57 protein-coding genes and 1 riboswitch (2 of these 58 running past the window's edge) are annotated in these 55,051 nt (G+C 62.8%); of the genes, 36 read left to right on the top strand and 21 right to left on the bottom strand.

Going from position 1 to position 55,051, the window contains the following annotated elements; translation table 11 throughout:
- On the bottom strand, positions 1-660 hold the 5' portion of the coding sequence (locus KO539_RS01610) for a hypothetical protein (RefSeq protein ID WP_219307023.1). Its footprint begins 45 nt before the window's first position; only the first 660 of its 705 coding nucleotides appear in the window; it begins with the start codon at positions 658-660; its stop codon lies off the left edge, out of view.
- Positions 661-687: 27 nt separating this feature from the next.
- Positions 688-1,245, bottom strand: coding sequence for a hypothetical protein (locus KO539_RS01605; protein WP_219307022.1), 558 nt, complete (start codon positions 1,243-1,245; stop codon positions 688-690).
- A 25-nt stretch (positions 1,246-1,270) separates the two neighbouring features.
- Here KO539_RS01605 and KO539_RS01600 point away from each other — a divergent pair, with 25 nt between their 5' ends.
- From KO539_RS01600 to KO539_RS01565, 8 genes are all read left to right on the top strand, one after another.
- Complete coding sequence (locus tag KO539_RS01600) at positions 1,271-2,329, top strand: DUF4105 domain-containing protein (RefSeq protein WP_219307021.1); 1,059 nt, start codon at positions 1,271-1,273, stop codon at positions 2,327-2,329.
- Positions 2,330-2,408: 79 nt separating this feature from the next.
- Positions 2,409-3,662, top strand: coding sequence for a DEAD/DEAH box helicase (locus KO539_RS01595; RefSeq protein ID WP_219307020.1), 1,254 nt, complete (start codon positions 2,409-2,411; stop codon positions 3,660-3,662).
- 87 nt (positions 3,663-3,749) lie between these two features.
- Positions 3,750-4,208, top strand: coding sequence for a hypothetical protein (locus KO539_RS01590; RefSeq protein WP_035820324.1), 459 nt, complete (start codon positions 3,750-3,752; stop codon positions 4,206-4,208).
- Between the two features lie 158 nt (positions 4,209-4,366).
- On the top strand, positions 4,367-5,233 hold the full coding sequence (locus KO539_RS01585; protein WP_219307019.1) for a response regulator: 867 nt from the start codon (positions 4,367-4,369) through the stop codon (positions 5,231-5,233).
- A complete protein-coding gene (locus tag KO539_RS01580) occupies positions 5,230-5,562 on the top strand; it encodes a hypothetical protein (protein WP_219307018.1) in 333 nt (110 codons plus the stop codon). Before KO539_RS01585 ends, KO539_RS01580 begins: the two co-directional genes overlap by 4 nt.
- On the top strand, positions 5,559-6,398 hold the full coding sequence (locus KO539_RS01575; RefSeq protein WP_219307017.1) for an HDOD domain-containing protein: 840 nt from the start codon (positions 5,559-5,561) through the stop codon (positions 6,396-6,398). The genes KO539_RS01580 and KO539_RS01575 overlap by 4 nt, the downstream gene beginning before the upstream one ends.
- A 14-nt stretch (positions 6,399-6,412) precedes the next feature.
- Positions 6,413-7,876 carry an ATP-binding protein gene (locus KO539_RS01570; protein ID WP_219307016.1) on the top strand — a complete coding sequence of 488 codons (1,464 nt, stop codon included), beginning with the start codon at positions 6,413-6,415 and terminating at the stop codon, positions 7,874-7,876.
- Positions 7,873-9,204, top strand: coding sequence for an HD domain-containing phosphohydrolase (locus KO539_RS01565; protein ID WP_257626079.1), 1,332 nt, complete (start codon positions 7,873-7,875; stop codon positions 9,202-9,204). Before KO539_RS01570 ends, KO539_RS01565 begins: the two co-directional genes overlap by 4 nt.
- On the opposite strand, the gene KO539_RS01560 is transcribed toward KO539_RS01565, so the two are convergent.
- The 5 genes from KO539_RS01560 to KO539_RS01540 form a co-directional block, all read right to left on the bottom strand.
- Entirely contained in the window at positions 9,201-10,526 is a 1,326-nt protein-coding gene (locus KO539_RS01560; protein WP_219308537.1) for an ATP-binding protein, read from the bottom strand. The two genes, KO539_RS01565 and KO539_RS01560, sit on opposite strands and share 4 nt — an antisense overlap.
- 87 nt (positions 10,527-10,613) lie before the next feature.
- Entirely contained in the window at positions 10,614-11,285 is a 672-nt protein-coding gene (locus tag KO539_RS01555) for a hypothetical protein (protein WP_219307015.1), read from the bottom strand.
- Positions 11,282-12,292, bottom strand: a complete 1,011-nt coding sequence (locus tag KO539_RS01550; RefSeq protein WP_257626078.1) for an MlaD family protein — start codon at positions 12,290-12,292, stop codon at positions 11,282-11,284. The genes KO539_RS01555 and KO539_RS01550 overlap by 4 nt, the downstream gene beginning before the upstream one ends.
- A gap of 52 nt (positions 12,293-12,344) precedes the next feature.
- Complete coding sequence (locus KO539_RS01545) at positions 12,345-13,160, bottom strand: ABC transporter permease (protein WP_035827750.1); 816 nt, start codon at positions 13,158-13,160, stop codon at positions 12,345-12,347.
- A 71-nt stretch (positions 13,161-13,231) separates the two neighbouring features.
- Positions 13,232-14,098 (bottom strand): LysR family transcriptional regulator, encoded by an 867-nt coding sequence (locus tag KO539_RS01540; RefSeq protein WP_219307014.1) that lies wholly within the window; start codon positions 14,096-14,098, stop codon positions 13,232-13,234.
- Positions 14,099-14,213: 115 nt separating this feature from the next.
- On the opposite strand from KO539_RS01540, the gene KO539_RS01535 reads away from it, so the two are divergent.
- On the top strand, positions 14,214-15,584 hold the full coding sequence (locus KO539_RS01535) for an MFS transporter (protein WP_219307013.1): 1,371 nt from the start codon (positions 14,214-14,216) through the stop codon (positions 15,582-15,584).
- Positions 15,585-15,588: 4 nt separating this feature from the next.
- Here the strand turns inward: KO539_RS01535 and ribB are convergent, their stop codons facing one another.
- Positions 15,589-16,236: a 3,4-dihydroxy-2-butanone-4-phosphate synthase gene (gene ribB, locus KO539_RS01530; protein ID WP_035820303.1), complete on the bottom strand. Its 648-nt coding sequence runs from the start codon at positions 16,234-16,236 to the stop codon at positions 15,589-15,591.
- A gap of 95 nt (positions 16,237-16,331) precedes the next feature.
- Positions 16,332-16,482, bottom strand: a riboswitch (FMN riboswitch).
- Between the two features lie 185 nt (positions 16,483-16,667).
- Between ribB and KO539_RS01525 the strand changes: the two genes are divergently transcribed.
- The 5 genes from KO539_RS01525 (at position 16,668) to KO539_RS01505 (ending at position 23,599) form a co-directional block, all read left to right on the top strand.
- On the top strand, positions 16,668-19,511 hold the full coding sequence (locus tag KO539_RS01525) for a pitrilysin family protein (protein WP_219307012.1): 2,844 nt from the start codon (positions 16,668-16,670) through the stop codon (positions 19,509-19,511).
- 95 nt (positions 19,512-19,606) lie between these two features.
- Positions 19,607-19,804: a hypothetical protein gene (locus KO539_RS01520; RefSeq protein WP_010399555.1), complete on the top strand. Its 198-nt coding sequence runs from the start codon at positions 19,607-19,609 to the stop codon at positions 19,802-19,804.
- A 144-nt stretch (positions 19,805-19,948) separates the two neighbouring features.
- The gene (locus KO539_RS01515) at positions 19,949-21,532 is read left to right on the top strand and encodes a methyl-accepting chemotaxis protein (protein WP_219307011.1); all 1,584 of its coding nucleotides are present in this window, start codon (positions 19,949-19,951) and stop codon (positions 21,530-21,532) included.
- A gap of 87 nt (positions 21,533-21,619) precedes the next feature.
- Positions 21,620-22,489 (top strand): ThiF family adenylyltransferase, encoded by an 870-nt coding sequence (locus KO539_RS01510; protein ID WP_219307010.1) that lies wholly within the window; start codon positions 21,620-21,622, stop codon positions 22,487-22,489.
- Positions 22,490-23,599: a nitroreductase family protein gene (locus tag KO539_RS01505; RefSeq protein WP_219307009.1), complete on the top strand. Its 1,110-nt coding sequence runs from the start codon at positions 22,490-22,492 to the stop codon at positions 23,597-23,599.
- Between the two features lie 14 nt (positions 23,600-23,613).
- Here KO539_RS01505 and KO539_RS01500 read toward each other — a convergent pair whose 3' ends face one another.
- The 3 genes from KO539_RS01500 to KO539_RS01490 form a co-directional block, all read right to left on the bottom strand.
- A complete protein-coding gene (locus KO539_RS01500; RefSeq protein ID WP_219307008.1) occupies positions 23,614-24,612 on the bottom strand; it encodes an EDSAP-1 family PEP-CTERM protein in 999 nt (332 codons plus the stop codon).
- Between the two features lie 109 nt (positions 24,613-24,721).
- A complete protein-coding gene (locus KO539_RS01495; RefSeq protein ID WP_219307007.1) occupies positions 24,722-25,705 on the bottom strand; it encodes an EDSAP-1 family PEP-CTERM protein in 984 nt (327 codons plus the stop codon).
- A gap of 188 nt (positions 25,706-25,893) precedes the next feature.
- Positions 25,894-27,126 (bottom strand): glycosyltransferase, encoded by a 1,233-nt coding sequence (locus tag KO539_RS01490; protein WP_219307006.1) that lies wholly within the window; start codon positions 27,124-27,126, stop codon positions 25,894-25,896.
- 139 nt (positions 27,127-27,265) lie between these two features.
- Here KO539_RS01490 and KO539_RS01485 point away from each other — a divergent pair, with 139 nt between their 5' ends.
- From KO539_RS01485 to KO539_RS01470, 4 genes are all read left to right on the top strand, one after another.
- Positions 27,266-27,439, top strand: a complete 174-nt coding sequence (locus KO539_RS01485) for a hypothetical protein (protein ID WP_219307005.1) — start codon at positions 27,266-27,268, stop codon at positions 27,437-27,439.
- Between the two features lie 240 nt (positions 27,440-27,679).
- Positions 27,680-27,817 carry a hypothetical protein gene (locus tag KO539_RS01480; RefSeq protein ID WP_219307004.1) on the top strand — a complete coding sequence of 46 codons (138 nt, stop codon included), beginning with the start codon at positions 27,680-27,682 and terminating at the stop codon, positions 27,815-27,817.
- Between the two features lie 129 nt (positions 27,818-27,946).
- Positions 27,947-28,315, top strand: a complete 369-nt coding sequence (locus tag KO539_RS01475; RefSeq protein WP_099378390.1) for a hypothetical protein — start codon at positions 27,947-27,949, stop codon at positions 28,313-28,315.
- An 83-nt stretch (positions 28,316-28,398) separates the two neighbouring features.
- Positions 28,399-28,857 (top strand): acyl-CoA thioesterase, encoded by a 459-nt coding sequence (locus tag KO539_RS01470; protein WP_034750191.1) that lies wholly within the window; start codon positions 28,399-28,401, stop codon positions 28,855-28,857.
- 87 nt (positions 28,858-28,944) lie between these two features.
- Here the strand turns inward: KO539_RS01470 and KO539_RS01465 are convergent, their stop codons facing one another.
- The 5 genes from KO539_RS01465 to KO539_RS01445 all read right to left on the bottom strand — a co-directional run bounded on the left by KO539_RS01465 (position 28,945) and on the right by KO539_RS01445 (position 33,911).
- The gene (locus KO539_RS01465) at positions 28,945-30,351 is read right to left on the bottom strand and encodes a DEAD/DEAH box helicase (RefSeq protein ID WP_219307003.1); all 1,407 of its coding nucleotides are present in this window, start codon (positions 30,349-30,351) and stop codon (positions 28,945-28,947) included.
- Between the two features lie 380 nt (positions 30,352-30,731).
- Positions 30,732-31,253 carry an AlpA family transcriptional regulator gene (locus KO539_RS01460; RefSeq protein ID WP_176389531.1) on the bottom strand — a complete coding sequence of 174 codons (522 nt, stop codon included), beginning with the start codon at positions 31,251-31,253 and terminating at the stop codon, positions 30,732-30,734.
- A gap of 5 nt (positions 31,254-31,258) precedes the next feature.
- Complete coding sequence (locus KO539_RS01455) at positions 31,259-31,537, bottom strand: hypothetical protein (protein WP_219307002.1); 279 nt, start codon at positions 31,535-31,537, stop codon at positions 31,259-31,261.
- Positions 31,538-31,609: 72 nt separating this feature from the next.
- Positions 31,610-32,398 carry an enoyl-ACP reductase FabI gene (gene fabI / locus KO539_RS01450; protein WP_219307001.1) on the bottom strand — a complete coding sequence of 263 codons (789 nt, stop codon included), beginning with the start codon at positions 32,396-32,398 and terminating at the stop codon, positions 31,610-31,612.
- A gap of 100 nt (positions 32,399-32,498) precedes the next feature.
- Positions 32,499-33,911: a transglycosylase SLT domain-containing protein gene (locus KO539_RS01445; protein WP_219307000.1), complete on the bottom strand. Its 1,413-nt coding sequence runs from the start codon at positions 33,909-33,911 to the stop codon at positions 32,499-32,501.
- 338 nt (positions 33,912-34,249) lie between these two features.
- On the opposite strand from KO539_RS01445, the gene KO539_RS01440 reads away from it, so the two are divergent.
- Positions 34,250-34,822 (top strand): DUF1415 domain-containing protein, encoded by a 573-nt coding sequence (locus tag KO539_RS01440; RefSeq protein WP_035820273.1) that lies wholly within the window; start codon positions 34,250-34,252, stop codon positions 34,820-34,822.
- A complete protein-coding gene (locus KO539_RS01435) occupies positions 34,822-35,016 on the top strand; it encodes a DUF1289 domain-containing protein (protein ID WP_035820271.1) in 195 nt (64 codons plus the stop codon). The genes KO539_RS01440 and KO539_RS01435 overlap by 1 nt, the downstream gene beginning before the upstream one ends.
- Positions 35,017-35,120: 104 nt before the next feature.
- On the opposite strand, the gene KO539_RS01430 is transcribed toward KO539_RS01435, so the two are convergent.
- On the bottom strand, positions 35,121-35,627 hold the full coding sequence (locus KO539_RS01430; RefSeq protein ID WP_219306999.1) for a DUF1993 family protein: 507 nt from the start codon (positions 35,625-35,627) through the stop codon (positions 35,121-35,123).
- A gap of 259 nt (positions 35,628-35,886) precedes the next feature.
- Between KO539_RS01430 and KO539_RS01425 the strand changes: the two genes are divergently transcribed.
- Both KO539_RS01425 and KO539_RS01420 read left to right on the top strand, forming a co-directional pair.
- Positions 35,887-39,003: an EAL domain-containing protein gene (locus KO539_RS01425; RefSeq protein ID WP_219306998.1), complete on the top strand. Its 3,117-nt coding sequence runs from the start codon at positions 35,887-35,889 to the stop codon at positions 39,001-39,003.
- Between the two features lie 17 nt (positions 39,004-39,020).
- Entirely contained in the window at positions 39,021-41,294 is a 2,274-nt protein-coding gene (locus KO539_RS01420) for a xanthine dehydrogenase family protein molybdopterin-binding subunit (RefSeq protein WP_219306997.1), read from the top strand.
- A 6-nt stretch (positions 41,295-41,300) separates the two neighbouring features.
- Here KO539_RS01420 and KO539_RS01415 read toward each other — a convergent pair whose 3' ends face one another.
- A complete protein-coding gene (locus tag KO539_RS01415; RefSeq protein ID WP_219306996.1) occupies positions 41,301-41,729 on the bottom strand; it encodes a thioredoxin family protein in 429 nt (142 codons plus the stop codon).
- A 53-nt stretch (positions 41,730-41,782) separates the two neighbouring features.
- A complete protein-coding gene (locus KO539_RS01410) occupies positions 41,783-42,088 on the bottom strand; it encodes a hypothetical protein (RefSeq protein WP_219308710.1) in 306 nt (101 codons plus the stop codon).
- Between KO539_RS01410 and KO539_RS01405 the strand changes: the two genes are divergently transcribed.
- On the top strand, positions 42,008-42,925 hold the full coding sequence (locus KO539_RS01405) for a 23S rRNA (adenine(2030)-N(6))-methyltransferase RlmJ (protein ID WP_034749665.1): 918 nt from the start codon (positions 42,008-42,010) through the stop codon (positions 42,923-42,925). The two genes, KO539_RS01410 and KO539_RS01405, sit on opposite strands and share 81 nt — an antisense overlap.
- Before the next feature lie 77 nt (positions 42,926-43,002).
- Here KO539_RS01405 and KO539_RS01400 read toward each other — a convergent pair whose 3' ends face one another.
- Entirely contained in the window at positions 43,003-43,752 is a 750-nt protein-coding gene (locus KO539_RS01400) for an SAM-dependent methyltransferase (RefSeq protein WP_219306995.1), read from the bottom strand.
- A 17-nt stretch (positions 43,753-43,769) separates the two neighbouring features.
- Positions 43,770-44,378 carry a Maf-like protein gene (locus KO539_RS01395; RefSeq protein WP_219306994.1) on the bottom strand — a complete coding sequence of 203 codons (609 nt, stop codon included), beginning with the start codon at positions 44,376-44,378 and terminating at the stop codon, positions 43,770-43,772.
- A gap of 221 nt (positions 44,379-44,599) precedes the next feature.
- On the opposite strand from KO539_RS01395, the gene KO539_RS01390 reads away from it, so the two are divergent.
- From KO539_RS01390 to KO539_RS01330, 13 genes are all read left to right on the top strand, one after another.
- Entirely contained in the window at positions 44,600-45,097 is a 498-nt protein-coding gene (locus KO539_RS01390) for a DUF177 domain-containing protein (RefSeq protein ID WP_034779242.1), read from the top strand.
- A gap of 202 nt (positions 45,098-45,299) precedes the next feature.
- Positions 45,300-45,482: a 50S ribosomal protein L32 gene (gene rpmF / locus KO539_RS01385; RefSeq protein WP_034749653.1), complete on the top strand. Its 183-nt coding sequence runs from the start codon at positions 45,300-45,302 to the stop codon at positions 45,480-45,482.
- A 210-nt stretch (positions 45,483-45,692) separates the two neighbouring features.
- Positions 45,693-46,760, top strand: coding sequence for a phosphate acyltransferase PlsX (gene plsX, locus KO539_RS01380; RefSeq protein WP_035820253.1), 1,068 nt, complete (start codon positions 45,693-45,695; stop codon positions 46,758-46,760).
- Between the two features lie 15 nt (positions 46,761-46,775).
- Positions 46,776-47,774: a beta-ketoacyl-ACP synthase III gene (locus KO539_RS01375; protein WP_219306993.1), complete on the top strand. Its 999-nt coding sequence runs from the start codon at positions 46,776-46,778 to the stop codon at positions 47,772-47,774.
- A gap of 93 nt (positions 47,775-47,867) precedes the next feature.
- Positions 47,868-48,809: an ACP S-malonyltransferase gene (gene fabD / locus KO539_RS01370; RefSeq protein WP_219306992.1), complete on the top strand. Its 942-nt coding sequence runs from the start codon at positions 47,868-47,870 to the stop codon at positions 48,807-48,809.
- Positions 48,810-48,862: 53 nt separating this feature from the next.
- Entirely contained in the window at positions 48,863-49,606 is a 744-nt protein-coding gene (gene fabG / locus KO539_RS01365) for a 3-oxoacyl-ACP reductase FabG (RefSeq protein WP_035820245.1), read from the top strand.
- A gap of 178 nt (positions 49,607-49,784) precedes the next feature.
- On the top strand, positions 49,785-50,024 hold the full coding sequence (gene acpP, locus KO539_RS01360) for an acyl carrier protein (protein WP_008449912.1): 240 nt from the start codon (positions 49,785-49,787) through the stop codon (positions 50,022-50,024).
- A 29-nt stretch (positions 50,025-50,053) separates the two neighbouring features.
- Positions 50,054-51,304: a beta-ketoacyl-ACP synthase II gene (fabF, locus tag KO539_RS01355; RefSeq protein WP_219306991.1), complete on the top strand. Its 1,251-nt coding sequence runs from the start codon at positions 50,054-50,056 to the stop codon at positions 51,302-51,304.
- Positions 51,305-51,425: 121 nt separating this feature from the next.
- A complete protein-coding gene (locus KO539_RS01350; protein WP_219306990.1) occupies positions 51,426-51,944 on the top strand; it encodes a hypothetical protein in 519 nt (172 codons plus the stop codon).
- A gap of 66 nt (positions 51,945-52,010) precedes the next feature.
- A complete protein-coding gene (gene rpoE, locus KO539_RS01345; protein WP_035820241.1) occupies positions 52,011-52,634 on the top strand; it encodes an RNA polymerase sigma factor RpoE in 624 nt (207 codons plus the stop codon).
- 72 nt (positions 52,635-52,706) lie between these two features.
- The gene (locus KO539_RS01340) at positions 52,707-53,039 is read left to right on the top strand and encodes a sigma-E factor negative regulatory protein (RefSeq protein WP_219306989.1); all 333 of its coding nucleotides are present in this window, start codon (positions 52,707-52,709) and stop codon (positions 53,037-53,039) included.
- A 397-nt stretch (positions 53,040-53,436) separates the two neighbouring features.
- A complete protein-coding gene (locus KO539_RS01335) occupies positions 53,437-54,939 on the top strand; it encodes a DegQ family serine endoprotease (protein ID WP_219306988.1) in 1,503 nt (500 codons plus the stop codon).
- 54 nt (positions 54,940-54,993) lie between these two features.
- On the top strand, positions 54,994-55,051 hold the 5' end (the start) of the coding sequence (locus KO539_RS01330; protein ID WP_070302033.1) for a glutaredoxin family protein. It continues 188 nt past the right edge of the window; only the first 58 of its 246 coding nucleotides appear in the window; its start codon is at positions 54,994-54,996; its stop codon lies beyond the right edge, outside the window.

The raw sequence follows: 55,051 nt of genomic DNA, 5'->3' as shown, positions 1-55,051 counted from the left end.
CTCCCAGCGGAACAGCCACATGATGGCAAGCTTGGTCGCAGCGCTGACGCTGGCCAGCAGCAGCAAGGGCCAGCCCGTCGGCAGGCCCATGACGCAGGCAAAGAAGATGGTGCTGACATCCATTGCCAGGATGAACTGGCTCATTTTCAGGGACACTGCGCCCGTCTTGCCCGAGCGCCAGATCAGGCCAATCTGGTGCGCATAGCCCTGCGCCAGCAGCACGGTGACGGCGACGATCAGGCTTTGCGAGATCACGCGCTTTTCATCCGTGAAGGTAGGGCCGAAGGCCAGGCCCGCCACGCCCGCGCACAGCAGCAGCGCGCACGCCAGCAGGGCATTGCGCGATGCCCGGCTGCGCCGGTCGCGGTAAATCTCGAACAGGATGGCCAGCGCGATCAAGGACGCGATCAGGCGCGGCCAGACGATGTAATGGTTGAACGGCGTGATCGAATAGCCGTACACGAAGAAGGCGCAATAGGCGAGGAAGCTGACGGTGAACTGGTTGATGGATAAAATGTCCGTCGTCTTGCCGGCGCCGACCCTGGCATCGTGCTTGCGCTGCCAGATCTTTTGCAGCTGCGACCACAGGCCGTACAAGCTGACGACGATGAAGAGGGAATTGAGGCTGCCGGCGAGGGTGTAGAGGGCTGGATGCTGCAAGGGGGCACCTGAGTGTTGTGGTTGCTACTATGCTGCTATGGATGCGGCTTGATTGGCCGGCCCGGCATCAACAAGGATGCGTGCCTCGGCGGCAGCAATCTTGATGCTCAGGTCACTCATGAACATCAACGCGAGATCAGTGCAGCCTTCGCTCGCCTCGTGCGACGCGACGCCGTCCATGTCATCGCGCATGGCATTCCACATGAAGCCGATGGAGGACAGGCATTTCTCCCCGTTGACATGCTCGCCGTCGCCGGATTCCCGGATTTTCAGCACATGTACACCTTCGCAGACCAGCGTCAGCGCAGGTGGCATGCCGGGCCGGATCCAGTCGCCGTCACTACGTACCCAATGCAGCTGCAACTGCCGCGCAGCGATGCGGTAGTCGATCTGCGTGAATGCGTAATCGTTGTGCAGGTCAAATTCCTGCCCTTCAAGCAAGATTTTAGTTAAACCCTTGAGGATGGAAAAACCATGGAGTTGCATACGCAGGCAGAATTGATTGCAAAAGAAGTCATTATGCCATCGAAATAATATGTTGCGCTTGTCCCAAGGCAGGCCGGTACGTCCGAAATACTTGCACATCGTCACTTGCCCCTATAATTGAGGCATGACTTTCTTATCACATCGTGCCCGCTCCGTGCTGGGCACCTTCGGCAAAATGGCCGTTTCCCTGATTCTCCTGTTGACTGCACTGTGGGGCGCGCTGGCGCTGTGGTACCAGCTATCCGGCGGCACGGCGGCGCAAGGCATCGGCGCCTTGCTGTGGGCTGCGCTGGGCGTGGCCAGCATCGCGCTGTGGTGGATGCGCGGCGACATGCGCGTGTTGCTACCGTATGCGGCCGGTTTTATCCTGCTGCTCGTGTGGTGGAGTTTCATCACGCCGAAGCAGGAAAGGGTGTGGGCCGACGACGTGGCGCGCAACGTCACGGGTACGGTCAAGGGCAATCTCGTCACCTTGGACAATGTGCGCAATTTCGACTGGCGCAGCGATGACGACTACACGGTCAAGTGGGAGCAGCGCAGCTACGACCTCGACGAACTGCGCACGGTGGACACGGCGCTGTCGTACTGGACGGGCCCGTACATTGCGCATACCCTGATCTCGTTCGGCTTTGCCGACGGGCGCTTTCTGACGTTTTCCATCGAGATCCGCAAGGAGAAGGGCGAGAGCTTTTCCGCCATCGGCGGCTTCTTCAAGCATTTCGAGATGAGCCTGATCGCCGCCGACGAGCGCGACATCCTGCGCGTGCGCACGAATGCGCGCGGCGAGGACATGCATCTGTACCGCGTCATGATGCCGAAAGCTGCCATGCGCTCGCTGTTCCTCGCCTACCTGGACGAGGCGCAAGCGCTGAAGAACCAGCCGCGGTTCTACAACACCCTGACGGCCAACTGCACCACCATCGTCTTCGAGATGGTGCGCCGCATCGTGCCTGGCCTGCCGCTCGACTACCGGCTGATGGCCTCGGGCTACCTGGACCGCTACCTGTTCGACGTCAAGGGCCTGGTGCCCGGCCTGAGCTTCCAGCAGCTGCGCGATGGCGGCCACGTCACGGCGCGCGCGCGTGCGGCCAACGACGATCCTGATTTTTCGCACGCCATCCGCCGCGCCATGCCCGGCTATGACGAAGCGGGCTTTTCGAAGCTGCAAATGCCACGTCAGTAGCCGTCTGCCTTATACTGTCGCAATTCCGACCGGCCGCCTTTCGCGGCCGGTCTCACTTTACGAATAAAGAAGGCCCGCTATGCCATTTTCCTCACTGGGTCTGATTCCCGCCCTGGTCCGTGCCGTCGACAAGGCCGGCTATGCCGCGCCGACGGCCATCCAGGCAGCCGCCATTCCCGCCATCCTGCGCGGCAGCGACGTGCTGGGCGCGGCCCAGACGGGGTCCGGCAAGACGGCAGCCTACGCGCTGCCGCTGCTGCAGGCGCTGATGGCGCCCGTTTCCGGCCCGCGCCAGGTGCGCGCGCTGATCCTCGTGCCCACGCGCGAGCTGGCGGCGCAGGTGGGGCAGACCGTGCACGCGCTGGCCAAGCCGCTGCCGATCAAACTGAAGATTTCCGTGCTGTTCGGCGGCGTATCGATCAACCCGCAGATGATGGATTTGCGCGGCGGCGCCGACATCGTCGTCGCCACGCCGGGCCGCTTGCTGGACCTGGTGCGCCAGAACGCCGTGAAGCTGGGCGGCGTGTCGCTGTGCGTGCTCGACGAGGCCGACCGTTTGCTCGACATGGGTTTTAGCGAGGAAATCAACGCCATCCTGGCGCTGCTGCCGGGCAAGCGGCAAAACCTGTTCTTCTCCGCCACCTTCCCCGACAGCGTGCAGGCGCTGGCGGACAGCCTGCTCAAGGACCCCGTGCGCATCGAAGTGGCGTCCGAACCGCAGGACAAACCCGACATCGTGCAGCGCGCCATCACGGTCGACGTGCCGCGCCGCACGCAGCTACTGCGCTACCTGATCCTGCAGCAGCAGTGGGAGCGCGTGCTGGTGTTCGTCGCCACCAAGTACGCGGCCGAACACGTGGCCGACAAACTGCAGCGCGCCGGCCTGCACGTGGGCGCCTTCCATGGCGAATTCAGCCAGGGTACGCGCAGCCAGCTGCTGGCCGACTTCAAGGCGTGCCGCTTGCAGGTGCTGGTGGCCACCGACGTGGCCGCGCGCGGCATCGACATCGCCGGCTTGCCGGCCGTCGTCAACTATGACTTGCCCCGCTCGGCCGTCGACTACACGCACCGCATCGGCCGCACGGGCCGCGCCGGCGAAAGCGGCACGGCCATCAGTTTCGTGACGGCCGACACGGAAGCGCATTTCCGTCTGATCGAGAACCGCAACGACTTGCGCATCGTGCGCGAAGTGGTGGCCGGTTTCGAGCCGACGGAATTGCCCGCGCCCGTGCATCCCGTCACCGATACGGTGAATGGCGGCGTGAAGGGCGCGCGCAAGAGCAAAAAGGACAAATTGCGAGAAGCGGCTGCGAAGGCGGCCGAAGGCAATTAAATCCCCCTTATGTGCGCTAGCCGCTTGAACGGCTGGCCGTCCCGCTTTAAGATGATGTTTCTATAAAGCAAGGGGACGGGAATGCACATGACCTTCATCACGCGCGCGGGCGCTCTGGCTTGCGCGCTGGCGCTGGCCGGTTGCGCCGGCATGGGCGGAAAAAATGACAGCACCGGCATGCAGATGCCGGGCAAAACGCCGGCCGACGCCGCCGTGGCCGCCACCTGGTACAACCCGCCCAGCGAATTTCCCGGCATTTGCCTGACCCAGTTCAAGGATGGCAGCCTGCGTTTCGACGGCGGCTTCGCTTTTTTCAATCCGGGCCGCTGGGCCTACGATGCGGCCACGTCCGAGCTGCGTTTGCAACTGGCGCCGACGCCGTCGCTGGAACTGTCGCACGCGCAAACGGTGCTGCACAAGAACCTGCTGAGGGTCGAGGCCGCCAAAAATACGCTGGTCTACGCCGTGAAGGCCGACACGCAAGCCATCGGCCTGGGCGGCTTTGTGTTTTACCGCGACACGCCTTGTCCTGTACAGCGCGGATAAGTGCTGGATAAGTGGCAGATAAGTGTAATGAAGGAATATTTAGTCGTATAATTTCAAGGCAATCTGGCTGCCGCGCAAGACTCGCAAGACTATCTTGCGCGGCAGATTTCCCCTCCAGGCAAGCTCCGATATCGCCGTGGCGATGAGAGGATGGTCCGATGGATGTGCACGACGAGCATGGCATGCCGGGTACTGCGGCGCTGGCGGCGGACGCCGGGCAGCAGGCTGCGGCGCCGCCGCGCACCTTGCTGCTGGTCGATGACGAACCGAATATCCTCGCTTCCCTCAAGCGCTTGCTGCGGCGCGACGGCTACCATATCCTGACGGCCAACGGCGGCCAGGAAGGGCTGGACGTGCTGGCCAGCCACGCCGTCGACGTGATCGTCTCGGACCAGCGCATGCCCGGCATGCTGGGCGCCGATTTCCTGCGCAAGGCCAAGCTGCTGCGCCCGCAAACCATCCGCATCATGCTGTCGGGTTATACCGAATTGCAGGCCGTCACGGACGCCGTCAACGAGGGCGCCATTTTCAAATTCCTCACCAAGCCCTGGGAAGACCACCAGCTGCGCGAGCATATCGCCGAAGCCTTTCGCCTGAAAGGCATCGACGACGACAATGTGCGCCTCAATGCGCAGCTGCGCGACGCCAACCAGGCGCTGGCGGCCGCCAATGCCGCCATGCAGGCGCTGGTGCGCCAGCAGCAGCACCAGATCAGCCGCGATGAAGTCAGCCTGGGCATCGCGCGCGAATTGCTGCAATTTCTGCCGCTGCCCGTGATCGGGCTTGATGAGGACGGCATGATCGCCTTCATCAACGCGGCGGCGGCCAACCTGTTCGAACGGGGCGCGGCCCTGCTGGGCAACGAGGCGGCGATCGTCTTGCCGCAATTGTTCGACGGGCAGGGCGCGCCTTGCCTGGCCGCCATCGATGGCCAGCCGTACACCGTGGCCGTCCATCCGATGGGCCTGCATTCGCGCTCGCGCGGCAGCCTCGTCACCCTGAGTCGTCATGGAGCAGATACATGAGTGAAAGCGGACGCGAGATTTCCATGGAGCAGGCGCAGGAAGGCATGGTGCTGGCGCAGGCCTTGAACGACGCCAGCGGCGCCGTGCTGCTGGCCCAGGGCGCCACCCTGACGGCGGCGAACCTGACGGCTCTGCGCCGGCGCAATGTGGAGCGCTGCCGCGTCGTCATGGACGAGGCGATCGACCCCGCCGCGCAGGCGCATGCCGAGCAGGAACGGGTGCGCCGCCTGGAACGGCTGGCCGTGCTGTTCCGCGCCACGCCGGCCGATTCCGCCGGGGCCGAACTGCTGGTGCTGCTGCAGCGCTACCGGCAAGGGGGCACCGCATGACACGCCTCAGTTTTGAACACATCATCCGCCAGATCCAGGAACTGCCTTCGCTGCCAGTGGTGGTGCTGGAGCTGCTGTCGAGCATGGACCAGGACGACACGGACGTGCACGTGCTGGCGCAAAAGATCGAGCTGGACCAGGCCCTGGCGGCGAAGACTCTGCGTATCGCCAACTCCTCGTTCTACGGCATGCAATCGAAGGTCACCAGTATTCCGCAAGCCGTTTCCGTGCTGGGCTTTCACAGCATCCGCACCGTCGTCACGGCGTGCGCCCTGACGAGCAGCTTCGCGCCGGTGGCCGGCGGCTTCGATTTCCAGGCCTTTTGGCGTCACTCGCTGGCCACGGCCATTGCCGCGCGCCTGCTGGCGCCGCACCTGCGCGTCAATCCCGAAACGGCGTTCACGGCCGGCCTGCTGCACGACCTGGGCACCCTGGTGCTGGTGACGCGCTTCCCGGCCGAACACGCGCTCGTGCGCAGCCACCGCCAGGCGCATGACTGCCAGATGGCCGAGGCGGAACTGGCCGTCATCGGCATCGATCACGCGCAGGTGGGCAGCGCCCTTGCCGCCTACTGGAAGTTTCCCGAGGCGATACAGCAGGCGGTGGCCGACCACCATGCCATCGACCGTCTGGAAGCGGGCGGCCTGCCGCTGGCCGTGCACATGGCCAATGCCGTCGCCTTGGCGCTCGACCTGGCTGGCGTCGACGATGCGCTGGTGCCGCCCCTGTCGCCGACGGGCTGGCGCAGCATCGCGCTGGACGAGCAGGCCTGGCTGGCGCTGCTGGGGCAAACGGAACACACCTTCGATGAAATGTCGCGGATCATGCTGGCATGAACAGGATAGAGGCCATGGAAACAGATGCAGGGCAGGCGCTGCCGGCCACGCCGGAACGCCGTCAGGGCGACACCATCGCGCTGTCGGCATTTTTCGACGGCCATCCCGTGGCCACTTTCGCCATCGATACGGAGCACGTGGTGACGCACTGGAACAGCGCCTGCGAGCAGTTGCTGGGCTTTGCGGCCGCCGAGATGGTCGGCACGCGCGACCACTGGAAGGCGTTTTATCCGCAGCCGCGCGCCTGCCTGGCCGACCTGCTGGTGGCCGACGACATCGCGCTGGGCGAAAATGACCTTTACCTTGGCAAGCTGAAGCGTTCACCGGTGATCCCCGGCGCCTTCGAGGCCGAGGATTTTTTTGCCGATATCGGCCCCGACGGCCACTGGTTGCATTTCACGGCGGCGCCTCTGCGCGATCGCCAGGGACGCCTGGTGGGCGCCATCGAAACCCTGCGCGACGTGAGCGAACGGCGCCTGGCGGAACTGGCGCTGCGCAAGGCGCACGACAACCTGGAACACCTGGTGGCCGAGCGCACGGCCCAGCTGGCCGAGATGAACGAGCGCCTGGCCGACGATATCCGCCAGCGCCAGATCGCCGATCTGGAATTGCGCGAGCGTAACCTGGCCCTGACGGAATTGAACAGCAAGCTGTCGCTGGCCCAGCAAAAGCTGCTGCAGTCGGAAAAACTGGCCTCGATCGGCCAGCTGGCCGCCGGCGTGGCGCACGAGATCAACAATCCCATCGGCTATGTGTTTTCCAATGTCGGCACCCTGGAAGGCTACCTGGACGACCTGTTCAGCATGCTCGACGCCTACGAGGAAGCCGAGCCGGCCGTCGCCGACCCCGTGGTGGCGGCGCGCCTGCGGGCGCTGCGCGAACAGATCGACCTGGACTTCCTGCGCAGCGACATACCGATGCTGATGGGCGAGTCGAAGGAAGGCATTTCGCGCGTGCGCCGCATCGTGCAGGACCTGAAGGATTTTTCGCGCACGGATGCGCACCAGGAGTGGGTCTGGGCCGACTTGCGCCAGGGCATCAATACCACGCTCAATATCGTGAATAACGAGGTCAAGTACAAGGCCGACGTGGTGCGCGAATATGGCGACATTCCCGACATCGAATGCCAGCCTTCCGAGCTGAACCAAGTGATCATGAACCTGGTCGTCAACGCGGCCCACGCCATGGGCGAGGCGCACGGACGCATCACCCTGCGCACGGGCAGCGACAATGCGACGGAAGTGTGGATCGAGGTCGAGGATACGGGCGGCGGCATCGCGCCCGAGCACCTGTCGCGCATCTTCGACCCCTTCTTTACCACCAAGGCCGTCGGCAAGGGCACGGGGCTGGGCCTGTCGCTGGCCTACACCACGGTGCAGAAACACCATGGCCGCATCGACGTGCGCAGCGTCATCGGCAGCGGCACCACCTTCCGCATCACCTTGCCCGTGCGCCAGGCGCAGGCCGTCGCACCATGACCGAACAGGACAGCATGCATACGAGCACCAGCACCGCGCCGCCCACCATCCTGTGCGTCGATGACGAACCGAATATCCTGTCGTCGCTGCGGCGGCTGTTCCGCCCGCACGGCTACCGCGTGCTGACGGCCGATGGCGGCGCGGCCGGCCTGGCCCTGCTCGAGAGCGAGACGGTGGACCTGGTCATCTCCGACATGCGCATGCCGCACATGGATGGCGCGCAGTTCCTGGCCCAGGTGCGCCAGCGCTGGCCCGGCACCATCCGCTTGCTGCTGACCGGCTATGCCGACATCCAGTCCATCCTCGACGCCATCAACCAGGGCGAGATCTACCGCTACGTGACCAAGCCGTGGGACGAGAACGATATCGTGCTGGTGGTGCGCCACGCGCTGGAACGGCGCGCGCTGGAGCAGGAAAAGCTGCGCCTGGAAGCGCTGACGGCCAGCCAGAACGTGGAGCTGCAGGCGCTCAACGCCAGCCTGGAAGCGAAGGTGGCCACGCGCACGCAGCAGCTGAAGCAGTCGCACGATGAAGTGCAGGCGGCCAACGAGCGCCTGAAGGCGACGTTCGTGACGACCATCAAGGTATTTTCCAACCTGATCGAGATGCGTGGCGGCAAGCTGGCCGGCCATGCGCGGCGGGTGGCCGAGCTGTCGCGCAAGCTGGCGCAGGCGCTGGGCCTGGAAGGGCAGGAGGCGCGCGACGTGTTCATCGCGGCCCTGCTCAAGGATATCGGCAAGCTCAGCTTGAGCGACGACGTGCTGGAATTGCCGGCCAGCGCCTGGAATGGCGAGCAGCTGGCCGCCTTCCGCAAGCATCCGCTGCGCGCCGAACAGTTATTGATGGCGCTCGACGAGCTGCGCGCCGTCTCCGTGATCCTGCGCTCGCAGCTCGAGCGCTTCGACGGCGGCGGCTTTCCCGATGGCCTGGTGGGCCTGGCCATTCCGATGGGCGCGCGCATCCTGGCGCTGGCGTCCGACTACGACGGCTTGCAGATCGGCGCCATGGTGCAGCGCAGCCTGCGCGCCGACGAGGCCCGCACCCTGATCTACGACAGCGTCGGCAAGCGCTACGACCCGGCCGTGGTGGCCGCTTTCCGCGGCATCATGGAAGAGACGGAGCCGCCGGCGCGCGACCTGACGGTGCTGTCGGGCCAGCTGGAGCCGGGCATGGTGCTGTCGCGCGACCTGATCAGCCGTGATGGCCTGATGCTGCTGGCGGCCGAACACGTGCTGACGGCCCGCGTGATTTCCCAGCTGCTCGACTTCGAAGGCAAGAATGGCGGGCGCCTGAGCATCCGCGTGTACGCGCCCTTGAAGGACGTCTAGGCGTTCGCGGCGGCGGGCGGCTGCAGCGGCAGGTGCACGGTAAAGCGCGTGCCGCGGCCCACTTCCGAGGCCACCTCGATGCGTCCGCCGTGCTTGTTGACGATGCCGTACGACAGCGACAGGCCCAGGCCCGTGCCGCTGCCCACGGCCTTGGTCGTGAAGAACGGCTCGAAGATGCGGTTCAGGTGCTCGGGCGCGATGCCGGCGCCCGTGTCGCCGATCTCCACCCACACCCAGTCGCCCGCGTGGCCCGTGCGGATGCTGATCACGCCGTCGCTGCTGATGGCCTGGCCCGCGTTGACGAGCAGGTTCATGAAGACCTGGTTCAGCTGCGACGCCAGGCACAGTATCTGCGGCAGCTCGCCATAGTGTTTTTCGATGCGCGCCTTGTATTTCAATTCGTTGGCGACGATATTGAGGGTGCTGTCCAGGCCCGCATGCAGGCTGGCCACTTGCCAGTCCGTCTCGCCCACGTGGGAAAAATCCTTCAGCGCCTGCACGATGTCGCGCACGCGCTTCAAGCCATCCATCGATTCACGCACCAGGTCGCCGATGTCGTCCTGCAGGAAAGCCAGGTCGGCCTGCGCGCGCACCTGCGCCACTTTTTCGGCCCGGGCTGGGCCGTCGAGCGGCTCGCCCATCGCCGCTTCATACTGGGCGATGACGTCGAACAGGGTGCCGACATAGCCTTGCAGCGAACTCATGTTCGAATTGACGAAGCCGATCGGGTTATTGATTTCATGCGCGATGCCGGCCGCCAGCTGGCCGATGGACGCCATCTTTTCCGATTGCAGCAGCTGGTCGTGGGCTTCCTGCAACTTGCTGATCAGTAGTTGCTGCTCTTCGCCGCGCGCCTGCAGCATCGCTTCCATGCCCTTGCGTTCCGTGATGTCCGTCAGCGAGCCGATCACCTCGAACGGCACGCCGTGATCGTCGCGCACGAGGCGCAGGCTGTCGTGCATCCACAGATAGCTGCCGTCGCGCACGCGGAAGCGGTATTCGTAGGCGCGCGCGCCTTCGACGAAGATCTGCGCCAGGCTGGAAAAGATGCCGGGCGCATCGTCGGGGTGGATGTGGTCGAACCAGAAATTGGGATCGGCAACCATCTCCTCGGGCTGGTAGCCCAGCACGTTGAGGGCATTGTTGCTGACAAAGGTCATCTTGAAGTCGCCGCTGGGCACGGTGCAATAGATGATGGAAGGTGTATTGTCGAGCAGGTATTGCAGGCGCACGGCCGTGGCGGCCGATGCGTCATCGCCAGGCGCCGTCCCGGCATGCCGGCCGGTATCGGGAGTGGAAAGGTCGAAATCCTCGAACTGCATCGTCACACCTCGCTGCCTGCACGGCCTTGATGTCATCCTCGTTCGATTATGCCTGATTCCGCCTGCTTTGGGCCGCCATCTACGCGCTCAGGGCGCCAGCGGCTGCTCGACGATCGCCATGCGCCGCGCGATGCGCTGCGCCGCCTGCGTATCGCCCGCCTGCTCGGCGCGCAGGCGCTGCACGCCCAGCCACGCCAGCAGCGGACGGCGCCAGCCCTGGTCCGAGGCGGTGGCGACGGCCGTATCGAGCAGTTCCGGTGTGGCGCGGCCCGAGCGCAGCAGCACGCCGGCCGCCACCAGTTGCGACAGCGGATCCTTGATGGCGGCCACGGCGCTGGCGGCGGCCGTGTCGGCGCTGGCGCCGGCGGCCGCGCGCTGCGTTTCCGGCAGCAGGGCGACGTCGGCCGCCTGCGCCTTGCCAGCCAGCCAGGCCGCATACGCGCGGTCGGCGGCTGTCGCGTCGGCTTGCAGTGCGTCAAAGCCGGCGCAATCCTCGAAGGCCAGGCTGGCCACGCGCGTGGCGCAGCGCAGCAGTTCGATGCGCGCCACGAGGTCAAGCTTGCCCGTGCCGGCGACCTGGCTGCGGGCGCGCCGGAATTCCGTCTGCTCGACCAGGGCGTTGCCATTCAAATAGGCCGCTTGAAAGCGTTCGACGGAACTTTGCGCATTCATTTTCCAGTCCGGTACGGGCGGGCCGCTGGAGCAGGCGGCGAGCGCGCTCAGGGTCAGTGCGGACAAGGTGGCGTTGAGTTTTCTCATGGCAGTTTGATCTCCGGATTGCGCTTGAACGGCCATTTGCGGTTGATGTCATTGACCAGCTGCTCGACCTTGCGCAGATTGCTTTCCACGTCGGCGCGCAGCGGGCCCAGGTCGGCGGTGGCCGCCTTGGCGTTGGCGCCCACGGCTTGCGCCTCGACCAGCACGGCATCGACTTTTTTCAGGCTGTTGCGCGTGTCGGCCAGCAGGGCGTTCAGCTGCACGATGGTCGCCTGCGCATCCGTCATCACGCCTTTTTCGCCAAAGACGCGCGTATCGGCATTGGCCACCAGGCCATCCGTGCGGCGCGCCAGCTGGTCGGCCGTGATCAGCAGGGCGTTGGCCCGCTCGATCAGCAGGCGCGACTGTTTGTCGTCGCCCGTCAGCAAGCCCATGGCGCCGCCCGGGCCGCTCAATTTGCCCGTCACGGCCTGCACATTGCGCATGGTGCCGTCGAGCGCGGAATCGCTGCCCGTCAGGTTGCCCAGGTTGTTGAGCAAATCCTTGGCGGCGGCCAGCAGGCGGGGGATTTCCGCCGCCATGTCGCCCACCAGCAGGTCGCGCGTGGCGTCGTCGGGCAGCGGCGGGTCCGTCAGGATGCCGCTGTAGGCGCGCAGCTTGGCGCCGCCGACGATACCCCGTTCCAGGGTGAAGATGGAGCTGGTGCGCAGCCAGTGCGCGTCTTTGCGCGGCACGTCGATGATGACGCGCGCGCGGCCGTCCGGCGCCAGTTCGATGCGCTGCACGCGGCCGATGGGAAAGCCTGAAAAGGTCAGGTCGGCGCCCACGCCGACGCCGTCCGAATCGTCGGCCGTCAGCACCAGCGTTTGCGTGGCTTCGAAGGCGCCGCGCGCATACATCAGGTAGACGACGGAGCCGACCACCAGCACGAACATGAAGACGAGCAGGATGGCCGCCTTCAGTTCGGCGTGGCGCACGGGCGGCGGGGCGGGCAGCACAGCGTCGGGCGCCGTGACGTCGGTCTGGTCGGGATTTTGAGGTTGGCTCATGGCTTCTGGCTCTGGTATGGGTGATTCAAGATTGGCTGGCGGTGGCGGGGCATCAGTAGTAATTGCCCATCAGCGAAGCCACTTCGACCAGCAGGATGACGGAAAACAGGCGCAGCATTTCGGACAGGCCGTGCGCGGCCCACAGCCGGTTGCGCCGGCCATGCGGCTCCTCCGGATAGTAGGACGAGGCGAGCGGGATCAGGGCCACGGCAAAGCTGAAGAAGATGACCTTGAGCATCAGGATCAGGGCCACGGCCGGATTGAAGATCTGCCCCACGACGCGCGTGTAGCCTTGCAGCGCCCACGGCGTAAAACCGTAGATGGTGATGTAGGCGAGGATCAGCGAGGTGACGCAGCTGACGATGGCCAGCATCCACACGGCGAAGATGCCGGACATGACGCGCGGAAAGTATTCGCGGCGCAGCAGGTCGACGCCCTGGCGCTGCATGGTATCGAGCATGCCGGACGAGCGCATTTGCGCGAACGCAATGCCGTCGGGCAAGGTCAGGCGCAGCGCGACGAACAGGGCGGCCGTCAGCGGTATCAGTTCCAGCACCAGCACGCGCACCACCATTTCCAGCGCATAGCGCGACAGGCCGTAGCTTTGCGCGCTGACGACGACGATGCGTATCAGCACCAGGCTGACGAGCGCGCAGGCGACGCTGAACCAGACCAGGTTCGGCGCCGTGTTCGTCACGAGGCGGTGCGCGAGGATGGGGCGGTTGTCGCGGTTGTAGCTCGACGGCGACAGGGCCAGCGAAAACACGAGGATGGCGAAATGCAGCATGCGCCACCAGCTGACCAGCCAGGCCATGGTGGCCCGGTGCAGGCGGCGCAGGCTGATGATGAGGGAGACGGAAAGGGTCATCATGGCATCTTAACATTGGATGCGTTCGATACAAGCGATTGTCCAGCCGTGCGGCCGTGCACGGCAACCCGCTATTCGCCGGCCACGCTCGCGATGATCGCGTCGGCCGCCGCGCGCACGCGGGCAGAGCGGTTCAGGTCCGCATGCATGACCAGCCACACGTCATAGCTTTCCGCCCGCTCGGGCCAGATGCGCACGAGGAGCGGATCGATGTCTCCCAGGTGGGTGGCCAGCTCGGCCACGCCCAGACCCGCGCGCGTGGCTTCCTGCAGCATCGCCGCCGAATTGACTTCCATGGCGACGCGGGCGTTGGCGACGGACTCGCCGGCGATTTTGTCGCCATGGCGCGGCGTCACGGAATGGTGGTAAATGACGATGTCGTGCCCGGCCAGCGCCGTGCCGCGCACGGGTTCGCCCCGCTCGGCCAGGTAGCTTTTTGACGCGTACAGGCCCAGGCTGCGCTTGACGAGGTGGCGCGAGATCAGGTCCGGGTCGGTGGGGCGCACGCCGCGCACGGCCAGGTCCGCTTCGCGCCGCGTCAGGCTGGCCAGCGCCGGCGCCACGTTGAGCACGATGCGGATGTCAGGATGCGCCGCATGCAGCTGCTGCATGGCGCGGATGACGAAATGGCTGGCCATGGTGTCGGTGGTGGCCACGCGCACCAGGCCGCTTAAACGGTTGTCGACGCCCTGCATCTCGCGCTGCAGCTTGTCGGCCGCCCGCTCCATCGCCTCGGCGGCCGTCAGCGCCAGTTCGCCGGCCGGCGTGGGCACGTAGCCCGACGGCGTGCGCAGGAACAGGGTGGCGCCCAGCGAGCTTTCCAGCGCGGCCAGGCGGCGCCCGCAGGTGGCCTGGTCGATGCGCAGCAGGGCGGCCGCGCCGCGCAGGGTGCCGGCCCGGCCGATGGCGAGAAAGATGCGCGCGTTATCCCAGTCCATCCGTTTCCTTGTGATTGGTGATGCATTTTTGCATCAAGCTGCCGATTTTATGCCTGTTTACTGCATCCTGCAACGCTCGCATAATGGCTGCCCCGCTGTCCCTGCAAGGAATTCCATGCCTGCCCCCACACCGCGCCGCGCCAGCGGCTTGATTCTGCTGACCCTGGCCTTCGGCTTCGTCATGGCCATGCTCGACGTCACGGCCGTCAACGTGGCCCTGTCCGATATCGCCCTGGACTTGGCCATACCCCTCACGGGTCTCGTGTGGGTGGTCGACGGCTACACCTTGACGTTTGCCGCGCTGCTGCTGGCCGGCGGCGCGCTGGCCGACCGCTACGGGCCGAAAGCCGTGTACCAGGGCGGCCTGGGCATCTTCATTCTCGGCTCGGTGCTGTGCGGCGCCGCGCCCGATGGACATTTTTTGACGGCGGCGCGACTGCTGCAAGGGGCGGGCGCGGCCCTGTTCATGCCCAGTTCCCTGAGCCTGCTGACGCACAGCTTTGACGACGAGCGCGAGCGCACGCGCATGCTGGGCGCCTGGTCGGCGCTGGTGGGCGTGGCCGGTGCGTCCGGCCCCCTGATCGGCGGCATCCTCGTGCACCAGTTCGGCTGGCGCAGCGTGTTCTGGGTGAATGTGCCGCTGGGCGTGCTGGCCATCGTCATGGCGCAAGTGCTCTTGGCCGCGCCGGCGCGCCAGCCGCGCGATTTATCGCTGTTCAGCCATGCGCTGGGCGTGGCGGCGCTGGCGGGTCTGAGTTTTACCTTGATCGAAGGGCCCGTGCTGGGCTGGCTGTCGCCCGGTGTGCTGGCGGCGGGGGCCTTGACGGTATTGTCCGCTGGGCAATTGCTGCGGCGCGAACGCAGCGGCAGCCATCCGCTGTTGCCGCGCGCACTATTTCACAGCAGCAGCTTTGGCGCGGCCAATGGCGTGGGTTTCCTGATCAATTTCTGCGTGTTTGGCCAGCTGTTCTTGTTGAGTCTGTTCCTGCAGCAGTCGGGCGGCGCCGACGCCTTGCAGTCGGGCTTGCGCCTGCTGCCCATGATGGCGGCCTATACGGTAGGCAATTTCATGGCGGGAAGTATTGCGGCCCGTCATGGCACGCGCTTGCCCATGCTGGCCGGCTTGCTGGTGGGGGCCGTCATGGCCTTGTTGTTGATGGGCTTGCGTCCGGGTACGCCGTTTGCGCTGCTGGCGCTGGGCACGGCCATCATGAACGTGGCCATCGGCATCGCCATTCCCGCCATGACGGCCACCGTGATGCGGGTGGCCGGCAAGCAGCATGCGAACAGCGTGGCGGCGGCCCTGAATGCGAACCGGCAAATCGGCGCGCTGGTGGGCGTGGCCCTGATCGGCAGCATCCTGCACATGGTGCAGGACTGGTCGCTGCGCTTGCCGCTGGCCTACGCGACCATTGCCGTTGCGTATGGCCTGGCGGCGGGCCTCGTCTACCGGCACGTGCATCTGCCGAAGACCGTCGCCGCCTGACAGTTTATTGCTCGCGCGTGCTGCGCCATTCCACCAGTTCCTCGATGGTCAGGATCGGCATGCCGTGCAGTTCGGCGAAACGTTCGATATCGTCGCCGCGCATCATGGTGCCGTCCGGGTTCATCAGCTCGCACAGCACGGCGGCCGGGTTCAGGCCCGCCATGCGCGACAGGTCGACGGAGCCTTCCGTGTGGCCACGGCGCTCGAGCACGCCACCGGGCGCGGCGCGCAGGGGGAAGACGTGGCCGGGGCGCACCAGGTCGGCGGGCTTCGCATTTGGCGCGATGGCGGCGCGAATGGTGGTGACCCTGTCGGCGGCCGACACGCCCGTCGTGACGCCGTCGCGCGCCTCGATGGAGACCGTGAACGGCGTGCCGTAGCGGCTGCCGTTGTCGGACGACATGGGCGGCAATTCCAGTGCGCTGACGACGTCCGTCGGCAGGCACAGGCAGACGATGCCGCTGCATTCGCGGATCAGCAAAGCCATGGTTTCGTTGGTGAGTTTCTCGGCAGATAGGATCAGGTCGGCTTCGTTTTCACGGTCGAAATCGTCGAGCAGGATGACGGGAATGCCGGCGCGCATGGCGGCCAGGGCGGATTGGATGCGACCTTCCAGGTCGTTGGAAAGCAAGGTATAGCTGTTGACTAACATGGTGAAACGCTCCTCGCATAGGCGAAAAACGCTGCAGGGCAAGCGAATAGACGCAGCCGGCCGCATCGACAGGTCGAGCGGACATCGCGTTTACTGCACATCTTCTTTCATCCGGACTATACCGTCGGCTCCGGAGTCACACCGGATCTGCTGACCCTGCCAAACGAAGTTTGACAAGCGCTCGCGGGCTTGACCGTTGCCGGTCTTACCGCCGGTGGGGAATCGCACCCCGCCCCGAAGACGTATTGTTGTGCCGGTCCACATGACCGGCGGCAATACTTTAGCACAATTGACAAAAGCTGGCAGGGCATTGCTGAGTTTGTCATTCGGCAAAGTTGCCTGGGGAAACAGGGTTTTCCTAAGCTGTTTTTAATGGCGGAAACAGGATTTCAGTGTAAGGTATGCCTACTGAATCTTACCGTTGAGAATACATGAAGCTGAGTAAATTACGCCTGATCTCGGGCGCCGTCTTGCTGGCGTGCGCCTGCATGGCCCAGGCGGAAATCCGTTTGAGCGATCCCTTGCCGCTGGCACCAGAAGTTACCGTTGGAAAACTGCCGAACGGCTTGACCTATTACATCAAGAAAAATGCCCGTCCTGCGCAGAAAGTGGAATTGCGCCTGGTGGTGAAAGCCGGCTCCATCCTGGAAGATGACGACCAGCAAGGCCTGGCGCATTTCACGGAACACATGGCCTTCAATGGCTCCACGCATTTCAAGCGCAATGAACTGATTTCATACCTGCAATCGATCGGCGTGAAGTTCGGCGCCGACTTGAACGCCTACACGAGCTTTGATGAAACCGTGTACGTGCTGCCGATTCCCACGAACAAGAAGGAAAACCTGGAAAAGGGTTTTCTCGTGCTGGAAGACTGGGCGCATGGTTTGAAATTCAATCCGGCCGACATCAACAGCGAGCGCGGCATCGTGCTGGAAGAGGCGCGCCTGGGCAAGGGCGCCAGCGACCGCATGAACAAGGTTTTATATCCGAAGCTGCTGAACGGTTCGCGCTATGCGGAACGCATGCCGATCGGCAAGGAGTCCGTGCTGAAAACCTTCAAGCCGGAAGCCATCAAGCGTTTCTACAAGGATTGGTACCGTCCCGACCTGATGGCCGTGGTGGTGGTCGGTGATGTGGAGCCGAAACAGGCTGAAGCGATGATCCGCCAGCATTTCGGCAAGCTGAAAAATCCCGCGAAACCGCGTCCGCGCCTGTATGCGGAAGTGCCGCAGCGCTCGCAGACGGAAGCGCTGGTGATCACGGACAAGGAAGCGCCGGACGACACGGTCTTCATCCGCTACCCGATCCGCGCCGCGCAGGAGCCCGTCACCATCGCCGACTACCGCCGCCAGATGATCGAAAACCTGTACGGGCAAATGCTCAGCGCGCGCATGCAGGAATTGACGCAGCAGGCGAACCCGCCGTTCATCCAGGGTGGCAGCAGCATGGGCAAGCTGGTGCGCGGCTATGAATCGTTCAGCGCGTATGCCTTGCTGGGCAAGGGCGGCGTGCAGCCGGCCGTCGATGCGCTGGTGCAGGAAGACGAGCGGGCGCGCCGTTTCGGTTTCAGCCAGGATGAGCTGGACCGCGCGCGCAAGAATATGCTGCGCAATTACGAGCGCGCGTACAGCGAGCGCGACAAGTCTGATTCGGCCGGTTTCGTGGCCGAATACTCGCGCAACTTCCTGGAGCAGGAAGCCATCCCCGGTATCGCCAATGAATTGCTGTACGCGCAGGAACTCTTGCCGCAGGTAACCTTGCAGGAAATCAACGAGACGGTGGCCAAGGTGATTCCTGACCAGCAAAAGAAACTGGTCGTCTTCATGGGCGCCGAGCCGAAGGCGGGCGGTGCGGCCTCGACCGTGCCGACGCAGCAGCAATTGCTCGACGCCGTGGCGAAAGCCGAGCAGCAAATCATCGAGCCGCGCACGGAAAAAGTGCTGGCCAGCAAGCTGATGGATGCGCCGCCAGCTGGCGGCAGCATCGTCGCTGAAAAGCTGAACAGTGCCATCGGCGTGACGGAACTGACCCTGGGCAATGGCGTGCGCGTGCTGCTCAAACCGACGGACTTCAAGAATGACCAGGTGCTGATGGGCTCGACGCGCTTCGGCGGCCAGTCGCTGTTCGGCGACGCCGACATCTATAACGCCCGCTATGCCAGCGCCGTGGTCGGCAGCATGGGCCTGAAAGACCTGGCGCCGCTGGACTTGCAAAAGGTACTGGCTGGCAAGACGGTCAACGTGGGTGCCTCGCTGGGCGAGCTGAGCGAAGGCTTTGGCGGCTCGGCCAGCAGCGCCGACGTGGAAGCCATGCTGCAACTGGTCCATCTGTATTTCAACGACGTGCGCAAGGATGCGGGCCTGTACCAGTCCTTCATCGGCAAGCAGCAGGACCTGGCGAAAAACAGCATGGCGCAGCCGGAAGCCGTGTTTTACGATGCCATCCAGCACGCCATGTTTGGCGACAACCCGCGCGTCGACGGCGTGCCGCGCGCGGCCGACTTCGACAAGGTGGGCCTGGACCGTTCGCTGGACATCTTCCGCCAGCGTTTTTCCAGCGCGCGCGGCATGACCTTCATCTTCGCGGGCAGCTTCGAGCTCGACAAGATCAAGCCGCTGATCGCCAGCTACCTGGGCACCTTGCCCGTGGCCGACGTGCCGCACGCCTACCGCGACGTGGGCATGCGTCCGGTGACCGGGGTCGTCAAGAAGGATATCTACATGGGCAGCGAGCCCAAAAGCACGATTTCCATCACCTTCAATGGCGACGTGGCGTATTCGGACGAGCAAAAGCTGACCCTGCAGGCGCTGGGCGAGGTGCTGAACCTGAAAGTCATCGAAGTGCTGCGCGAAAAGATGAGCATGATCTATGGCGGCGGCTTCGAAACGTCGATGGGCCAGCATCCGTACGGCCATTATTCCGTGGCCTTGAACTTGCCGACGGGACCCGAAAACGTGGACAAGGTGATCGCCGCCGCCTTTGCCGAAATCAACAAGATGAAGACGGACGGGCCATCGGCGGCGGACCTGGAAAAGGTCAAGCTGAACTGGATCACGCGCCAGCAGAAATCCTTGCGGGAAAATAATTACTGGATGAACCAGTTGATGGGTTCGGTGACGCAGGGGCGCGACCCCGCGCACATCCTGCGCTACGAGCAGCGCGTGCGCGCCATCACGCCGCAAGCCGTCAAACTGGCGGCGCAGCGCTACCTGGACATGCACAATTATGTGCAGGTGGTGCTGTATCCGGAACGTAAAAACGTTGCAGCCAAGTAATCCTCGTGTTTCATCTGCATGGGCGGCAGCATGGCGAAGCTGTTAAACTGCCGCTTATTGATGTGATATCGCAATTTAACAAGCAAGGAAATACGATGGCTAAGAAAGAAGAGCTCGATCCGGAAACCCTGGAGTTGATCAACTGGTGTATCGAGGTCGAAGGCTTCCTCGTGGCTGGCGGCGCCACCGTGGCGCAGGCGCAGGACCACATCGAAGAGCAGGTCGAGTGGTTTACCGACCAGTTCTACGACGGCTTGACGCCGGAAGAGGCAGCCAAGGAAGCCTTGGCCTGACCTTTCATTCAGACTTCAGCAAGACATATGCGGGCGGTGCCTGCCGGGCATCAGCCTGGTAGCGCCGCCCGCTTTGCTTTTCTGAAAAGATTTCCATATGGAAATTGTTTATAATTCCACATTTTATTCTTTACCCAGGCTCCCATGACTCTCCGTTCGCGCATTCTCCTCCTGTGTTTCAGCACCTTGCTGGGCATCGTCCTCATCGCTTCATTCTCCTTGTATTCGCTGCGCCAGACCATGATGGCGGAAAGGGTCGAGCAATTGACGGTGCTGGTGGAACTGGCCAATGCCTCGGTGGAAAAGGCATATGCGCTGGAACAGTCGGGCAAGCTGACGCGTGAGCAGGCCCAGCAGCAGGCCAAGCTGGCCATCGGCAGCTTCGTCAAGGACGAGATGTATTATTTCGTGCGCGATTTCAGCACCGACTTGCTATATGTGCACCCGAATCCCGCGCGCATCGGCACGCCGCAAAAGAACATGAAGCAGTCGGGCGACCGCTACCGCTTGGCCCTGGCCAACAGCCGTATCGGCCTGGTGCAGGCGGACGGCTCGCGTCCCGGCGTGAAGGACCCGGTGGCGAAGATGTATGCCGTGGTGAAATTTGCGCCGTGGGACTGGCTGATCGGCACGGGCACGTATATCGATGACATCAACCACAAGTTCTGGGCCCAGGCGGGCGTGCTGCTGGCCATCGGCGGCGCGCTGATGCTGGTGGTGGGCGCCCTGGCGGCCCTGATGCTGCGCCGTATCCTGGGCCAGCTCGGCGGCGAACCCGACTATGCAGCAGCCATCGTGGCGCAAATCGCCCAGGGCGACCTGACCACGCACATCGACACGCGTCCCGGCGATACCTCCAGTCTGTTGATGGCCATCAAGGCCATGCGCGACAACCTGGCCCATCTGGTGAGCCAGGTGCGCACCGATGCGGAATCCATTTCCACGGCGTCGGGCGAGATCGCTTCGGGCAACCACGACCTGTCGGCGCGCACGGAACAGCAGGCGGGATCGCTGGAAGAAACGGCCTCGACCATGGAAGAAATGACGTCCACCGTGCGCCAGAATGCGGACAATGCGCGCCAGGCCAACCAGCTGGCCATTTCTGCATCGCAAGTGGCGACGCAGGCGGGCGGCGTGGTGAGCCAGGTGGTCGATACCATGGGCGCCATCAATGCCTCGTCGAAGAAGATCGGCGACATCATCGCCGTCATCGACGGCATCGCCTTCCAGACGAATATCCTGGCCCTGAATGCGGCCGTGGAAGCGGCGCGCGCGGGCGAGCAGGGCCGTGGTTTCGCCGTTGTCGCCAGCGAAGTGCGCAATCTGGCGCAGCGTTCGGCCGCGGCGGCCAAAGAAATCAAGCAATTGATCGACAGTTCTGCCGAGCAAGTGGGCGCCGGTGAAAAACTGGTGGCGCTGGCGGGCGAGACGATGGAAAAAGTCGTTTCCAGCGTGCAGCACGTCACCGATATCGTGGCCGAGATTTCCTCTGCCAGCGCCGAGCAGAGCGCCGGCATCGAGCAGATCAACCAGGCCATCGTCGAGATGGACAACATGACGCAGCAAAACTCGGCCCTGGTCGAGCAGGCGTCGGCGGCGGCGCAAGCGATGAACGAGCAGGCGGCAGGGTTGGCGCAGATCGTCAGCGTGTTCAAGGTGGGTGCAGCGGCGCCGGCAGCGGCAGCGTTACAGCGCAGCGTGCCTGCGGCGCGGCGCCTGACGCGCTAAGCGCTTTTTTCTGTCATACGGGGAACTTATCCCCGGCTCACCTGTCCAAACTTTTTCGTCCGCAAGGGATGCACAGAAGAGGTGAGCATGACAGACGGTTTTTCGTATCACGCGGCGTTCGCCCGCAACCTGGGCTGGGTCACGCAGGCGGAGCAAAATAGCTTGCGCGGCAAGCGCGTGGCCATCGCCGGCATGGGCGGCGTGGGCGGCGTGCACTTGCTGACCCTGGCGCGGCTGGGCATCGGCGCCTTCCACATCGCCGATTTCGACACCTTCGATATCGCCAACTTCAACCGCCAGGCCGGCGCCATGGTGTCCACACTGGGCCAGCCCAAGGTGGCCGTGCTGGCGCAGATGGCGCGTGACATCAATCCTGAACTTGAGATTAAACAATTTCCCGACGGCATACACGACAGCAACCTGGCCGAGTTCTTCGCCGGTGTCGACCTGTATGTGGACGGCCTGGATTTTTTCGCCTTCCCCGCGCGCCAGGCCACCTTCGCCACCTGCGCCCGCCTGGGCATCCCCGCCATCACGGCCGCGCCGCTGGGCATGGGCACGGCCGTGCTCAGCTTCATGCCGGGCGGCATGACGTTCGAAGACTATTTTGGCTGGGGCGACTTGCCCGAGGAAGAAAAAGCCCTGCGCTTTCTCGTCGGCCTGGCGCCGGCCGGCTTGCACGCTCCCTACCTGGTTGACCCGTCATCCATCAACCTGAAAGAGCGGCGCGGGCCGTCGACCATCATGGGCTGCCAGTTGTGCGCGGGCGCGGCCGCCACGGAAGCCTTGAAGATATTGTTAAAGCGGGGCAAGGTGATGGCGGCGCCGCACGGCATGCATTTCGACGCCTATCGCAACAAGCTCGTGCATACCTGGCGTCCCGGCGGCAACCGTCATCCGCTGCAGCGCCTGACGATGGCCATCATCAAGCGGCGCCGCGCGGCGCAGGGGGCATAAATGGCGCAAGCACCGCAGATCGCGCAGATCGATTCTGTGCTGGAAAATATCCTCGACCAGGCGCGCTGGGCCCCCAGCGGCGACAACACGCAGCCGTGGCGCTTTGAAGTCGCGGGCCCGCGCCACGTGGTCGTGCATGGCTTTGATACGCGCAGCCACTGTGTGTACGACCTCGACGGCCATCCCAGCCAGCTGTCGCTCGGTGCCTTGCTCGAAAGCATGGCGCTGGCGGCCAGCTGTCACGGCTTGCGCATGGAAGCGCGCCGGCGCCTGTCGATGCCCGACACCTTGCCCACGTTTGACGTGCATCTGCTCGACAGCCCTGGCATGCCGCCCGATCCGCTGGCGGCGTTCTTGCCGCAGCGCAGCGTGCAGCGGCGGCGGCTCAGCACGCGCCGCTTGCGCGCCAGCGAAAAGGCGGCGCTGGCGGCCAGCTTGCCGCCGGGCTATGGCGTGCAATGGTTCGAAGGCGGGCGCGCGCGCCTGGCCTGCGCCCGCCTGATGTTCGACAACGCGAAGCTGCGCCTGACCATGCCCGAGGCGCACAAGGTACACCGCGACGTGATCGAATGGGGCGCGCGCTACAGCAGCGACCGCATCCCGGAGCAGGCGCTCGGCGTCGATCCAATGACGGCGCGCCTGATGCGCTGGGTCATGCACAGCTGGCGCCGCGTGGATTTTTTCAATACCTGGCTGGCGGGCACCGTCGCGCCGCGCCTGCAGATGGATTTGCTGCCGGGCCTGTATTGCGGCGCGCATTTCGTGTTGCTGGCCGAGGCGTCACCGCGCCATATTGACGATTACGTGGCGGCTGGCCGCGCCATGCAGCGTTTCTGGCTGACGGCCACGCAGCTGGGCCTGCAGTTGCAGCCGGAACTGACGCCGCTGATCTTTGCCCGCTATGTGCGCGAACGGCGCACTTTTTCACGCACCGATGGCATGCAGGAAATGGCGCAGGAGCTGGCCGTGCAATGCCAGGCCGTGCTGGGGGCGGCGGCATTTGACCGGGCCGTGTTTCTCGGACGCATAGGCGCGGGGCCGGCCGCCAGTGCGCGCTCGCTGCGCCGGCCGCTGCAGGACTTGCTGGTGGCGCCCACGGCGGGGCAGTGAGGCGCGCGCCAGCATCAGCGTCTGCGTCGGCGTCGTGGCGCCAGGCAAGCCAGCGCTGCCAGGCCAGCCGCCAATAGCGGCAAGGTGCCGGGCAGCGCCACTGGCGTGACGCCTGGCACGTAGGCCAGTTCGGAACTGTTCAGCATGTTCAACACGAGGGTGTAGTTGCCCGCCGCCAGGTTATCCGTGACGGCGCCGTACTGCCCGCCGCACGTCGTGCCGATGCCCGTGCCGGTGGGCGCGCCGCAGCCGCTGGGGTCGTAGGTGAACATGCTGCCGCTGGTGAGCGGCGTTTGCGCGTAGCCCGTATTGAGGTTGGCGGCATCGGCCAGTTCGGTGCCGCCCAGGATGCCGGAGCCGAGACTGCCATCGGGCGCCCAGTTGAAGACGATCTGGCCATTTTCATCGATGATGGTAAATGTCAGCGCCATGTTGGTGGTGGCCGCCGAGCCCGTCCCGGCCAGCGTGTCCAGGTACAGCTGCATGAAGGGCAGGGCCTGGAAGTCGAAGGCCAGGGTTGCGCCCGGTTGGCCGACGACGAAATTGACCGTCATCGCGGTGCTGGAGCCATTGCGTCCCGAGGCGTCGGCGCTGCCGCCGCCCGCCAGAAAGGTTTCCGCCGCATTCACCGTATGCGTGCTGGTCGAGCCCGGTGGGAAAGGGGGAATTTGCGAAGTGACGATCTGCGCCTCGCCGCGCGCATACGAGGCGTTGCCCATGCCTTGCCGGGTAAAGTCGTTTTCTCCCTTGGTAACGGCGCCGCGCTTCGCTTGCAGCGCGTCGATCTCGTTGCTGCCGCCATTGATGATACTGCTGCCGTTGAGCGTGGCGGTGGTGCGCGACAGGTCGATATTGCTGAGCAAGCTGGTGGAGCCGGTGGGATTGCTGATGACCAGGCCAAAGACACTGGTGTACGAATAGCCGTAGGCGGCGGCACTGGCAGTGCCGCTGCTGGCCAGCAGCAGAAAAGCTAACAGGAATGTTGGCAGCCGGGTGCAAGAAAATATAGTCATGAAAATCCTCATCTCCTGATCGGTCGCGTTGTAAGGAAAACCGACAGGTTTGCCACATAAAAAAGGCGAGGAGAGCCTCCTCGCCTGTGAATCCCCCCTGTTGCCTGGTTCAGACGGCGACCTTGCGGCGGCGGGCATAGCCCAGGCCAGCCAGACCCAGGCCCAGCAAGGCCAGGGTGCCCGGTTCCGGTGTCGCTTGCTGTTTCACCAGATCCACGCTTTCCACCGCATTCAGGGTCAGCGTGTAGTTACCGGCCGTCAAGGCATTGCTGACGGAGCTGAAGTTGCTGCCGCACACCGTGCCGACACCGGTGCCCGTGGGCGTGCCGCAGCCGGAAGGGTCGTAGGTGAACAGGTTGCCGCGCGTGAGGAAATTGGTCGCCAGGCTGGTGTTCAGGTTGGCGCCATCGGCGTTTTCCGTGCCGCCGAAGATGCCCGAGCCGATCGCGCCATCGGGCGTCCAGTTGAACACCGTCGCACCGGTCGCATCCGTGATGGTGAAGGTGACGACCAGGTTGGCCGTGGCGGTGGATAGCTGGCCGACCGTGCTTTGCAGGAAGACCTGCATGAAGGGCGAGGCCAGGAAGTCAAAGCTCAGCGTTGCCGTGGGTGAGCCGACGATGAAATCGACGGAAAAGCCCGTGGTCGAGCCGTTGCGCCCGGAAGCATCGGCCGTGCCGGCGGGGCCTGCGAGGTGGGCTTCGGCCACGTTCACCACCTGGGTGGAGGTGGAGCCGGGCGGGAACGAAGGGAACTGCGTGCTGACGATCTGCGCATCGCCGCGCGAATAGGTGTTGGTGGGGCCTTGCTGCGTGAAGTCATTCTCGCCCTTGGTGACGGCGCCGACGTTGGCGCGCGGGGCATCGAGCGAGCCGGAGCCGCCATTGATGACGCTTACGCCATTCAGGGTGGCCGTGCTGCGCGAGATGGTGGTGCTGTTGGCCACCGTGATCTGGCCCGTTGGCACGGCGATCACCAGGCCGAAGATGTTGTTGTAGGAATAGCCGTAGGCGCCCGCCTGTGCGCTACCGGCGGCGCACAGCATGGCCAGTGCCGCTGCGGCCGGGAGCAGTTTCAGTTTCGAGAGTTTCATTGTATTCACCTCGTGGTTGAGTGAGTCTGAGAGTCTTGCTTGAGTCCTGTCGGCAGGTGCTCATGGCCAGATCTAAGCGACTTCCATGCCAACGCATGAGGTTCTTTTGAAATCAAGGACTTGGCGTGCTTTTGTTGAAGTGCTGCAGGTGTTGTCGGACGCTCTGTAAGAAAAACCGACGCCGCCCGTCAAGGCAGGCCGCCCGGTGGCAACGAGCCCAGCAGGGCGTGCATATGGGGCAGCAAGCGTTGCCCTGGCACATAGTTGCGCATGGCCGTGGCCAGCTGGCGCGCCGCCAGCCTGGCTCGGCCATCGTCGAGCATGCGCGTGGCGGCATGGCGCAGGGCGGTTTCCTGGAAGCGGTCGGCGCGCAGCAGCAGGCCGGCACCGGCCCCGGCGATGCCGTGCATGTTGAGGAATTGATCGAGGTTGCCGGCGATGCCGATGACGGGCACGCCCGCCGTCAGCGCCTGCTGGCTGGTGGGGCTGCCGCCGTTGCAGATCACCAGGCTGGCGCGCCGGGCGGCCGTGTCGCCGGGCAGAAAGGGCGCGACATAGGCATTCGGCGGCACGGCGTCGACGCGGATGGTGCCGGCCGTGGCCGCCAGTACGGTGACGGGCAGGGGCGCCAGCGCGCGCAGCACGCGTGGCAGCAATTGCCCCTGGCCGGAGCTGCCCAGGGTGACATAGATGATGGGCCGTCCGCTGCTCAGTTCCGGGCGCTGCCACCAGTCGGGCAAATCAAGCGGCGGCGCCCAGATGACGGCGCCCAGGTAGTCGTGCGTGGCCGGCATGGCTTGCGGCGGAAACAGTTGCGGAATATCCGCGTACAAGGTGTGGTCGGCATCCGTATAGATGCGCCGAAGGTCGCTGCCCAAGGATGGCAGGCCATGGCGGCGGCGCACGCGGTTCAGGGGCACGGCGTGCGAGGCGAAGGCCAGCGGGCGGATCAGGCGGAACAGGGGATCGGCCAGCCAGATGGGCAGCATGCCTGTCAGGGGCAGGCTGGGCACCGTGTAGTGCTGGCGCACCCAGGGACTCCAGTAGGCATTGCTGACGGTAATGTAGGGAATGCGCTGCAGGCGCGCGCTGACCGACAGCGACAGGCGGAAGTCGCCGATCACGAGATCGGGCTGGACGGCATTGAGCAGGCGCAAGTCGTCTTCCACATACGCGTGCAGCGTACTTTCCGTATAGACGGGCTTGCCGTGCGCCAGCGCCTGCAGGAATTGCAACGATGAAATACTGTCGATGCGCCAGCGCCGGAAGGGCGCTTGCTTGAAGCAAAAGTCATAGCCGTCGGCACAGGCAAAATGCACCTCGTACTTGTCCTCGTCCAAGCCCTGGGCCAGGCTCAGGGGACGGCCGACGTGGGCCAGGGTCACTGCCTCGGCCATAAAGAGGATTTTCTTGCGCGCCATGGGAATCGCTTGCATTCGTAGCTGGAGGGGATGCCTGCCAAGTTGGAGTGGCGCCACGCCGTTTAGTTCCCCCGCAGCGCGCCACTGGCGGGCGCCAGGATTTGGTTGCATCGGCTACAGTGGGGCAAAGGAGGCCACCATGCAGCTACAATTTCATCTTGCCCCGTTGCGTGCGCACAGCACGCCCGAACCCGATATGCCGCCACCGCCGGAAGGCGACCCGCTCACGCCGCCGCCGGAACAGCCGCCCCACATCGATCCCGTGCCGGTCGAGGAGCCGACGCCGCCGCCACCGCCCGTGAAAATGCATTGAGCGGTTTTCGGACCGTTGCACCGTGCCATGGCCTGCGGTGGGGAGGCGTGCGCCGCGTTTATTTCCAATCGGAAATGGACTGCGGGGCGGCCGCCGGCGCCACGCCATTTAAACAACAAAAACGTCAATAAATGTTGCCGACTGGATACAAATCAAGCTCTAACTGTCGAGTGTCATGCGGCCGTCACGATTCTGTTCTTATAATGAGACATCATAAAAATTCTTGTACAGGAGACCATCGTGGGCAATTCCTTGCATAACAAAATCTACCTGGGCCGGCGGCCTGTGATGACCAGCAAAAACCTTTTGGCACTGGCGCTGGCGGGCGCCGTGGCGGGTTGCGGTCTGGCATGGTTACTGCTGCGCAGCTATAAATAAGGGCTGTCCAGCCCGTCTTTCAGCCATCCGTTCGCCGCGCGGACGGAGACTGATTCACGTTGCCTGTTGCCGATGCGCAGCGGGGCGCGTACCATGGGGGCCGAACACCTGGCCTTTTATGGAAAAGTAATGAAGAACGAGAAATTAACAACCGATGAATATGACGCGCTGGAGCAAGTTGCACGCGGCATCAAGACCGAGCGCCCCAGTGCTTGCGTTGCCCGCAATGCCAAGCGCCTGTCCGGCCTGAAGCTGCTCAGTTATGCACGCGATGGCCGTCTGTCCATCACCGAGAAAGCACAACAACTGCTGTTCCTGCGCCGCTGCATCATGGGGCTGCGCGCCGTCGCCACCGATCCGCTGACCAAGCTGGAGTCGGACGTGGCGTATTTCCTGGGCAAGAAAGCCCACATCGTGGCGCGCGCCGACGGCGAAGGCCACGACATTTCCGACAAGGGCCGCGAATCGCTGGCCGACATCGACACCCTGGGTCTGTAAGGCTCACAACCGGCCCTCGTGGCCGGTTTTCACATCTTCCCTCACTTTTAATTTCCCCTTTGGAGAACACTTTGGACAGCGCGATGAACTGGTCGGCCCACGAACTGACGATGACGGTCCTGATGACGCCTGATATGGCCAATTTTTCCGGTAACGTGCACGGTGGCACCATCCTGAAATACCTCGACAGCGTCGCCTATGCCTGCGCCAGCCGCTATTCGGGCAGCTATGTGGTGACCTTGTCCGTGGACCAGGTGATGTTCCTGCAGCCCATCCACGTGGGCGAGCTGGTGACGTTCCTCGCGTCGATCAATTACACGGGCACGACATCGATGGAAGTGGGCATCCGCGTGGTGACGGAAAACATCCAGCAGCGCCTGGTGCGCCATGCCAATAGCTGCTATTTCACGATGGTGGCGGTGGATGCCAACCGCAAGCCCGTGGCCGTGCCGCCTTTGGTGCTCGAGACGCCGGAACAGCACGCGCGCTTCGAGCAGGCCAAGCTGCGCAAGCTGTCGCGCCAGAAAGTATCGAAAAAATAAATGCGGCGGACATGAAAAAACGGCCACCAGAGTGATCTGGTGGCCGTTTTTTATTGCCTGCCGCCTATTGGCGGCATGGCGCCGTGATTAACGGTCGCCGTAGCTGCGGCGTGCGCCGTCGGTGCTGCGCGGGTTGGAACCCTTGTAGCCGCCGCCGGTGCTCGGTGCGCCGTCTTTGCGTGGTGCGCCTGGCTTGCTGAACGTGCGTTGCGCTGGCTTCGCGCCGCCACGGTTGTCGCCTGGTTTCCAGCCGCCTGGACGGGCGCTCGAACGTGGTGCCGACGCCGTTTTCTTCGGCTCGAAACCTTCGATGACATTGACCGGGATCAATTGCTTGGTGAAGCGTTCGATGCGCTTGACGTTCATGCCTTCAGCGTGGTTCACCAGCGAGATGGCCAGGCCATTGCGGCCAGCGCGGCCGGTACGGCCGATGCGGTGGACGTAGTCTTCCGGGAACTTCGGCAGATCGTAGTTGAACACGTGGGTGATCGTTGGCACGTCGATACCGCGGGCGGCAACGTCGGTGGCGACCAGCACTTTGACCTGGCCGCGACGCATGCCGTCCAGGGTGCGGTTACGCGCGCCCTGATGCATGTCGCCGTGCAAGGCGGCAGCCGAGAAACCGGCGATGTTCAGACGGTCGGCGATGGTGTCGGCGTCACGCTTGGTAGCGGTGAACACAACAGCCTGGTCCAAGGTTTCGTCGCGCAGCAGGTGGTCCAGCAGGCGATTCTTGTGCGACAGATCGTCGACGAAGTGAACGCGCTGGGTGATGTTTTCATGCTTGTTCGACGAACCGGCGATCTGGATGACCAGCGGGTTTTTCGTGATGCGGCGGGCCATATTGCCGACCACGCCGTCCAGGGTTGCCGAGAACAGCATGGTTTGACGGCCTTCTGGCGTCGCGTCCACGATTTTTTCGATGTCGTCGATGAAACCCATGTCCAGCATGCGGTCGGCTTCGTCCAGCACCAGGATTTCCAGTTGCGAGAAGTCGATCTTGCCCGAATCCATGTGGTCGATCAGACGGCCAGGGGTCGCGACCAGAATCTCAGGATTCTTGGCCAGCAATTGCATCTGTTTAGGGTAAGGCATGCCGCCCAGGATCGACACAGCCTTGATACGGCGGATGCCGGTGCTGTACTTGTCGGTGTTGGTGGTCACTTGCAGAGCCAGTTCGCGCGTTGGCGTCAGCACCAGCATTTTTGGCTGGGCAGCCTTGAAACGTGGACGCTCGCCGCGGGCGCGCGATGCTTGCATTTCCTGGTTCGGCGTCTTGCCGGCGGCGCTTTGTTCGGCGCTGGCCAGTTTGTGCAGCGATGGCAGCATGAAAGCTGCCGTCTTGCCCGAACCGGTCTGCGACGAGACCAGCAGGTCACGGCCTTCGATCGCGGCTGGAATCGCTTGCGACTGTACCGCGGTTGGCGCGGTGTAGCCCGATTCGGTCAGAGCGGCGATGATGGACGGATGCAGGCCTAAGGATTCAAATGTCATTCTTTTCTTTCGTAAAAATCAGCGTTCTTGCAAAAAGCAGAACGCAAAATAGCAACGCCAACCAAAACGAAATGACTCAACTAGAAAGAAATTTCGGCACAAAAGCTTTGCGCCGGGACGGTGTCAGGTGCGACACACAAGGCGGGAGGGCTTTATAAGCGGCATCCTGTGGATGCGCTAAGGCTTGCGAAGCTGCTAAGTTTGTAGTGCTGGACTGCGGTGTTGTCTTCGCTTCAAGGAAACATATTGCAGCGCACAACGACACTATACCGTATTTGATGCCGTTTTGCACGGTCTAAATGGGAAGAAACGACAGTCCTACCACGTTTTGATGATGTTTCCTATGTGAAATCAGTAGGAATACGTAGATTTTGCGCGTTTTAATTGAGCATGGCCACGATGTCGGCGGGCAGCGGCGGCGCCTGTCGCGTTTCTCTGGCCAGGTTGATTTGCCGGGTGACCTGTGCCAGTTCGACCAGGCTGCGTTCCAGCTGATACGTTCCCTTGGCATGCAGCCACGCCAGCACGTCGGCCAGGTGCCAGATGGTGGCGCTGCCCTCATGTACGGGCACCGGGAAGCTGTGGCGGTATTTGCTCATCAGTTTATGCAGGTTTTGCCGGGACAGGCCGAGTACCTGCGCCACATCGCTCAAACCCACGAGGTCGGGCGATGCCTCGACCAGCACGGCGTCGGGCACGATGGCCTTGACGTCGGCCAGGGCGCTGAGCAGTGCTTCCCTGGCATTGCTGGCCTCGCGTGTGAATTCCAGCGCCAGGCGTCCCGCTTGCCCTATGCCGACCAGGGCGTCGTCGCAACCGCCGCTGCCGAGGCGTTCGGCCAGCGCGTCGAGATCGGCTTCGTGGTCGGGCAGGCGGTACTTGAGAGTAAAGATGTAATCCATAATTGTTAGCCCCTGGGTTTGCGTTGCATGCAGTCGTGGATCAGTTTATTGAAAGCGCAATTGTCGACCACTCGCCGGATTGCCCGCGCGTGGTTGCCGGGATTCTTTGGCGTGCTCCAGATGCAGGCGATGCAAAATTCACCGCAGCGGCAGCCCTCGTCATTGTAGGGGCAATAGATTTTCCCCCAGGCATGACTGCCGCCCATTTCCACTCTCCAGCCCTGGCTTTCCGCGTGGCGCAGCGCCGCTTCGATTTCTTTCTTCGGATGCGAGGAGCGCGCCATGCGATGCCTCCAATGTAGGTCGATATCAGTCGGTTGTCAAGTGACAACCGATAAATATCGACCATCACCGCATCACTCTACTTCGGGATTGACCGCCATCACTTGCGAAAAACCGCCATCGACGTAGGTAATCTCGCCCGTGATACCGGAGGCCAGATCGGACAGCAAGAAGGCGGCCGTGTTGCCGACCTCTTCGATGGTGACGTTGCGCCGAAGGGGTGCATGTTCGGCCACAAAGCCCAGCAGTTTGCTGAAATCCTTGATGCCGGAAGCGGCCAGGGTCTTGATGGGGCCGGCGGAAATGCCGTTGGCGCGGATGCCGCGTGGACCCAGCGATTCGGCCAGGTAGCGCACGGACGCTTCCAGCGATGCCTTGGCCAGGCCCATGGTGTTGTAGTAGGGCACGGCGCGCACGGCGCCCAGGTAGGTCAGGGTCAGGACCGAGGCGCCCGGATGCAGCAACGGCAAGGCAGCCTTGGCCATGGCGGGAAAACTGTAGGCGGAAATATCGTGCGCGATGCGGAAGCTGTCGCGCGACAGGCCGTCGAGGAAGTCGCCGGCGATCGCTTCGCGCGGCGCGAAGCCGATGGCGTGCACCAGGCCGTCCAATTGATCCCAGTGGCGCGCCAGGTCGCTGAAGACGGTGTTGATCTGTTCATCGCTGGACACGTCGCAGTCAAACACCAGTTCGCTGCCGAATTCGGCCGCAAATTCCGTGATGCGCTCCTTGAAGCGTTCGCCCACATAGGTGAAGGCGAGGGTGGCGCCTTCGCGGTGGCAAGCTTTGGCGATGCCATAGGCGATGGAGCGGTTCGACAGCAAGCCCGTGATGAGGATTTTTTTGCCTTGCAAGAAAGCCATGACGACTCCTGTCTGGGTGGTGGACGGGTAAGGCGGATGTGCAACCGGCCGCGACAGCAAAGCTGTGGCGGCCGGTGCGGTGCGTCAATAACTCAGGCGATCAGTGACGCGCTTTTGCCCGGCTATTGCCGCCGCCACGCTGGATGCGCGGTTTCACCAGGGAAATTGGCGCGGCTTGCACCTTGCCACCCTTGGCGGCGCGGCGCAGTGCCTTGGCGGCCCGTTCCGGACGGTCCGCTTCCAGCAGCATGGTGGCGCTGTCGGCAATTTCCTGGGTGATGTCCTTGTTCATCGTGGCCGAGGTTTTCGGCACGAGGATGGTGGAGCCGGCGCGCAGGCTGGTGCGCTGGGGAATGTTATTGGCCTGGCGCAGCACGTCGGCCGTGGTGCCGAATTTCGACGCCAGGGTTTCGATGCGTTCGCGCGCATTGGTGATCTTGTGCGTCGTCCAGCTCGACAAGGCATGGCCCCATTGCGCCAGATTGGTGGTGAACTTGGCGGCGTTTTCCTGCGGCAACAGAATCTTGGTCTTTTCGCCGCCGATGATGACGGGGCGGTTAAATTGCGGATTCAAGGCCTTGAATTCATCCATCGACAGTTCGGCCAGCTGAGCGGCAACGGTGATGTCGATGTCGCTGGTCTTGTCGATGGCCGTGAAATACGGCTGGTTGTCGATCACGGGCAGGGTCAGGCCGAACTGGGCCGGATTGGCGATGATGTTTTTCACCGCTTGTAGTTTCGGCACGTAGTTGCGCGTTTCGGCAGGCATCAGGTCGGCCAGGCTTTCGAAGTCCGTCGGCTTGCCCAGCGCCTGGTTTTTCTTGATGGCGCGCTGCACCGAGCCTTCGCCCCAGTTGTAGGCGGCCAGGGCCAGTTGCCAGTCGCCAAACATGTCATACAGGCGCTGCAGGTACGTCAGGGCCGCGTCCGTCGAGGCCAGCACGCCGCGGCGCTCGTCCTTGAACATGTTTTGCTTGAGGTTGAAATCGCGCCCGGTGGCGGGCACGAATTGCCACATGCCGGCCGCATTGGCGCTCGAGAATGCTTGCGGGTTGAAGGCGGACTCGATGAACGGCAGCAGGGCCAGTTCCGTCGGCATGCCGCGCTTTTCCAGTTCCTGCACCACGTGGAAGATGTAGCGCGAGGCGCGCGCCGTGGTGCGGGCGATGTAGTCGGGGCGGGTGGCGTACCAGTTGACGTGGTTCGCTACCAGTTGGTTGTTGATGTCGGGAATCGCATAGCCGCTGCGGATGCGGCCCCAGACGTCGGCTTCGCGCAGCGGATCGGAATTGTCACTGAGGTTTTTCAGCAGACGGTCGGTCTTTTGCAGGCGGTTGTCGAGGGTGGGGAGTTTCGCCGTGACCTGGGCGGTCATCGGGATCAGGGCGGGTGCGGCGGCGGCGACTGGCGCGTTATCGCTCTCAACACCGGCTTCGTACGCCTGGCTGAGGGCGGGCGCAAGCGCCAGGGCCAACGCCGCCAGGACGGTAGATTTAAAGGAGTTTTCGTGCATAGTGTTCCATTGTTGTCGTCGGAGAAACATCGGACAGACCCATGATTCAGCAGCGAGTGTACGTATATCCACATGCCGGAGTCAAGAATTATGTCAGCATGATGACAGGAAATAAGCGGCAATAAGTCGGAAACGGCTGAGTTTCCATTCGCAAATGCTGTCATTATTGCAAATTTAATTTGCCTAATGCGTGATTCGGCCGCTGTTATAGCATACATGGCGACGAGGCTGGCGCAAGCCTGGATGGCGCCCGGCATGAGGCTGCGCAAAAGTGCGTACAATTTGGCTTTGGCCGGCCATTCAGCCGCCGGTCGCCATATTGATAGAGAGTCAAGCATATGAACACCCCGCCGCGCCACGACGACGACAACGCCGTCATCATCGCCAATACCGTTGCCTGGCTGGAAAAGGCCGTGATCGGCCTGAACCTGTGCCCGTTCGCCAAGGCCGTGCACGTCAAGAAGCAGATCCGCTATGTGGTGTGCGAGTCGAGCAATCCCGAAGATCTGCTGGCGATGCTGATGGACGAGCTGCAAACCCTGGCCGACACGGATCCCGAGCAAATCGACACGACCCTGCTGATCCATCCGTACACCCTGAACGATTTCCTCGACTACAACGAGTTTCTTGATGTAGCCGACGCGGCCGTGGAAGACATGCACCTGGCCGGTGAACTGCAAGTGGCCAGTTTCCACCCGAATTACCAGTTTGCCGAGACGTTCGAGGACGACATCAGCAACTACACCAACCGCTCGCCGTACCCGACCTTGCACCTGCTGCGCGAAGACAGCATCGAGCGCGCCGTCGAGGCCTTCCCGGAAGCGTCGGAGATTTTCGACAAGAATATCGCCACCCTGGAAGCGCTGGGCAACGAAGGCTGGGAAAAGCTCGGCTTGCCGAAGGTGTCCTGATGGGTGACAAGGAATTGCCGCCGCGTCCCGATACGCCCTGTGTGGCAGTGTGCTCGACGACCTTCGATGAAATCTGCCGTGGCTGTGGCCGCAGCGTCGTGGAAGTGGCCCACTGGGTGTCGATGACGGATGAGGAGAAGGAAGTGGTGTGGGTGAGGATATTGGCGCAGGGGTATCCGCGCCGGAATACCTGATTTAACCCAACTGCAACTGCTGGGGTCAGACCCGACGGGGGAATGCTTCCCAACGGGAAGCATTCCGATTCCGAAGGAACTGACCCCATTTTCACAGCTAACGATCAATAGCTACCGATAAAATCTTTCTTGCCGACTTCAATGCCATTGTGGCGCAGGATGTCGTACGCCGTCGTCGCGTGGAAGAAGAAGTGCGGCAGCGCGTAGTGGAACAGATAGGTCTGGCCCGTGAAGTGCTTGGTCTTTTCGCCGCTGCCGGTGGTGATGGCGCGCGTTTCGCTGCCGTCGATGTCCGCTTGCGGCAGGCTTTCCAGGAAGGCGATGGTTTTCACGATGCGCGCTTTCAGTTCTGCAAAGCTCTGTTCGCTGTCTTCATACGGTGGCACGGCCACGCCGGCCAGGCGCGCGCCGCAGCCCTTGGCGAAGTCGGTGGCGATCTGGATCTGGCGCACGAACGGCAGCATGTCCGGGAACAAACGGAATTGCAGCAGGGCGTTCGGGTCGATTTTCTTGTCTTGCGCGTGCATTTCCGCCTTGTCCAGGATGGCGGCCAGGCTGCCCAGGATCTGTTTGAAGACGGGGATCGAAGCGGAGTAGATGGAGAAGGTCATGGTGGTTCCTCTAGGTAAAGTGGCGCGATGATAGCAAGCCGAGCGTTTTTCTGCTGGCGCCGGCCGGGCGCGCCGGCCCGCGTGTGGTTTTTCCATCCTGTTTATATGACACGAGGACACCGCTGGCGTGTGTTTATTGGTGACTTTCCCCGCTTTTTGCATGCATAATTGCTCCTCATAAAGTTTCTTCCCGCCTGACCACCCGATTCCCCTGTAAAGTCAATGATCGCCCGCCTGATCCCTGTTGCCCTGTTGCCGCATGTTTAATTCACCTTACCAGCGCCTGCGCGCCAGCCTGCGCGTGCTGTACGGCTCGTCGATCTATGGCGCCTTGCTGCTGGTGGTATTTGGCGGCCTCGTCGTGCCCGCCATCTTCGGCAGCTATGTGCTGGTCGGCGTGCATGAGCGCCAGTCTGCGCGCACCAGCCTGAACGAAGCCTTGCAGCGCAATGCCGACATCCTGGCGCTGGGCATGCAGGAGTCGCTGTGGAACATGAATGCGGAATCGGCCCACTCGCTGGTCGAGTCAGTGATGCGCGACCGCTCCGTGCTGCTGGTGAAAGTGCTGGGGCAGGGCGACACGGAATTCATCAGCCTGCAAGCGCCGCAGCGGCCCGTGGGCAATCTGTACCGCGCCGAACGCGACATCCTCGTGCGCGGCGAACGCATCGGCCACGTCGTCGTCGAGATGGACGATGCGCGCAGCCAGCAGGAGCTGCGCGAAAAGCAGATGTCGTATATTTTCGTGCTGGGCGCGCAACTGGCCGTGTCGATGGCGCTGATCGTGCTGTTCCTGAACCGCCGCCTGCTCAAACCGCTGCGCCGCCTGACGCGTTTTTCCGACCGCCTGTCGCACGGCGATTTCGACACGCCCCTGACCTCGCACAGCAATGACGAGCTGGGTCGCCTGACGGCCCAGCTCGAGCAAATGCGCGCGGCCATCGGCCAGCTGTTCGAGGACGTGGGCCAGCGCGAAGAGCGCTTCCGCACCATCGTCACGCAGGTGCCGGGCGCCGTCTTCCGTTACCGGCCCGACGGCCCCATCGATTTCGTCAGCGACGCCATCGAAGACATTTCCGGCTATTCGGCACGCCAGTTCATGCGCGGCACCACGCATGCCTGGGAAGACCTGATCTGCCCGGAAGACCGCCGCGCGCACCGCCGTGCCGTCGGCCAGGCGGTGGCCGAGGTACGGCCGTATGCGCTGGAATACCGCATCTTCGACGCCTTCGGCATCGAGCGCTGGGTGGCCGAGAATGGCCAGCCGCAGGCGGGCGAGCAGGGCGTCACCTGGGTCGACGGCATCATCGCCGACATCAGCCAGCGCAAGCACCACGAGATGCGCATCGAAGCGCTGCTGACGGAGCAGAGCGCGATTCTCGACAACGTGATGTTCGGCGTGATGTTCGTGCGCCACCGCCGCATCATTTCCGTCAACCGCCGCTGCGAGGAACTGTTCGGCTACGACCATGCCGAGATGACGGGCAATTCGACGGCCATCGTGTTTACCAGTTCGTATGACTTCGAGGAGGCGGGCGAGCGCCAGTATCCGGCGCTGGCCATGGGCGGCGATTTCAGCGAGGAGCGCCAGTACCAGCGCCGCGACGGCAGCCTGTTCTGGGCGCTGGTCAGCGGCTGCGCGCTCGATCCGCTGCGCCCCAATGAAGGCAGCATCTGGGTGTATGCCGACATCACGGCGCGCAAGGAAGCCGAGGAAAAACTGCGTTTGTCGGCCACCGTGCTCGAACATATCGCCGACGGCGTGATGGTGGTCGATGCCGGCGGCATCATCGTCACCGTCAACCCCGCCTTCACGCAAATCACCGGCTATGCCGAGGCCGAAGCGGTGGGCCAGCACTCGTCGCTGACACGCTCGGCGCGCCATGACTCGGCATTCTACGAGGCCATGTGGAACGAGCTGAAAACCAGCGGTTTCTGGCGCGGCGAAATCTGGCACCAGCGCAAGAATGGCGAACTGTACCTGGAATGGCTGACCATCAGCGCCGTGCGCGACGCGCGCGCCGGCACCACGCATTACGTGGGCGTGTTCAGCGATATCACGCTGATCAAGGAGTCGCAGGAAAAGCTCGACCACATGGCCCACCACGATCCGCTGACGGCGCTGCCGAACCGGCTGCTGTTCCACGACCGCCTGCAGCACGCGCTGCTGCGCGCCGCGCGCGACCAGGAGCAGCTGGCCGTGCTGTTCATCGACCTGGACCGCTTCAAGAACGTCAACGACACCCTGGGCCACCATGTGGGCGACGAATTGCTGCAAAAGGTGGCCGGCCAGCTGGCGGCCCGCCTGCGCGAAGGAGATACGCTGGCGCGTCTGGGCGGCGACGAGTTCATCGTCCTGCTCGAACGCGTCGACGGCGAGTATGGCGCCACGCAGGTGGCGGAAAAGCTGATGACCATGTTCGACCAGCCGTTCACGGTGGCCGATCACGAACTGTTCGTCACCTGCAGCGTGGGCATCAGCCTGTATCCGGATGATGCGCTGGACTTGAACATGTTGATCCGCAATGCCGACGTGGCCATGTACCAGGCCAAGGCGCGCGGGCGCAACGGCTACCGCTTCTATGCGCCGTCGATGACGGGCGAAGGCGTCGAGCGCCTGCGCCTGGAAACCTTTTTGCGCCGCTCGCTGGAAAAGAACGAAATGTTCCTCAATTACCAGCCGCAGGTGGAAATCGACACGGGCCGGCTGGTCGGCGTCGAGGCGCTGGTGCGCTGGAACCACCCGGAACTGGGCCTGGTGCCGCCGGCGCGCTTCATTCCGCTGGCCGAGGACAGCGGTTTCATCAACCAGCTGGGCAAATGGGTGCTCGACGAGGCGTGCCGCCAGATGATGCGCTGGCAGGCGCAGGGCTTGCACGTGCCGAAGATGGCCGTGAATTTATCGGTGAAGCAGTTCGAGCGTGGCAGCATCGCCGGCATGGTGGCCGACATTCTGAAAGAAACGGGGCTGGAACCCCAGCGGCTGCAACTGGAAGTGACGGAGTCCGTCATCATGAACACGGGCGACGCGCTCGGTTTCATCAACGACTTGCACGCCATCGGCGTGGGCCTGGCCATCGACGATTTCGGCACCGGCTATTCCTCGCTCGCGTATCTGAAACAGCTGCCTGTGCAAACCCTGAAGATCGACCGCTCCTTCATCAAGGATATCTCGACCGACGTCAATGATGAAGCGATTGCGATTGCCATCATTCAGTTGGGCAAGAGCATGCAATTGTCCGTGATCGCCGAAGGCGTGGAGACGGAAGAGCAGGCCGCTTTCCTGCTGCGCCATGGCTGCAAGCTGGCGCAAGGTTATTTTTATAGCCGTCCGGTGCTGGCACAGGATATGCTGGAGCGCTGGATCGATCACTAACGAATAAAGGGTATCCCATGGCCGCAGAAAAAAACACGTCGCGTCGCCGTTTCCTGCTCGGCGGCCTGGGCCTCGGCGTGGCCGGCGTGGGCGCCCTGGTGCTGGGCTGGGGCGTGCTGCCGCCGCGCCAGCGCCTGCACGGCAGCGCGCCGCTGCCGGTGGCCGATGGGGCCGTGGCGCTCAATGGCTGGCTGGCCGTTCAAACCGACGGCAGCGTCATTCTCGCCATGCCGCGCAGCGAGATGGGGCAGGGCGTGCACACGGCCTTGCCGATGCTGGTGGCCGAGGAACTCGACGTGCCGCTGGCCAGCGTCAAGCTGATTCAGGCGCCCATGGATAAAATCTTCGGCAATGTGGCCATGCTCCAGGATGGCTTGCCTTTCCACCCGGACGACCACGGACGCGTCAAAGCGCTGGCCCAGTGGACGGTGGCCAAGGCGGCGCGCGAACTGGGCGTGATCGTCACGGGCGGTTCGTCAAGCGTGAAGGATGGCTGGGGTCCCATGCGCGAGGCGGGAGCGTCGGCCCGCGCCATGCTGGTGGGGGCCGCTGCCGCGTTGTGGCAGGTGCCGGCCGCGCAATGCCGCACGGAAAATGGCGAAGTGGTTCACCCGGACGGCCGGCGCGCCAGCTACGCCAGCCTGGCGCAGCGCGCCGCCGGCATAGCCCCAGGTACGCCCGTGCTGAAGTCGCCCAAGGATTTCAAACTGATCGGCCAGCCGGCGCCGCGCCGCGACACGCCATCGAAAGTCAATGGCAGCGCGCGTTTCGGCATCGATGCGCGTCCGCCCGGGATGCTGTACGCGGCCCTGCATCTGCCGCCGCGCCTGGGCGATGCCCTGTCCGCCTTCGACGCGGCGCCCGTGCTGGCCATGCCCGGCGTGAAAAAGGTGCTGGACCTGACGCCGCAGCTGGCCCAGCGCAGCGTCTCGTGCGCCGCCGTGGTGGCCGACACCTGGTGGCGCGCCAAGCAGGCGGCGGCCGCCTTGCCGACGCAGTGGAAGGCTGGCCCGCAGGCGAATTTGTCCAGCGCTGGCGTGTATGCGGAGTTTGCCCGCCTGCTCGATAGTGAAGCCGGTTATGCCTACCACGCCAGCGGCGAAGTGGAAGGTAAAGCCGTGCAGGGCATGCGCCAGGTCAGCGCCGAGTACCGCGCGCCGTTCCTCGCGCACGCCGCCATGGAACCCGTCAACTGCACCGCGCAGGTGAAAAATGGCAAGGTGATGCTGTGGGTCTCGACGCAGGCGCCCGGCATCGCCGTCGATGTGGCGGCGAAAGTGGCCGGCGTCGACGCGAAGGACGTCAGCATCGAGGTGCTGCTGCTCGGTGGTGGTTTCGGCCGCCGCCTGGAAGTGGACATGATCGCGCAAGCCGTCGCCATCGCGCTGCAGTGCGGTGGCGCGCCGGTGCAGCTGGTGTGGACGCGGGAACAGGATACTAGGCACGATATGTACCGTCCCGCCGCGCTGGCCCGCTTCGCGGCCCGCCTCGACGAGCATGGCCGCATCGCTTCCTGGGACAATAAATCCGTCAGCGGCTCCATCACGCACCAGTTTTTGCAGCGCAATTTCGGCTTGCCTGGGGCGGGGCCAGACAAGACCACGGCCGAAGGCGAATTCGACATGCCGTATGAAATCGCCAACCAGCGCATCGCCCACGTGATCGCCGACAGCCCCGTGCCGATCGGCTACTGGCGCTCGGTGGGCCACTCGCACAACGCGTTCTTCAAGGAAAGCTTTATCGATGAACTGGCGCACGCGGCGGGACAGGACGGCATTGCCTTCCGCCGCGCCATGCTGGTGAAGCATCCGCGCCACCTGGCCGTGCTCGACGCGGCAGTTGCCAAAGCAGGCACTCCGCCGCCCGGCCATGCGCATGGCGTGGCCTTGCACCAGTCGTTCGGCAGCATCGTTGCGCAAGTGGCGCAGGTGTCGGTGGAAAACGGCGAAATCCGCGTGCAGCGCGTGGTGTGCGCCATCGATTGCGGCATCGCCGTCAATCCGAACATCATCGCCCAGCAGATGGAATCGGCCGTGCTGTTCGGCCTGTCGGCGGCGCTGGGCGGCGAGATATCCTTCAAGGAGGGGAAAGTCGAGCAGGGCAATTTCCACGACTATCCCGTGCTGCGCATGGGGCAAACGCCCGAGGTGGAAACCATCATCATCGCCAGCGCCGAACATCCGGAAGGCGTGGGCGAACCGGGTACGCCGCCAATTGCGCCGGCCGTGGCCAACGCCGTGTTCAGTTTGACGGGGAAAAGGCTGCGCAGCCTGCCGCTGCGCCTGAGTTGATTTACATCAAGCCAGGGTGGCGGCCAGTAAATGACGCAGATTGCAGTCGCGCTGCCAGTCGCGCCGTTCCTGCGTGCTGCTGGCCAGCGCCGCCAGTTCGTCCCCGCTGAGCGCTTGCTGCGCCTGCACCATGCGGTGCGCCAGGCCGCCGTCGGGCAGCACGGTGCCGAAGAAGGCCACGTTGTCCTCGTGCTGGATCAGCAGGGTGGGGAAGTTGTCGATGTCGAGGTCGCCCACCACGTCGGCCTGGTCTTCGATATCGATCCAGACGAAGACGGTGTCCGGGTGGCGCGCGGCCAGTTCCTCGAACGTGGCGCGGTAGCTGCCGCAAGTGCCGCACCACAGCGCGCACAGGCAGGCCACCGTCCAGCGCGTGCCGGCCAGGGCTGTGGCGACGTCGGCGCGGTTGTCGGTCGTGAGGGTCAGACTGTGCATGGTCGTATCTATATAGTAGGGCGGATGGGCGCCGGGCGCCCGATGCGCGTATTCTACCGCGCCCGGCGACGCCAGTCCTGGTAATGCATGAGCTTGTTTAGCCGGGTTTTTTGATGCAATCGACCTTTCTGGTGGATAATGCTGGTAATTGCGCGCTGATTACGCTGGTCCATGCTGTTTCCTGGCCCCGCAGCCTGACCCCTCCAGTCTGTTTTCATGCCCTGCCCGGTGTCAGCGCTCCCGCCTTTATTTATTTTTATTATGGAATTAGCCAGCTTATGTTGAGTTACCGCCACGCCTTTCACGCGGGTAATCACGCCGATGTGTTGAAACATTATGTGCAGATTCAGTTGTTGCAATATCTGAATCAAAAAGATACCGCCTATAGTTATATCGATACCCACTCCGGCGCGGGCGTGTATGCGCTCGACGGCGGTTATGCCTCGAAAAACGCCGAGTACGAAACGGGCATCGCGCCCCTGTGGGACCGCACGGACCTGCCGGCCTCGCTGGCCGAGTACATGAAGCTGATCAAGGAAATGAATCCGAGCGGCAAGATGCGCTACTACCCGGGTTCGCCGTACTGCGCCGACAAGGTCAGCCGCGAGCAAGACCGTCTGCGCCTGTTCGAGCTGCATCCAGCCGATGCAAAGATTCTGGCCGACAACTTCCGCAAGGTCGAGGCGCATGCGCTGGCCCAGGGCGAGCGTCCTACCGTGCGCGGCAAGCGCGTGCTCATCACCAAGGCCGACGGCTTCCAGAGCCTGAAAGCCCTGCTGCCGCCGCCATCGCGCCGCGCGCTGGTGCTGATCGACCCGCCGTATGAAGACAAGATGGATTACCGCAAGGTCAAGGACACCCTGGCCGACGCTCTCGTGCGCTTCCCCTCGGGCATGTATGCCGTCTGGTACCCGGTGCTGCAGCGCATGGAATCGCGCCAGTTCGCCGACAAGCTCAAGCAGCTGCCCAGCTCGGACTGGCTGCACGTAACCCTGACGGTCAACACCCCGTCGCCGGACGGTTTCGGCTTGCACAGCAGCGGCATGTTCATCTTGAACCCGCCGTACACCCTGGAGCCGATGTTGCGCGAAGTCATGCCGTACCTGGTCAAAGTGTTGGGCCGCGACGATGGCGCGAAGTTTGTATTGGAAACGGGCAAGGGCGGACAGAAAAATACGGGCACAAGAAGAGTGTAGTCATACTCGGCTTGGTAGCGCCGCAATAAAAAACGCCACGATCATTCGATCGTGGCGTTTTTTTTATGGACGGGAGATTACTGTCCCAGCAACAGGAACACGGTCGGTTTCTTGTGGAAGTCAGGCGCCTTGCCGGTGGCCAATTGTTTCTTCCACTGACCACCATTCCACGTCTGCACGCTTTCCGTGTCCAGGCTCAGGTCGGTGGCGACGCAGATCAGGGTCGACGGCGCGCATTGCGCCACGAGCGCTTCGAGCATGGCGGCGTTGCGGTACGGCGTTTCGATGAACAACTGGGTCTGCTTTTCATTGCGCGAGCGGCTTTCCAGTTCCTTGATGCGCTTGGCGCGCAGGGCGGCGTCCGTGGGCAGGTAGCCGTTGAAGGCAAAGCTCTGGCCATTCAAGCCGCTGGCCATCACGGCCAGCAGGATCGACGACGGCCCCACCAGCGGGCGCACTTTAATGCCGTGCTGATGCGCCAGGCGCACCAGATCGGCGCCGGGGTCGGCCACGGCGGGCACGCCCGCTTCCGATACGAGGCCCGCATCGCGCCCAGCCAGCAGAGGCGCCAGCAAGCCGGCCAGCGCTTGCGCCGGAGTATTCACGTTCAGTTCGGAAATCGTGATTTCCTGCAGCGGCTTGGCCAGCGGATGCTGGTTAGCGATCAATTTCAAAAAGGCGCGCGCCGTCTTGGCGTTTTCCGCAACGAAATAATCGAGCTGCGACGTGATCTGCCGTACTTGCTCTGGAATGATGTGGGCCAGCGGGTCGGCCGGGCTGTCAGAGAGGCCGAGGTGGTTGGGAATCAGGTACAGGGTGCCGGTCATATTCTTCTTGTCGGTAATTAAATGGTGAAAAACGTCACGCCCGCCTTGCGCAGCATGCCGGTCAGGGCGATCAGCGGCAAGCCGGTGAGGGCGGTCGGGTCGGTGCTGTCGATACGTTCAAGCAGGGCGATGCCCAGGCCTTCGTTCTTGGCGCTGCCGGCGCAGTCGTACGGTTGCTCGATGCGCAGGTAGGCGTCCAGCTCGGCATCGGGCAAGTCGCGCACGGTGACGAGGGTCTGGACGTCTTCCACTTGCGCCACAGGCAACGCCTGGCGGCCGTCGAGCAGGCACAGTGCCGTGTGGAACACGGTCTGGCGCCCGCGCATGGTTTGCAGCTGCAGCAAGGCGTTGGCATGGTTGCCGGGCTTGCCGATCTGTGCGCCGTCGAGGGTGGCGACCTGGTCGGAGCCGATGACGAGGCTGCCAGGGTAGCGGTCGAGCACGGCTTGTGCCTTGGCCTGGGCCAAGCGCAGGGCCGTGGCGCTGGGGCTTTCACCGGGCAGGGGGCTTTCGTCGAGATCGGGCACGGCCACCTCGAAAGGCAGGCGCAGGCGTTCCAGCAATTCCTTGCGGTAGGTCGAACTTGATGCAAGAATCAAGCGCAATGGGGCGGAAGTTGGTATCATTCGGTAGTGGATGGCGGCCGGCATGGCCGCGCTGGTCGATGTCAGTGGAATTTCACGTGGTTCCAGGGCGCAGAGCCCACAACGAGGCTCCATGCGGCATGACGGTGTTGATGAAGTTGTCATGTTGATGGCAATGATTGCGTCAAAAAAGATGCTTAGCCTTTGACTCCGTGCTAAAAACCCTGTTATTATCGCAGGTTTTCCGGGGAAATTTTCTACCAATGAATGCTTTTGTGATCGACGCCTTTGATTTTTGTCGTATCAGCGGGAGCCGCGAGGGTGTAACTCCTGTCGCTGAAATGACCCGGTTGACCAAGGATTGTGCAGATAGTTCCGGCGAGATCGCCTGGAAGATCGTCGGCGGCACCAGCAAGCTGGGCTACCCACAACTGACCTTGTCGGTCAACGGCACCGTTCAGCTGGTTTGCCAGCGCTGCCTGACTCCGTATGCTTACGCAATTGATTCGACGACCACTCTGATGCTGGGCAAGGATGACGAGCACGCGGACGAGATCGAAGAAATCATCAACGATGAATCGATCGACGTGATCGTCGGCAGCCGCAGCATGGATGCCGCGGCCCTGATCGAAGATGAAGCCTTGCTGGCCCTGCCGCAGGTACCCAAACACGACGTCTGCCCCGATACGGCGCAGCTCGATGCTCTCAAGACTGAAAAGAAGTCGCCGTTTGCGGCACTGAAAGACTTGAAGCCAGAATAAAGTAGTAAAGGGGTTTTCCCCATCAAGGAACGTGTCAAACGCGTGTAGTAATCGAGTATGGCAAGTGTAGTGAAATGTAATTGTAATAAACGATGTCGGTCCGGGCTATTTTCGGGTAGTCTTTGCCGCTGGGATACTCGATTCGCATGTATTTGCCAATCGATTGTGCTAAAATTTTAGAACTTATGTATTAGGAGTCATCATGGCAGTTCAACAGAACAAGAAAACCCCTTCCAAGCGCGGCATGCACCGTTCGCACGACTTCCTGGTCGCGCCGCAATTGAGCGTCGAGCCAGTTACCGGCGAAACACACATGCGTCACCATATCAGCCCTAACGGCTTCTATCGTGGCCGTAAAGTGTTGAAGACCAAAAACGACGAGTAATCGACGTTTTTGTTGGGTAAGATGAAAGCGGTGTTGCGTGGTTATTCGGCGTGGCGCCGCTTCTTCTTTTTTATCGGCTGCAATTCATCTTGCGCACCCGTCATTTTGAATCAAGCTTGCTCAGGCGGTGCATGACATGCTGCGCCCTGCATATGCTCCAGTCCGATTCACATCTTGCCGCACGCCCGCAGCGGTATTGAATCAACACAAATGACAATCAAAATTTCTATCGACTGCATGGGCGGAGATCACGGTCCCTCAGTCACTATCCCCGCAGCAATTTCCTTCGTAAAACATGAGCCTGAAGCCGAACTGATCCTTGTTGGATTGGAAGACGTGATCCGTGCCGAACTGAAAAAACATAAAGCCGACACGCATCCGCGCCTGTCGGTATTGCATGCCTCCGAACAAGTTACCATGGACGATCCCCTGGAAGTGGCTCTGCGCCGCAAGAAGGATTCCTCCATGCGCGTGGCCATCGAACAGGTCAAGAGCGGCGTGGCGCAAGCCTCCGTTTCCGCCGGCAATACGGCAGCCCTGATGGCCGTGTCGCGCTACGTACTGAAAACCATGTCCGGCGTCGACCGCCCGGCCATCTGCAGCATCTTGCCGAATCAAAAGAACGGCCCGACCTACATGCTGGACCTGGGCGCGAACGTCGATTGCGAACCGCATCACTTGCACCAGTTCGCCATCATGGGTTCCGTGCTCGTGTCCGCCATGGAAGGTATCGAACGCCCGACGATCGGCTTGCTGAACGTGGGCACGGAAGATATCAAGGGCAATGAAGTGGTGAAACTCACCTCGAAGCTGCTGCAGGCCGACCACGAGCGTGGTGCGCTGAACTTCTACGGCAACGTGGAAGGCAATGATATCTTCAAGGGCACGACCGATATCGTCGTCTGTGACGGTTTTGTCGGCAATGTGACCCTGAAAGCCATCGAAGGCCTGGCGCGCTTCATGAAAGACGTGCTCACTTCCGAATTCAAGCGCAATCCGATTACCATGCTGGGCGCACTGATCGCCCGCGGGGCCCTGAAAGCCATCGGCAACCGCCTGAATCCATCGCGTTACAACGGCGCCAGCCTGCTGGGCTTGCGTGGTCTCGTTTTCAAGAGCCATGGCAGCGCCGATGCCTATTCGTTCGAATGGGCCTTGCGCCGCGCCTTTGATGCGGCAAAAAATGACGTGCAAGCGCACCTGGCCAGCCTGATCGCCGAGCTGATGCCGCGCACGCCAGTACCGGACGAACCTACATCAACAAGCTCTACCATTTAGTGGACGGGTATTTGCATGACTGTTTTTAGCAAAACTTACAGCAAAATTATCGGTACCGGCAGCTACTTGCCGGAGAAGCGCGTCACCAACCAGGATTTGACCGAACAGCTCGCCGCCAAGGGCATCGAGACCTCGGATGAATGGATTGTGTCGCGCAGCGGCATTTCGGCGCGCCATTACGCGGCGCCGTCGCAAAACTCCTCGGACCTGGGCGTGGAAGCGGCCAAAAAGGCCCTGGAAATGGCTGGCCTGAGCGGCAACGACCTGGACCTGATCATCGTTGCCAGCTCGACCCCCGATTTCTTCGGCAGCTTCCCCAGCACCGCCTGCATCGTGCAAAACAAGCTGGGCATCACGAACAACTGCGCCGCCGTCGACGTGCAAGCCGTCTGCAGCGGTTTCGTGTATGCGGTGGCCACGGCCGACAGCTTCATCCAGTCGGGCATGCATAAAAACGTGCTGGTGATCGGCGCCGAAGTGTTTTCGCGCATTCTCAATTTCGACGACCGCGGCACTTGCGTGCTGTTCGGCGACGGCGCCGGCGCCATCGTCATGACGGCGTCAAAAGAGCCGGGCATCCTGGCCACCAAGCTGCACGCGGATGGCCGCCACTCGAACATCCTCAGCGTTCCCGGCAGCCTGGCTGGCGGCGCGCTGGACGGCAGCGCCTTCCTCTACATGGATGGCCCAGCCGTGTTCAAGCTGGCCGTGTCCGTGCTGGAGAAAGTTGCGCACGAAGCCCTGGAGCACGCCAACATGACGTCGGACCAGATCGACTGGCTGATCCCGCACCAGGCGAACATTCGCATCATGAACAGTACGGCCAAGAAACTCGGCTTGCCTTTGGCAAAGATGGTGGTCACCGTCGACCAGCATGGCAACACCTCGGCCGCCTCGATCCCGCTGGCGCTCGACATCGCCGTGCGCGATGGCCGCGTCAAGAAGGGCGACAACGTCATGATGGAAGGCGTGGGCGGCGGCTTTACCTGGGGCGCTGTGCTGGCAAAGATGTGATGGCCGAAGGCTGATTTCGGGGTCCGACCGTCGGGTCGTACCCCAGCAGTTGCATTTGGTTCTCTGAATAAATAGTAAAAAAACGGAGTTGACATGACACAATTTGCATTTGTTTTCCCAGGCCAAGGCTCGCAAGCGATTGCGATGCTCGACGGTTTCGCCGGCAACCCTGTGGTTGCGCAGACCGTCGCCGAAGCGTCGAACGCCCTGCAATTCGACCTGGGCAAGCTGATCGCCGAAGGTCCGAAGGAAGAGCTGGATCTGACCACCAACACGCAACCGGTGATGCTGACGGCGGCCGTGGCCTTTTATCGCGCCTGGCTGGCGGCTGGCGGCCCCGTGCCGACGGTCGTGGCCGGTCACAGTCTCGGTGAATATTCGGCGCTGGTCGCCGCTGGCGTCATCTCGTTCAAGGACGCCGTGCCGCTCGTGCGTTTCCGCGCGCAAGCGATGCAGGAAGCCGTGCCCGTGGGGCAGGGCACGATGGCTGTCGTGCTGGGCCTGTCGGACGACGACGTGCGCGCCGCCTGTGCGGAAGCGGCGGCGGAAAATCCGGCCCTGGTGGTCGAGCCCGTCAATTTCAATGCGCCAGCGCAAGTCGTCATCGCTGGCCATACGGCGGCCGTCGAGCGCGCCTGCGAACTGGCCAAGGCCAAGGGAGCCAAGCGCGCCATGAAGCTGCCCGTCTCCGCGCCATTCCACTCGTCGCTGCTGAAGCCGGCATCGGACCGCTTGCGCGAGTATATGGCCGGCTTGACGTTCTCGGCGCCGCAAATCGCCCTGATCAACAACGTCGACGTGGCCATCGTCAACGACGTGGCCGGCATCAAGGATGCGCTCGTGCGCCAGGCGGCCAGCCCCGTGCGCTGGGTCGAAACCATGCAAAAAGTGGCGGCCGACGGCATCACGCAAGTGATCGAATGCGGTCCGGGCAAGGTCCTGATGGGCCTGGCCAAGCGCATCGATCCGGTACTGGTGGGCGACGCTATCGTCGACCAGGCATCGCTGGAACGCATTTTGACGCAGCTCAAGTAAACAGCAGACGGCAGTGTAGCTGTGGCTGCCGTCAGCCATCTTTAAGGATACTCATGAATTTAGCAAATCAAGTCGTGCTGGTCACGGGCGCTTCGCGCGGCATCGGCCGCGCCATCGCCACCGAACTGGGCAAGCAGGGTGCCACCGTGGTTGGCACCGCCACCTCGGAAAGCGGCGCGCAAGCGATCACCGATTACCTGGCCGCCGAAGGCGTGGCGGGCAAGGGGCTGGTACTGAACGTGACCGATGCGGCGCGCTGCGCGGCCGTCGTCGACGAAGTGCAGAAAACCTACGGCAGCCTGTCGATCCTGGTCAACAATGCGGGCATCACGCAAGACCAGCTGGCCATGCGCATGAAGGATGAAGAGTGGGACAGCGTTATCTCGACGAACCTGTCGGCCGTCGGCCGTTTGTCGCGGGCGGTACTGCGCGGCATGATGAAAGCCAAAACTGGGCGTATCATTAATATCACGTCGGTGGTGGCGTCGTCGGGCAATCCGGGGCAAATGAATTACGCGGCGGCCAAGGCTGGCGTGGAAGGCATGAGCCGCGCCCTGGCGCGCGAAATCGGCAGCCGCAACATTACCGTGAACTGCATCGCGCCGGGCTTCATCGATACCGACATGACCAAGGCCCTGAGCGAAGAGCAGCACGCGGCACTGTTGACGCAAATTCCCCTGTCCCGCCTGGGCAAACCGGAAGACGTGGCGGCGGCGGTGGCCTTTCTGGCTTCGCCGCAAGCGGCATATATCACGGGCACGACCCTGCACGTGAACGGTGGAATGTACATGAATTGATGTGAAAGCTAGACAGGGCGGGCGTTTGTGGCATGATTCAACGGCCGTTTTTGTCTATAATCGCATCTTTTAGCAGCAGCTTCGGTCGAATTAGCAGCAGACACCGAAATTAGTATTCGGACGCGCAAACCTGATAAAATGCGCGCACTTTCCGTAACACACACTTTGGAGCCATAACATGTCGGATATCGAACAACGCGTTAAGAAAATCGTCGCTGAGCAACTGGGCGTTGCAGAAGCAGACATCAAAATCGAATCCTCCTTCGTCGACGATCTCGGCGCCGATTCCCTGGACACCGTGGAACTGGTCATGGCCCTGGAAGACGAATTCGAAATGGAAATTCCTGACGAACAAGCTGAAAAAATCACCACCGTGCAACAGGCGATCGACTACGCCACCGCACACGTCAAGGCCTAAGCCTGTCTGACCGACTTCAGGAGAATCGCTTGAGCCGTTCTAAAAACCGTCGTGTTGTTGTCACCGGCCTGGGCTGCGTTTCACCTGTCGGCAATACTATTGCCGAGGCGTGGGGCGCAATCGTTGAAGGTAAATCCGGCATTGCCACGATTACCAAGTTTGATGCACAGCCATTCACCACGCATTTTGCCGGTGAAGTCAAAGGTTTCAATATCGAAGAGTACATCTCCGGTAAGGAAGCCCGCCATATGGATACCTTTATCCATTACGGCATGGCTGCGGGCATCCAGGCGATCCAGGACTCCGGTCTGGAAGTCACCGAAGAAAACGCCGAGCGCATCGGCGTGATCATCGGTTCCGGTATCGGTGGCTTGCCGCTGATCGAAGACACCAAGTCCGAGTACGAAAAGCGCGGTCCGCGCCGTATCTCGCCATTTTTCGTGCCTGCCTCGATCATTAACATGATCTCTGGCAACCTTTCGATCAAATATGGTCTGAAGGGCCCGAACCTGGCGATCGTTACGGCGTGTACCACCGGTCTGCACAGCATCGGTGCCGCAGCGCGCATGATCGAGTACGGCGATGCCGACGTCATGATCGCCGGCGGTGCTGAATCGACCGTGTCGCCACTGGGCCTGGGCGGTTTCGCTTCGGCGCGTGCCTTGTCGACCCGCAACGACGATCCGGCAACGGCATCGCGTCCGTGGGATACCGACCGCGACGGCTTCGTGCTGGGCGAGGGTGCTGGCGTCATGGTGCTGGAAGAGTACGAGCACGCGGTGGCCCGTGGTGCCAAGATCTATGCCGAAGTGCATGGTTTCGGGATGAGCGCAGATGCTTATCACATGACCTCGCCGCTGGAAGATGGTAGCGGCGGCAGCAAATCGGTGATCGCGGCCCTCGACAACGCAGGCTTGAACCCGGATCAGATTCAATACCTGAACGCGCACGGCACGTCCACCCCGCAAGGCGACGTGGCGGAAGTGATGGGCATCAAGCGCACCTTCGGTGATCACGCCAAGCATATTGTCGTCAACTCGACCAAGTCGATGACGGGCCATTTGCTGGGCGGCGCGGGCGGTCTGGAAGCGGTATTTACGGTCCTGGCATTGCACCATCAGGTGTCGCCACCGACCATCAATATCTTCAACCAGGATCCGGCGTGCGATCTCGATTTCTGTGCCAACACGGCGCGTGATATGAAGATCGACTATGCAGTGAAGAATTCGTTCGGCTTCGGCGGAACGAATGGCACGCTGATTTTCGGTAAAGCGAAATAAGCAGGAACTTTCAAGCGCTCGCTACGGTCAAATCGTAGTGAGCGCTGATTCGGCGCCAACGTTCGTTGGCGCCTGAATTTGCCCGGCATGGTGCCGGCGCGCCTTTTTTTTCCCATGAAGTATGTCGATCGCGGTAGCGGCTGTCATTCGCACGCCTGTCTGCTTGCGCCTGTTGCAAGCGGTGCTAGGGCTGTGCGCCTTGCTGGCTGCCTGGCCCTTGAGTGGTGTCTGGCACAGTCTGCCCGTGCCCGGCCAACTGGTGGGCGGCTATGCGCTGGGCTTGTTTGCAGCCTTGCTGAGTGCGGCTGGCGGCGTGTTTTTGCTGGCCTTGCTGCGCTGGCGCAGAAAGCCGCAGGCGCTTGATATTTCGCCGGTTGGCCAGTTGCGGCTGGCGGTATATCTGGAGCATGGCGATGTGCCTGGAAGCGGTGTTGCCGGGGTGGCGGAGCCGGCTGAGGCTGCGCCGGGGCTGCGCCTGTTGCCGGGCTCGACCTTGTGGCCGTCGCTGCTGGTGCTGTGCCTGGCGGATGCCGCCGGGCGGCGCACTAATGTGCTGGTGCAGCGCGGCGGCAGTTGCGCCGCCTTCCGCCCGCTGGCCGTGGCTTGCCGGGCTATCGCGGCGCGGAACAGGGAAGAATAAAAGTGGGGCGAACACTGAACTTCTTGCAGCGGGCCAACTCTATATCCATACAGGCGCCCACGCTGCATGACTACAGGGACATTGGGCGTGAGGACAGAGCGCGAGTATGATCAGTTACTGGTCGAGCGGGTGCAGGCTGGCGACAAACGGGCATTCGATGTGCTGGTATCGAAATATCAGCGCCGCTTGATGCGTCTTGTGTCGCGGCTGGTGCATGACCCGGCGGAGGCCGAAGATGTGGTGCAGGAAACCTTTATCAAGGCATACCGGGCGCTGCGCCATTTTCGCGGCGAGGCCGCCTTTTATACCTGGCTGTATCGCATCGGCATCAATACGGCCAAGAATTATCTCGTCACGCAGGGGCGGCGTGCCGCCACATCCAGCGATGCCGACGCCGAACAGGCGGAGTCCTTCGATGATGGCAATAAATTGCGAGACAACAATACGCCCGAATCGGTGCTGGCCAGCAAGCAGATCGCGGCCACCGTCAATGCGGCAATGGATGTGCTGCCCATCGAGTTGCGCACGGCCATCGTGCTGCGCGAAATCGAGGGCCTGAGCTATGAAGAGATATCGGAAATCATGGCGTGCCCCATCGGCACCGTGCGCAGCAGGATTTTTCGCGCGCGCGAAGTGATCGCGGAGAAATTGAAACCGTTGTTGGACATGCCGATTGACAAGCGCTGGTAATCTGGGGAGTATGAGGCTGGCATGGCTGCGTCCGGTTTCCGCACCGATCTTTTTGAAATGGCAGGATCCATCATGGATACGCACACACGATTGCACGAGACTATTTCCGCCCTGGCCGATGGCGAGTTGGCGGCGAGCGAACTCGAACTGGCTTTTGCCGCCCTCGATACGCCATCGGGGCGGCAGGCCTGGGACGCCTATCGCCATATCGGTGACGTGCTGCGCTCGGAGCAGTACGGCCATGCACTGAGCGCCCACTTCGATGCGCGCCTGGCCAGCCGTCTGGCCGCGGAGCCGTCGCCTGAGGGGCTGGCTGCCCATGCTGAGCCGCTACCACCGCTGCCTGCTGCCATCGTGCCGGGCGCGGCCGAACCGCTGGAGGCAGGGCCGCTGGCGCAGCGCTAAGTAACCCCCAATAAATTATTATGATTTCTGACTTCCATAACCGGCGCTCTGCGGCGTTGCCCGCTGCTAGCAGTGCTCGCACTGCGTCGCAACGGGCGCCTTGCATAGCATCCGGTTCTGTTCGTCATAAATTCACAATAATTTCCTGAGGATTACTTAGCTGTCGCGTTTTCCATCTTATGCCTGGCTTAACGTTCCCGTCGCCCCCTTGACACTGGCCTTCGGTACGATTGACACTGTGCGCAGGCAATATCTTGCTTTTGCGATATATTGTTGCTGCCATGCGCGTTGTCAGGTGGGTTTGCCCCTGGATTGCCGTCATGATGGCCAATCATGCGCGCAGGCAATCGCCTGATTCGCGTTTTGATCCGTTTATATATTCGAAAAGATCCTTTCCATGAAAAAAACCATGTGTGCCGCCAGCAAGTCGTTTTCAGTGAAGACGCTTTCCGCCTTATTGTTCGGTACGGCTGGCGTCTTCCTTGCTCCCACCATGCTGGGCCTGGCGCCACAGGCGCAGGCCGCCGTGCCCGCCATAAAACTGCCTGATTTCTCGGACCTGGTCGACGCCGTCGGCCCGGCCGTGGTGAATATCCGCACCACCGAGCGCTTGAAGATGGGCGCCGCCGGGGCTGGCGCGGGCGGCCAGGATGAGCAGGAAATGCAGGAATTCCTGCGCCGCTTCTTTGGCGGCGCCATGCCGACGCCGCGCCAGCAGGCGCCACGCGGCGGCCGCCGCGCCGTACCGCAGGAGCAGGAAGTGCAGCGCGGCGTCGGTTCCGGCTTCATCATTTCGGCCGATGGCTACGTGCTGAGCAATGCCCACGTGGTCGACGGCGCCGACGAGGTGTACGTGACCTTGACGGACAAGCGCGAATTCAAGGCCAAGGTGATCGGCTTTGACGCCCGCACCGACGTGGCCCTGCTGAAAATCGAGGGTGCCAACTTGCCGCGTCTGACCATCGGCGACTCGGACAAGATCCGCGTGGGCGAATGGGTCATCGCCATCGGCTCGCCGTTCAACCTGGAAAACACGGTGACGGCCGGCATCATTTCCGCCAAGTCGCGCGACACGGGCGACTACTTGCCGCTGATCCAGAGCGATGTGGCCGTCAATCCTGGCAACTCCGGTGGTCCCTTGATCAATATGCGCGGCGAGGTGATCGGCATCAATTCGCAGATCGCCACCTTGTCCGGCGCCTACAATGGCATTTCGTTTGCCGTGCCCATCGATGAAGCCATGCGCGTGGGCGAGCAGCTGAAAAAGACGGGCAAGGTCGTGCGCGGACGCATCGGCGTGCAGATCGGCGAAGTGAGCAAGGACGTGGCGGAATCGCTGGGCTTGCCGAACGCCAAGGGCGCGCAAGTATCGATGGTGGAGCCGGGCGGCCCGGCCGACAAGGCGGGCATCAAGCCAGGCGACATCATCCTGAAATTCAACGGCGCCCAGATCGAGCGTTCATCCGACCTGCCGCGCCTGGTTGGCGGCGCCGCCGTCAACGGCAAATCCACGATCACCGTCTGGCGCAAGGGTGCGCAGCAGGATGTTCCCGTCACCGTCGTCGAGCTCGAAAGCGAGAAAACGGCGAAAAAGGGCGCCAAGGCGCCGGAAACGCAAGCCGTCAATGCGCTGGGGCTGAAGGTCAGCGACGTGCCGGCCGCCAAGAAGCTGGAATTGAAGATCGACGCGGGCGTGCTGGTCGACGATGCCGATGGCGTGGCGGCCCAGGCCGGCCTGCAGCCTGGCGACGTGATCTTGCAGTTGAACAATGTTGCCGTGAAAGACGCCAAGCAGTTCAACGCCCTGGTCGCCAAGCTCGATCCGAAGAAGACGTCGGCCGTACTGGTGCGCCGTGGCGACGTGGCGCAATTCGTTTCGCTGCGTCCGTCGGCCAAGTAAGTCTCTGATTCACCTGCATCCCGGCTCCAGTCGGGATGCCTTTTCCTTTTCTTCATGCACTTCACCCTCTATTCCCGCAGTTATTGCCACCTTTGCCAGGACATGCTCGACG

The sequence above is a fragment of the Janthinobacterium sp. NKUCC06_STL genome (genome assembly GCF_019345455.1).
In the GTDB taxonomy this organism is placed as follows: domain Bacteria; phylum Pseudomonadota; class Gammaproteobacteria; order Burkholderiales; family Burkholderiaceae_D; genus Janthinobacterium; species Janthinobacterium rivuli.
Note: the sequence above shows the minus strand (reverse complement) of the source record. Positions and strands in the feature narration are given on the sequence as shown.

Bases quoted from the DNA above. Each gene is read 5' to 3' on its own strand.
- acpP (WP_008449912.1), top strand. From the start codon at position 49,785: ATGTCGGATATCGAACAACGCGTTAAGAAAATCGTCGCTGAGCAACTG.
- KO539_RS01350 (WP_219306990.1), top strand. From the start codon at position 51,426: ATGTCGATCGCGGTAGCGGCTGTCATTCGCACGCCTGTCTGCTTGCGC.
- KO539_RS01420 (WP_219306997.1), top strand. From the start codon at position 39,021: ATGGCCGCAGAAAAAAACACGTCGCGTCGCCGTTTCCTGCTCGGCGGC.
- plsX (WP_035820253.1), top strand. From the start codon at position 45,693: ATGACAATCAAAATTTCTATCGACTGCATGGGCGGAGATCACGGTCCC.
- KO539_RS01465 (WP_219307003.1), bottom strand. From the start codon at position 30,351: ATGACATTTGAATCCTTAGGCCTGCATCCGTCCATCATCGCCGCTCTG.
- KO539_RS01335 (WP_219306988.1), top strand. From the start codon at position 53,437: ATGAAAAAAACCATGTGTGCCGCCAGCAAGTCGTTTTCAGTGAAGACG.
- KO539_RS01600 (WP_219307021.1), top strand. From the start codon at position 1,271: ATGACTTTCTTATCACATCGTGCCCGCTCCGTGCTGGGCACCTTCGGC.
- KO539_RS01375 (WP_219306993.1), top strand. From the start codon at position 46,776: ATGACTGTTTTTAGCAAAACTTACAGCAAAATTATCGGTACCGGCAGC.
- KO539_RS01490 (WP_219307006.1), bottom strand. From the start codon at position 27,126: ATGGCGCGCAAGAAAATCCTCTTTATGGCCGAGGCAGTGACCCTGGCC.
- fabI (WP_219307001.1), bottom strand. From the start codon at position 32,398: ATGGCTTTCTTGCAAGGCAAAAAAATCCTCATCACGGGCTTGCTGTCG.
- KO539_RS01470 (WP_034750191.1), top strand. From the start codon at position 28,399: ATGAACTGGTCGGCCCACGAACTGACGATGACGGTCCTGATGACGCCT.
- KO539_RS01595 (WP_219307020.1), top strand. From the start codon at position 2,409: ATGCCATTTTCCTCACTGGGTCTGATTCCCGCCCTGGTCCGTGCCGTC.
- KO539_RS01390 (WP_034779242.1), top strand. From the start codon at position 44,600: ATGAATGCTTTTGTGATCGACGCCTTTGATTTTTGTCGTATCAGCGGG.
- KO539_RS01540 (WP_219307014.1), bottom strand. From the start codon at position 14,098: ATGGACTGGGATAACGCGCGCATCTTTCTCGCCATCGGCCGGGCCGGC.
- KO539_RS01460 (WP_176389531.1), bottom strand. From the start codon at position 31,253: ATGGATTACATCTTTACTCTCAAGTACCGCCTGCCCGACCACGAAGCC.
- KO539_RS01580 (WP_219307018.1), top strand. From the start codon at position 5,230: ATGAGTGAAAGCGGACGCGAGATTTCCATGGAGCAGGCGCAGGAAGGC.
- KO539_RS01505 (WP_219307009.1), top strand. From the start codon at position 22,490: ATGGCGCAAGCACCGCAGATCGCGCAGATCGATTCTGTGCTGGAAAAT.
- ribB (WP_035820303.1), bottom strand. From the start codon at position 16,236: ATGTTAGTCAACAGCTATACCTTGCTTTCCAACGACCTGGAAGGTCGC.
- KO539_RS01565 (WP_257626079.1), top strand. From the start codon at position 7,873: ATGACCGAACAGGACAGCATGCATACGAGCACCAGCACCGCGCCGCCC.
- rpmF (WP_034749653.1), top strand. From the start codon at position 45,300: ATGGCAGTTCAACAGAACAAGAAAACCCCTTCCAAGCGCGGCATGCAC.
- KO539_RS01485 (WP_219307005.1), top strand. From the start codon at position 27,266: ATGCAGCTACAATTTCATCTTGCCCCGTTGCGTGCGCACAGCACGCCC.
- KO539_RS01525 (WP_219307012.1), top strand. From the start codon at position 16,668: ATGAAGCTGAGTAAATTACGCCTGATCTCGGGCGCCGTCTTGCTGGCG.
- KO539_RS01440 (WP_035820273.1), top strand. From the start codon at position 34,250: ATGAACACCCCGCCGCGCCACGACGACGACAACGCCGTCATCATCGCC.
- KO539_RS01545 (WP_035827750.1), bottom strand. From the start codon at position 13,160: ATGACCCTTTCCGTCTCCCTCATCATCAGCCTGCGCCGCCTGCACCGG.
- KO539_RS01555 (WP_219307015.1), bottom strand. From the start codon at position 11,285: ATGAGAAAACTCAACGCCACCTTGTCCGCACTGACCCTGAGCGCGCTC.
- KO539_RS01340 (WP_219306989.1), top strand. From the start codon at position 52,707: ATGGATACGCACACACGATTGCACGAGACTATTTCCGCCCTGGCCGAT.
- KO539_RS01590 (WP_035820324.1), top strand. From the start codon at position 3,750: ATGACCTTCATCACGCGCGCGGGCGCTCTGGCTTGCGCGCTGGCGCTG.
- fabD (WP_219306992.1), top strand. From the start codon at position 47,868: ATGACACAATTTGCATTTGTTTTCCCAGGCCAAGGCTCGCAAGCGATT.
- KO539_RS01585 (WP_219307019.1), top strand. From the start codon at position 4,367: ATGGATGTGCACGACGAGCATGGCATGCCGGGTACTGCGGCGCTGGCG.
- KO539_RS01510 (WP_219307010.1), top strand. From the start codon at position 21,620: ATGACAGACGGTTTTTCGTATCACGCGGCGTTCGCCCGCAACCTGGGC.
- KO539_RS01550 (WP_257626078.1), bottom strand. From the start codon at position 12,292: ATGAGCCAACCTCAAAATCCCGACCAGACCGACGTCACGGCGCCCGAC.
- KO539_RS01425 (WP_219306998.1), top strand. From the start codon at position 35,887: ATGTTTAATTCACCTTACCAGCGCCTGCGCGCCAGCCTGCGCGTGCTG.
- fabG (WP_035820245.1), top strand. From the start codon at position 48,863: ATGAATTTAGCAAATCAAGTCGTGCTGGTCACGGGCGCTTCGCGCGGC.
- rpoE (WP_035820241.1), top strand. From the start codon at position 52,011: ATGACTACAGGGACATTGGGCGTGAGGACAGAGCGCGAGTATGATCAG.
- KO539_RS01400 (WP_219306995.1), bottom strand. From the start codon at position 43,752: ATGACCGGCACCCTGTACCTGATTCCCAACCACCTCGGCCTCTCTGAC.
- KO539_RS01455 (WP_219307002.1), bottom strand. From the start codon at position 31,537: ATGGCGCGCTCCTCGCATCCGAAGAAAGAAATCGAAGCGGCGCTGCGC.
- KO539_RS01575 (WP_219307017.1), top strand. From the start codon at position 5,559: ATGACACGCCTCAGTTTTGAACACATCATCCGCCAGATCCAGGAACTG.
- KO539_RS01405 (WP_034749665.1), top strand. From the start codon at position 42,008: ATGTTGAGTTACCGCCACGCCTTTCACGCGGGTAATCACGCCGATGTG.
- KO539_RS01535 (WP_219307013.1), top strand. From the start codon at position 14,214: ATGCCTGCCCCCACACCGCGCCGCGCCAGCGGCTTGATTCTGCTGACC.
- KO539_RS01515 (WP_219307011.1), top strand. From the start codon at position 19,949: ATGACTCTCCGTTCGCGCATTCTCCTCCTGTGTTTCAGCACCTTGCTG.
- KO539_RS01395 (WP_219306994.1), bottom strand. From the start codon at position 44,378: ATGATACCAACTTCCGCCCCATTGCGCTTGATTCTTGCATCAAGTTCG.
- KO539_RS01605 (WP_219307022.1), bottom strand. From the start codon at position 1,245: ATGTGCAAGTATTTCGGACGTACCGGCCTGCCTTGGGACAAGCGCAAC.
- KO539_RS01520 (WP_010399555.1), top strand. From the start codon at position 19,607: ATGGCTAAGAAAGAAGAGCTCGATCCGGAAACCCTGGAGTTGATCAAC.
- KO539_RS01570 (WP_219307016.1), top strand. From the start codon at position 6,413: ATGGAAACAGATGCAGGGCAGGCGCTGCCGGCCACGCCGGAACGCCGT.
- KO539_RS01430 (WP_219306999.1), bottom strand. From the start codon at position 35,627: ATGACCTTCTCCATCTACTCCGCTTCGATCCCCGTCTTCAAACAGATC.
- KO539_RS01445 (WP_219307000.1), bottom strand. From the start codon at position 33,911: ATGCACGAAAACTCCTTTAAATCTACCGTCCTGGCGGCGTTGGCCCTG.
- KO539_RS01500 (WP_219307008.1), bottom strand. From the start codon at position 24,612: ATGACTATATTTTCTTGCACCCGGCTGCCAACATTCCTGTTAGCTTTT.
- KO539_RS01415 (WP_219306996.1), bottom strand. From the start codon at position 41,729: ATGCACAGTCTGACCCTCACGACCGACAACCGCGCCGACGTCGCCACA.
- KO539_RS01495 (WP_219307007.1), bottom strand. From the start codon at position 25,705: ATGAAACTCTCGAAACTGAAACTGCTCCCGGCCGCAGCGGCACTGGCC.
- KO539_RS01475 (WP_099378390.1), top strand. From the start codon at position 27,947: ATGAAGAACGAGAAATTAACAACCGATGAATATGACGCGCTGGAGCAA.
- KO539_RS01560 (WP_219308537.1), bottom strand. From the start codon at position 10,526: ATGCAGTTCGAGGATTTCGACCTTTCCACTCCCGATACCGGCCGGCAT.
- KO539_RS01435 (WP_035820271.1), top strand. From the start codon at position 34,822: ATGGGTGACAAGGAATTGCCGCCGCGTCCCGATACGCCCTGTGTGGCA.